52 protein-coding genes and 3 pseudogenes are annotated in these 50,297 nt (G+C 36.9%); 30 read left to right on the forward strand and 25 right to left on the reverse strand.

The window, feature by feature from the left end; translation table 11 throughout:
- The 5 genes from J7E67_RS25205 to J7E67_RS25225 form a co-directional block, all read left to right on the forward strand.
- A partial coding sequence (locus J7E67_RS25205) for an ATP-binding protein (protein ID WP_214733060.1) occupies positions 1-159 on the forward strand: 159 nt, incomplete at its 5' end.
- Positions 160-424: 265 nt separating this feature from the next.
- Entirely contained in the window at positions 425-571 is a 147-nt protein-coding gene (locus tag J7E67_RS25210) for a hypothetical protein (protein WP_214733024.1), read from the forward strand.
- Between the two features lie 313 nt (positions 572-884).
- Positions 885-2,405 (forward strand): IS21 family transposase, encoded by a 1,521-nt coding sequence (istA, locus tag J7E67_RS25215; RefSeq protein WP_251026990.1) that lies wholly within the window; start codon positions 885-887, stop codon positions 2,403-2,405.
- Positions 2,402-3,160, forward strand: a complete 759-nt coding sequence (istB, locus tag J7E67_RS25220; RefSeq protein ID WP_214733026.1) for an IS21-like element helper ATPase IstB — start codon at positions 2,402-2,404, stop codon at positions 3,158-3,160. The genes istA and istB overlap by 4 nt, the downstream gene beginning before the upstream one ends.
- Positions 3,161-3,501: 341 nt before the next feature.
- On the forward strand, positions 3,502-3,831 hold the full coding sequence (locus J7E67_RS25225; protein WP_308161474.1) for a magnesium chelatase domain-containing protein: 330 nt from the start codon (positions 3,502-3,504) through the stop codon (positions 3,829-3,831).
- Between the two features lie 186 nt (positions 3,832-4,017).
- On the opposite strand, the gene J7E67_RS25230 is transcribed toward J7E67_RS25225, so the two are convergent.
- The 8 genes and pseudogenes from J7E67_RS25230 to J7E67_RS31530 form a co-directional block, all read right to left on the reverse strand.
- Complete coding sequence (locus tag J7E67_RS25230) at positions 4,018-4,935, reverse strand: IS3 family transposase (RefSeq protein WP_214733061.1); 918 nt, start codon at positions 4,933-4,935, stop codon at positions 4,018-4,020.
- A complete protein-coding gene (locus J7E67_RS25235) occupies positions 4,878-5,180 on the reverse strand; it encodes a transposase (RefSeq protein ID WP_214733027.1) in 303 nt (100 codons plus the stop codon). The genes J7E67_RS25230 and J7E67_RS25235 overlap by 58 nt, the downstream gene beginning before the upstream one ends.
- Before the next feature lie 166 nt (positions 5,181-5,346).
- Positions 5,347-5,661 carry a hypothetical protein gene (locus J7E67_RS25240; RefSeq protein ID WP_214733028.1) on the reverse strand — a complete coding sequence of 105 codons (315 nt, stop codon included), beginning with the start codon at positions 5,659-5,661 and terminating at the stop codon, positions 5,347-5,349.
- 264 nt (positions 5,662-5,925) lie between these two features.
- Positions 5,926-6,144 (reverse strand): annotated as a pseudogene (locus tag J7E67_RS25245) (helix-turn-helix domain-containing protein); the annotation flags it as partial.
- A gap of 290 nt (positions 6,145-6,434) precedes the next feature.
- A complete protein-coding gene (locus J7E67_RS25250; RefSeq protein WP_214733030.1) occupies positions 6,435-6,698 on the reverse strand; it encodes a helix-turn-helix domain-containing protein in 264 nt (87 codons plus the stop codon).
- 18 nt (positions 6,699-6,716) lie between these two features.
- Complete coding sequence (locus J7E67_RS25255) at positions 6,717-7,418, reverse strand: competence protein ComK (RefSeq protein WP_308161476.1); 702 nt, start codon at positions 7,416-7,418, stop codon at positions 6,717-6,719.
- A 325-nt stretch (positions 7,419-7,743) separates the two neighbouring features.
- Positions 7,744-8,286 carry a hypothetical protein gene (locus J7E67_RS25260; protein WP_251026991.1) on the reverse strand — a complete coding sequence of 181 codons (543 nt, stop codon included), beginning with the start codon at positions 8,284-8,286 and terminating at the stop codon, positions 7,744-7,746.
- Between the two features lie 3 nt (positions 8,287-8,289).
- Entirely contained in the window at positions 8,290-8,715 is a 426-nt protein-coding gene (locus J7E67_RS31530) for a hypothetical protein (protein ID WP_251026992.1), read from the reverse strand.
- 579 nt (positions 8,716-9,294) lie between these two features.
- Between J7E67_RS31530 and J7E67_RS25265 the strand changes: the two genes are divergently transcribed.
- From J7E67_RS25265 to J7E67_RS31535, 3 genes and pseudogenes are all read left to right on the forward strand, one after another.
- The gene (locus tag J7E67_RS25265; protein WP_214733032.1) at positions 9,295-9,489 is read left to right on the forward strand and encodes an Hsp70 family protein; all 195 of its coding nucleotides are present in this window, start codon (positions 9,295-9,297) and stop codon (positions 9,487-9,489) included.
- A pseudogene (locus J7E67_RS32400) lies at positions 9,462-9,644 on the forward strand (hypothetical protein); the annotation flags it as partial. The gene J7E67_RS25265 and the pseudogene J7E67_RS32400, both read left to right, overlap by 28 nt.
- 10 nt (positions 9,645-9,654) lie before the next feature.
- Positions 9,655-9,822, forward strand: a complete 168-nt coding sequence (locus tag J7E67_RS31535; RefSeq protein WP_308161477.1) for an Hsp70 family protein — start codon at positions 9,655-9,657, stop codon at positions 9,820-9,822.
- An 82-nt stretch (positions 9,823-9,904) separates the two neighbouring features.
- On the opposite strand, the gene tagU is transcribed toward J7E67_RS31535, so the two are convergent.
- From tagU to J7E67_RS25285, 3 genes are all read right to left on the reverse strand, one after another.
- Complete coding sequence (gene tagU, locus J7E67_RS25275; protein WP_214733034.1) at positions 9,905-10,828, reverse strand: polyisoprenyl-teichoic acid--peptidoglycan teichoic acid transferase TagU; 924 nt, start codon at positions 10,826-10,828, stop codon at positions 9,905-9,907.
- Between the two features lie 761 nt (positions 10,829-11,589).
- Entirely contained in the window at positions 11,590-16,341 is a 4,752-nt protein-coding gene (locus tag J7E67_RS25280) for a S8 family serine peptidase (RefSeq protein ID WP_214733035.1), read from the reverse strand.
- A 161-nt stretch (positions 16,342-16,502) separates the two neighbouring features.
- The gene (locus tag J7E67_RS25285; protein WP_214733036.1) at positions 16,503-16,670 is read right to left on the reverse strand and encodes a hypothetical protein; all 168 of its coding nucleotides are present in this window, start codon (positions 16,668-16,670) and stop codon (positions 16,503-16,505) included.
- Between the two features lie 385 nt (positions 16,671-17,055).
- Here J7E67_RS25285 and J7E67_RS25290 point away from each other — a divergent pair, with 385 nt between their 5' ends.
- Positions 17,056-19,584: an Ig-like domain-containing protein gene (locus J7E67_RS25290; protein ID WP_214733037.1), complete on the forward strand. Its 2,529-nt coding sequence runs from the start codon at positions 17,056-17,058 to the stop codon at positions 19,582-19,584.
- A gap of 414 nt (positions 19,585-19,998) precedes the next feature.
- Here the strand turns inward: J7E67_RS25290 and J7E67_RS25295 are convergent, their stop codons facing one another.
- Together J7E67_RS25295 and J7E67_RS31540 are read right to left on the reverse strand one after the other, a co-directional pair.
- The gene (locus J7E67_RS25295; protein ID WP_251026994.1) at positions 19,999-20,838 is read right to left on the reverse strand and encodes a hypothetical protein; all 840 of its coding nucleotides are present in this window, start codon (positions 20,836-20,838) and stop codon (positions 19,999-20,001) included.
- Between the two features lie 1,000 nt (positions 20,839-21,838).
- Positions 21,839-21,998, reverse strand: a pseudogene (locus tag J7E67_RS31540) (tyrosine-type recombinase/integrase); the annotation flags it as partial.
- Positions 21,999-22,337: 339 nt separating this feature from the next.
- Here J7E67_RS31540 and hutH point away from each other — a divergent pair.
- Both hutH and J7E67_RS25305 read left to right on the forward strand, forming a co-directional pair.
- A complete protein-coding gene (gene hutH, locus J7E67_RS25300; protein WP_214733038.1) occupies positions 22,338-23,858 on the forward strand; it encodes a histidine ammonia-lyase in 1,521 nt (506 codons plus the stop codon).
- A 19-nt stretch (positions 23,859-23,877) separates the two neighbouring features.
- Positions 23,878-25,359, forward strand: a complete 1,482-nt coding sequence (locus tag J7E67_RS25305; RefSeq protein ID WP_214733039.1) for an amino acid permease — start codon at positions 23,878-23,880, stop codon at positions 25,357-25,359.
- A gap of 243 nt (positions 25,360-25,602) precedes the next feature.
- Here the strand turns inward: J7E67_RS25305 and J7E67_RS25310 are convergent, their stop codons facing one another.
- Complete coding sequence (locus J7E67_RS25310) at positions 25,603-26,547, reverse strand: LCP family protein (RefSeq protein WP_308161475.1); 945 nt, start codon at positions 26,545-26,547, stop codon at positions 25,603-25,605.
- A gap of 346 nt (positions 26,548-26,893) precedes the next feature.
- On the opposite strand from J7E67_RS25310, the gene J7E67_RS25315 reads away from it, so the two are divergent.
- From J7E67_RS25315 to J7E67_RS25335, 5 genes are all read left to right on the forward strand, one after another.
- Positions 26,894-27,040 (forward strand): hypothetical protein, encoded by a 147-nt coding sequence (locus J7E67_RS25315; protein WP_214733041.1) that lies wholly within the window; start codon positions 26,894-26,896, stop codon positions 27,038-27,040.
- A 530-nt stretch (positions 27,041-27,570) separates the two neighbouring features.
- A complete protein-coding gene (locus J7E67_RS25320; RefSeq protein WP_214733042.1) occupies positions 27,571-27,957 on the forward strand; it encodes an SRPBCC family protein in 387 nt (128 codons plus the stop codon).
- Positions 27,958-28,108: 151 nt separating this feature from the next.
- Positions 28,109-29,605 (forward strand): RNA-guided endonuclease InsQ/TnpB family protein, encoded by a 1,497-nt coding sequence (locus J7E67_RS25325; RefSeq protein ID WP_214733043.1) that lies wholly within the window; start codon positions 28,109-28,111, stop codon positions 29,603-29,605.
- Positions 29,606-29,879: 274 nt separating this feature from the next.
- Positions 29,880-30,350 (forward strand): NUDIX domain-containing protein, encoded by a 471-nt coding sequence (locus J7E67_RS25330; protein ID WP_214733044.1) that lies wholly within the window; start codon positions 29,880-29,882, stop codon positions 30,348-30,350.
- Positions 30,351-30,602: 252 nt separating this feature from the next.
- Positions 30,603-30,845, forward strand: coding sequence for a YARHG domain-containing protein (locus J7E67_RS25335; protein WP_251026996.1), 243 nt, complete (start codon positions 30,603-30,605; stop codon positions 30,843-30,845).
- A gap of 67 nt (positions 30,846-30,912) precedes the next feature.
- Here J7E67_RS25335 and J7E67_RS25340 read toward each other — a convergent pair whose 3' ends face one another.
- The 10 genes from J7E67_RS25340 to J7E67_RS25385 form a co-directional block, all read right to left on the reverse strand.
- On the reverse strand, positions 30,913-31,194 hold the full coding sequence (locus J7E67_RS25340; RefSeq protein ID WP_214711815.1) for a hypothetical protein: 282 nt from the start codon (positions 31,192-31,194) through the stop codon (positions 30,913-30,915).
- Between the two features lie 10 nt (positions 31,195-31,204).
- Positions 31,205-31,594 carry an SHOCT-like domain-containing protein gene (locus J7E67_RS25345; RefSeq protein WP_214733045.1) on the reverse strand — a complete coding sequence of 130 codons (390 nt, stop codon included), beginning with the start codon at positions 31,592-31,594 and terminating at the stop codon, positions 31,205-31,207.
- 13 nt (positions 31,595-31,607) lie between these two features.
- Positions 31,608-31,973, reverse strand: coding sequence for a DUF2089 domain-containing protein (locus J7E67_RS25350; protein WP_168241107.1), 366 nt, complete (start codon positions 31,971-31,973; stop codon positions 31,608-31,610).
- 634 nt (positions 31,974-32,607) lie between these two features.
- Positions 32,608-32,988, reverse strand: a complete 381-nt coding sequence (locus J7E67_RS25355; RefSeq protein WP_214733046.1) for a VOC family protein — start codon at positions 32,986-32,988, stop codon at positions 32,608-32,610.
- A gap of 100 nt (positions 32,989-33,088) precedes the next feature.
- A complete protein-coding gene (locus J7E67_RS25360) occupies positions 33,089-33,604 on the reverse strand; it encodes an SRPBCC domain-containing protein (RefSeq protein ID WP_214733047.1) in 516 nt (171 codons plus the stop codon).
- A gap of 29 nt (positions 33,605-33,633) precedes the next feature.
- Positions 33,634-34,089, reverse strand: a complete 456-nt coding sequence (locus tag J7E67_RS25365) for a DoxX family protein (protein WP_214733048.1) — start codon at positions 34,087-34,089, stop codon at positions 33,634-33,636.
- 47 nt (positions 34,090-34,136) lie between these two features.
- Positions 34,137-34,469 carry an ArsR/SmtB family transcription factor gene (locus tag J7E67_RS25370; RefSeq protein WP_214733049.1) on the reverse strand — a complete coding sequence of 111 codons (333 nt, stop codon included), beginning with the start codon at positions 34,467-34,469 and terminating at the stop codon, positions 34,137-34,139.
- A 608-nt stretch (positions 34,470-35,077) separates the two neighbouring features.
- A complete protein-coding gene (locus J7E67_RS25375) occupies positions 35,078-35,527 on the reverse strand; it encodes a DoxX family protein (RefSeq protein WP_214711812.1) in 450 nt (149 codons plus the stop codon).
- 18 nt (positions 35,528-35,545) lie between these two features.
- Positions 35,546-36,007 (reverse strand): DUF2269 family protein, encoded by a 462-nt coding sequence (locus J7E67_RS25380; RefSeq protein ID WP_214733050.1) that lies wholly within the window; start codon positions 36,005-36,007, stop codon positions 35,546-35,548.
- Between the two features lie 31 nt (positions 36,008-36,038).
- The gene (locus J7E67_RS25385) at positions 36,039-36,623 is read right to left on the reverse strand and encodes a TetR/AcrR family transcriptional regulator (protein ID WP_214733051.1); all 585 of its coding nucleotides are present in this window, start codon (positions 36,621-36,623) and stop codon (positions 36,039-36,041) included.
- Between the two features lie 350 nt (positions 36,624-36,973).
- On the opposite strand from J7E67_RS25385, the gene J7E67_RS25390 reads away from it, so the two are divergent.
- From J7E67_RS25390 to J7E67_RS25435, 10 genes are all read left to right on the forward strand, one after another.
- The gene (locus tag J7E67_RS25390) at positions 36,974-37,495 is read left to right on the forward strand and encodes a DinB family protein (protein WP_214733052.1); all 522 of its coding nucleotides are present in this window, start codon (positions 36,974-36,976) and stop codon (positions 37,493-37,495) included.
- 208 nt (positions 37,496-37,703) lie between these two features.
- The gene (locus J7E67_RS25395) at positions 37,704-38,132 is read left to right on the forward strand and encodes a DinB family protein (RefSeq protein WP_214733053.1); all 429 of its coding nucleotides are present in this window, start codon (positions 37,704-37,706) and stop codon (positions 38,130-38,132) included.
- A gap of 386 nt (positions 38,133-38,518) precedes the next feature.
- Positions 38,519-38,848: an HMA2 domain-containing protein gene (locus J7E67_RS25400; protein WP_214713095.1), complete on the forward strand. Its 330-nt coding sequence runs from the start codon at positions 38,519-38,521 to the stop codon at positions 38,846-38,848.
- Positions 38,845-39,369 (forward strand): HMA2 domain-containing protein, encoded by a 525-nt coding sequence (locus J7E67_RS25405; protein WP_214713094.1) that lies wholly within the window; start codon positions 38,845-38,847, stop codon positions 39,367-39,369. The genes J7E67_RS25400 and J7E67_RS25405 overlap by 4 nt, the downstream gene beginning before the upstream one ends.
- Before the next feature lie 8 nt (positions 39,370-39,377).
- A complete protein-coding gene (locus tag J7E67_RS25410) occupies positions 39,378-41,501 on the forward strand; it encodes a heavy metal translocating P-type ATPase (protein WP_214733054.1) in 2,124 nt (707 codons plus the stop codon).
- Positions 41,473-42,063 carry an HMA2 domain-containing protein gene (locus tag J7E67_RS25415; RefSeq protein ID WP_214713092.1) on the forward strand — a complete coding sequence of 197 codons (591 nt, stop codon included), beginning with the start codon at positions 41,473-41,475 and terminating at the stop codon, positions 42,061-42,063. Before J7E67_RS25410 ends, J7E67_RS25415 begins: the two co-directional genes overlap by 29 nt.
- A gap of 63 nt (positions 42,064-42,126) precedes the next feature.
- Entirely contained in the window at positions 42,127-42,351 is a 225-nt protein-coding gene (locus J7E67_RS25420) for a hypothetical protein (RefSeq protein WP_214733055.1), read from the forward strand.
- A 676-nt stretch (positions 42,352-43,027) separates the two neighbouring features.
- Positions 43,028-43,546: a GNAT family N-acetyltransferase gene (locus J7E67_RS25425; protein ID WP_214733056.1), complete on the forward strand. Its 519-nt coding sequence runs from the start codon at positions 43,028-43,030 to the stop codon at positions 43,544-43,546.
- Between the two features lie 213 nt (positions 43,547-43,759).
- Positions 43,760-44,164, forward strand: coding sequence for a GNAT family N-acetyltransferase (locus J7E67_RS25430; RefSeq protein ID WP_214733057.1), 405 nt, complete (start codon positions 43,760-43,762; stop codon positions 44,162-44,164).
- 139 nt (positions 44,165-44,303) lie between these two features.
- Positions 44,304-44,897, forward strand: a complete 594-nt coding sequence (locus J7E67_RS25435) for a dienelactone hydrolase family protein (protein ID WP_214713089.1) — start codon at positions 44,304-44,306, stop codon at positions 44,895-44,897.
- A 1,590-nt stretch (positions 44,898-46,487) separates the two neighbouring features.
- On the opposite strand, the gene J7E67_RS25440 is transcribed toward J7E67_RS25435, so the two are convergent.
- Positions 46,488-47,267 (reverse strand): LysM peptidoglycan-binding and 3D domain-containing protein, encoded by a 780-nt coding sequence (locus tag J7E67_RS25440; protein WP_214733058.1) that lies wholly within the window; start codon positions 47,265-47,267, stop codon positions 46,488-46,490.
- A 288-nt stretch (positions 47,268-47,555) separates the two neighbouring features.
- Here J7E67_RS25440 and J7E67_RS25445 point away from each other — a divergent pair, with 288 nt between their 5' ends.
- From J7E67_RS25445 to J7E67_RS25460, 4 genes are all read left to right on the forward strand, one after another.
- On the forward strand, positions 47,556-48,266 hold the full coding sequence (locus J7E67_RS25445) for a hypothetical protein (protein WP_214713087.1): 711 nt from the start codon (positions 47,556-47,558) through the stop codon (positions 48,264-48,266).
- Between the two features lie 148 nt (positions 48,267-48,414).
- On the forward strand, positions 48,415-48,588 hold the full coding sequence (locus J7E67_RS25450) for a hypothetical protein (RefSeq protein WP_214713086.1): 174 nt from the start codon (positions 48,415-48,417) through the stop codon (positions 48,586-48,588).
- A gap of 321 nt (positions 48,589-48,909) precedes the next feature.
- Entirely contained in the window at positions 48,910-49,197 is a 288-nt protein-coding gene (locus tag J7E67_RS25455; RefSeq protein WP_214733059.1) for a hypothetical protein, read from the forward strand.
- A 90-nt stretch (positions 49,198-49,287) separates the two neighbouring features.
- Entirely contained in the window at positions 49,288-49,782 is a 495-nt protein-coding gene (locus tag J7E67_RS25460) for an MIP/aquaporin family protein (protein WP_251026998.1), read from the forward strand.
- The last annotated feature ends 515 nt before the right edge of the window (positions 49,783-50,297 follow it).

Raw genomic sequence — 50,297 nt, forward strand, 5'->3', positions numbered from 1 at the left:
AAATCCTATGTTGAATGGGGGGAAATATTTGGAGATGATGTTTTAGCTACGGCCGTTCTCGACCGTTTATTGCACCATTCAATAACGTTTAATATTAAAGGACAATCATATAGGTTAAGAGAAAAACAACGGGCTGGCGTTCAACCAATACAAGGTTGAACGCTGAAATTGGGGATTTTTTAACCGTTGGAAATGGGGAAAAATAAACCGTTGTTGACACCTATCTATAAATAGCAACAACCTCAATTCCTGCAGGTATCTCATTTGCGTTACATTAATCTGGGTGCCTGTCACACCCCGGCTTTTGTCGAAGATTGATAGGTTTTTTAGGGTGGGAAAAATGATAATATAGAGGTGCAACTGAATATTGTGAGGGTGGTTGGTTGTCACACTTCTTTCTGATTACGGAAAGGAGGTGATAATTATGGAAACGTTTCTTGAACTCATTCGTGAAATTTTGAAGGGAATTGTGCGTGAATTAACAGCATATTTCTTTCGGAAAAACGTTCTAGATGACAAGAAAACCACCCCGCGCCGTACGAAGCAGAAGGGTGGTTCGCCTAAAATATAAAACAGACAACCACCACCCTGACGGTAGAAGTTGCATGGAGAAGTGTTAGAAGCACTTCTCTTTTTTATTATATATCCATTATACATAAAAATATTCCTGTTGAGAAGGTAATATCCCCTTGCCACACCCGGATATAATAATCCCTTTAATATAGTGGTGGGCAGGGGTGTTTTTGATAATTTAAATTTGAGCCACTTTTATATATTTTGATCACATTAAAAATGAGCCACATGATTTCCAATTCTATTAACCTCTCTTATGATAGGAAGTGACCAAACTAACTTCATATGAGAGGACGAAAAGGATGATCGAAATGGCTCAATTTCATAATATCAAATTTTTAAAAGAGGTTGAAGGTTTATCGCAAAGGCAAATTGCGACAAAACTTGGGATTTCAAGAAACACTGTAAGTAAATATCTTAAAGAAGATACAGCTCCAACAACAGTCCATCGAAAAAAAGTATATGGGACTAAAGAGTATTCACCAGAGACGAAACGAGTTATTCCCATTATTGATCAATGGCTAGAAGATGACATGAAAAGCTGGAAAAAACAAAAGCACACAGCTATCAAAATTTTTAATAGGTTACAAGATGAATATGATTTTAAAGGCTCTGCCTCCAACATTCGTAAAATCGTAGCCAAACGCAGGCAACAAATTCAGGAAGTATATATACCACTTGATTTTCAACTCGGCCACCAATTCCAATTCGACTGGGGAGAGGCGGATATCATTCTACAGGGTCGAACACAACGCATTAACCTCTTCTTCGTTCAACTTTCCGCAAGTCGTATGCGGTTTGTGCGAGCATATCTTCATGCAAAACAAGAAGCATTCCTGGATGGCTTCGTTCATGCGTTTGAGTTCTTAGGAGGAGTTCCAACAGAAGGTCTACTTGATAATCTAAAAACTGCGGTACTAAAAATCCTACAAGGCAGAGATCGTCTAGAACAAGAGGCCTTTATTGGACTCCAGGCTCATTATGTGTTTAAAGCTGAATTTTGTAATCCAGCAAGTGGCAACGAAAAAGGTCGTGTCGAAGGCACAGTTGGATATGTAAGACGGAATGCTTTGGTGCCTCGCCCTGAGGTTCAATCTATGAATGAACTAAACGAGTATCTCCAAGAGTGGTGTTTAAAGGAAGCTGGAAGGACTCACGTCCCTAATATATCAGAGACTGTCCTTGAAATGTGGGAGAAAGAAAAAGAGTATCTTCATCCTCTTCCTACAATCAGGTTTGAAGCTTGTAAGCTTCTATCGTGCAAAGTTAATAAAACTTCCCTTTTTACAGTGGAAACAAATCGTTATTCTGTACCCTGCAGCTATGCTGGTCAAGCTGTATGGGCAAAAATTTTTGTCGATCGTGTAATCGTTGTGGCTCAAAACCATGTGATCGCAGAACATATTCGTTCTTATGAACGTAATCAGATGATTACAGTTCTTGATCATTACCTGGAAGTATTACTAAAAAAACCTCGGGCAATCCGGGATGCTCATGCATTCCAATCCACTGAAATCCCTGATGTATTCAAGAGATTCCATTTGAAAATGCGCGAGCAGGAAGGATCTGTAGGTGATAGGAAGTTCATTCGACTTCTCCTCCTCCATCGTAATATTGGTATGGATAATTTAACGAAAGCCTTATTGGAAGCAGAGACTACGCAAGTTTTCCGATATGAGAAAGTCCATGAAATCATACAAAGGCTTACAAACCAGCACATACCAATCAGTACTCTTCCTACGGATAAAACACCAGTCAATCTTCTAGATTACAAAGTGAATAAATCCAATATAGAACAGTACGGTCAATTAACAGGAGGCACTAGGAAATGACAACTGAATTACTTTTAGACCACCTTACTAAACAACTACGGATTCCGACTATCGCTGCACAATACCGTTCTCTCGCAAGAGAGACTGAGGATCGTAACTTGAGTTATGAGGAATTTCTATTGGCTTTATTAGAAGCAGAATCAGAGGCTAGAGAAGAAAACCAAAGACAAAGAAGGCTTAAACAAGCTGCTTTTCCAGTCCAGAAAACACTAGATAGCTATGATTTTAGTTTGATGCCAAGTCTGAACCGAAATCGATTTCTGGCTCTATCAAAGGGAGATTTTGTGGAGAAGAAGGAGAACATAATATTTTTAGGAAACAGTGGGACGGGAAAATCGCATCTGGCAATGGGGCTCGGCCTTGAAATGATTAAAAATGGCTATAAGGTTAAGTTTATCTCGTCTGCAGAATTAGTAGAAGAATTACTTTTGGCAAATGAAGAACACAAGCTAGGTGCATTGGAGAAGAGATGGCTCAAATTTGATCTGATCATCATAGACGAACTCGGCTACGTGCCATTCACGAAAATTGGTTCTGAGCTCTTGTTCCAATTCTTTGCCGGCCGCTACGAACGAGCTAGCGTCATGATAACTACGAATTTAGAATTTACGGAATGGACCTCTATATTTGGAGATGAAAAAATGACCGCAGCCCTACTAGACCGACTAACCCATAGGGCCCATATCCTCCTCCTAAATGGAGAATCGTATCGATTTAGACAAAGTATGAAACAAAGGGATGAGAGCGACCAGTAGTCTGGGCGCGCGAGGAGTTTAGGGTATCTTGCCCCGAGGGGCAAGATACCCTAAACTCCCAATCCCCCTCCAAATATGGAAATAACTCAGAATGAAGTGGCTCATTTTTGAAGTGATCACTCTGGCTCAAATTAATATTGACAAATACACTCCGAATATCTTCTGTTAATCCACCTGACTTAACTTCTTATTGATCCATCTCTTGATCATACATTTTTCAAAACTAATTTTATTTATTCCATTTTTTATTTCCATAAATATAACAAGTTAGATTATTGGAGGTTTTCTTATGACTGTTAAAGTATCAAGTATCCGGTTTTAAAGGATTGGAAGGCTATCGTGTGCAAGTAGAGGTAAGGATAAGGACTGGTACGGAATCGATGGTTATTGTTGGGTTGCCAGATGCCTCAGTAAAAGAGTCAAGGGAACGGGTAGTAGCGGCACTGGGTCATTTTGATGTGGATGTTACCGATCAGAAGGTTGTGGTAAATCTCTCGCCATCTGAGCAAAAGAAAAACGGTCCACTTTTTGATCTGGCCATTACGATTGCTGCTTTTAAGGATCTTAATATGATTAAGGGTGAAATTCCAATCGATGCCGCGTTTATTGGAGCACTGTCTCTTGATGGCATGGTTAATCCCGGTGCCTGTGCGTTGCGATCCCAAAAGTAGACAGTATATATTCGGTTTTATGAAGGAATCATGATTTATACAAATGGTTCCTTTTCTTCTTCTCATCTTTTTGCATGGTCTCAGAACCCTGGGAGTCTGTCAAGGATTGCACTTGACAGACTCCCAGAATTCTGAGGATGGGTCTGTAAGATGCGAAGGAGAAAGACTAGCCCTGTGGTCTGTCTCTTAACAAGTCGCTGCATATTGTTTAGGTGTTTTGTAATCTAAAACCCCTTGTATTCGCTCATGATTATAATAGTCTATATACTCATGAATAATCTGTTTAGCTTCCTCTATAACCTTAACTATTTTTAGTGCTTTACGCTCTGCTTTAAAGAAGGAAAAAAAGCTCTCTATGCAAGCATTATCAAGCGCATTTGCCTTTCTAGACATACTTGGTGTGATTTTATATTCGTCCATTAACTCTTTCCATCTATTAGACCGATAGGGCATTCCTTGATCAGAATGGATAATCAGTCCTTTTTCTTTATTTCTTGTTTTTAATGCATAAACAAGTGTATCTTCTACTAATTGGACATCATGGACCTCGGATATTTGATATCCTAGGATACAATTATCATGTAAATCCATTAATGAGGAGAGATAAAGTTTTGTAGATCCTATCGGAATTTCTGTGACGTCGGTGACCCATTTTTCACTTGTTTTGGAAGTAGAAAAATCCCTTTTTAATAGTTTTTCATAGATATGACCAGCCGAAGATGCTTTATGACTTTGACCCTTGATAGATTTTCTCTTTTCTCTACGTGCTTGACTTTTTAACCCCAACTCACGCATTAACCTTCGTACTATTTTCTCACTAACCTGGAGGTTATACTTATCTCTTAATTCGGCTTTTATTTTGCGATAACCATAGTTCTTCTGATGTTGATGGTAAATTATTGTGATATATTCTTTTAATTCTTTGTCCTTATTAGATTCCTTTTTCTTCTTTCCTTTGTTTTTTATATATTTATAATATCCTGCACGTGAAACAACAAGTATTTTACAAATTTTTGAGATAGGGTATTTTGATTTTAGCTCATCTATTACTTTGAACTTTGCTTTTTTTCCTCCCTTTTTAGAATTTGAAGGTACTTTTTTAATATTTCATTCTCCATTTCTAATTCTTTAATTTTTTCCTTATCGTCCATTAAACTGTTTCTTTTTTTTCGTTGTAATCCTACTTCACCATAAGTTTCATATTTTTTAATCCACACATAAATATAATCTGGATCAACAATCTCAAGCTGCCTCGCTACAATTTTCACACTTTCACCGGCTTGAACTCTATTAACAGCATTTAGTTTAAGTTCGAATGAATATGATTTGCTTTTTCTATTAGTAGACATCAAAATCACTCCTTTTCTATGATCATTATGGTCATAGATTTCCCGAATTATTCGTGTCTACTCTAACGGGCGCAATACACTGTCACGCCCCGGAATTTGTCGAAGATAGATATGTTTATAGGAAGCAATAAAAAAAGTAAAAGCACGAATGCTCTTACTTCTTTGCTTAATGAGATAGTGATGGTTGTGGGTTCATAAGCATCAGTATTTCTATGGCTGACATTTCAGGTAACCGATTCAAAAAGTCCTTTAACTCTTTCCTTGAATGAAACGTAAATGCCCCAATTTCATGAGACGGATAATATTGCTGATCATCTTCCCGTATCAACTGGTACAGTCTCAATAGGTGCTTGTTCTTCAAATTGCCAGATAACGCAGCAACGGCAATGCGGTTGTCGAGCGGGCTAACGATGAGATTTTCAATTTGATTACCTTTTATTAATTCATTTGGAAAAACAATATTCTCAAAAATAGAATCCAAGTAAATCCCACCTTATTCCTTTTAGGCTCATTGTATGCTTTATTGTGCATCTTTCAATGCCAAATCACAAATTGTACCTTTTTGGAAACATTCTCGGTGCAATGGTAGCTCGGTCTATCATTAATAGCGCTATTGTATGTAACGATGAAGGGGAAAGTTCTTAGGCTTATATTGATAGATGGTCAGACTCCTAGTAATAGGCTCAAAAGTGCCTCTTTGGTCTATTCTTCTCATTGTTAAAAGAGGGAAATTAGGTAAAACGTATTAATCTTTATAAGGCTCTTCTTCAAAGAAACGTGCGAAATCAATGGATTCACTAAGTTTGCTTGCCAAGTCTTCAAGCGTAATACCTAATCCTCCTGCAAGTTTAACAAGGGTCATTAAGGATGGACTTTTTTTGTTATTTTCCAAGTCACTCATAAATGATCGATCTAATTTGCAGTCATAAGCAAAGTCTTCTTGATTCAAACCTTTTTCAATCCGTAATTGTTTTAGTGCACCCCGATGTAAATGGCCTTTTCTTTTTTCAAGGAAATTCTCCTTTTTAAGACCATTACATAACTAGAAACAAAATCTCTCCACGGGCTATAGCCGACAAAACACCCCTAATAGAAAATATATTTTTGGAAGATACAAAGGATAGAAAATATTCCGCATCATTATTGACAAAGTTACAATTAATGTGGAGCCTGTATCACCGCCTGACATTCTTAAGGGATCATGTTGAGTGATTAGTGGAGGCCTTTAATAAAATCCTCCCCTATTTCTATTGTTCACCTATTATTCTTGGTCCTGATTAACCAATCGTTCTCAGGGTGTCTTTCAATTTCGATTAGGATTTCAGAGGCTAACATATCCAATCCATGAGCAAGAGCAACGATGGTATCTAGGCTAGGGTTTTTAAGATTTCTTTCCAGTAGACTGATATAGGATGGATGTCGGTTGCAGCGGTCAGCCAACCCCTCTTGGGAAAGTTGCTGTGTATTTCTTAATTTTCTTAATACAATTCCAAATTCAACATATGAATAAGTATCCAAAGAGTTACTCCTTTTTCATCAATCGATTGAACAGATTGAATCCTTAATTTTATTATCTTCTAAGTTATTAAAATTGTACTTTCCTGTGTTCTCCTTGGTTAACTGATGTCCTTTTTGAGGATCGAGGTAAAGAATGGTCGGGCCTGAGTGATGTCCTCTTTTCATAGATAGCTGCATTAATTGATTGGCTTTGTGAATCCTATTATTAAAGAAAGTTAATTTGGAATCGACGATAATGGAATGACCGTTACTTAATTCGACCTCCGTCTTATTTCTCAACGCTTTTGTTCTCACAATATGTTCTGGGTTAAACCAAATGCAATCGCTCTTATGAGGGGATTTGTTTGGAAACAGGCAAATACTCAGGTAAGGATTGACGATGATTGGACACCTCGCCCGCTCGCCAAGTATCAGTTTGGCACTGGCCATTGCCCCTCTTAGGTCGTAGCCTATGAATGTTAATGTGTCATCTAATAGTTGTAATGGTGTTCGATCAACCAGAAAAGATACTCCTCCTGCCATGACTCGTGCACACAGCTTGCCATAACGATCATATTCTCCCGTCAGTAAGATCATTTTCTTTTCAATAAAATAGTTCTTTTGAATAATAATAGTCTTCCTCTCCTTTAATCTAATTGATTGGAAAAAAGGCTTACCTACTACTATAACTGTTATGTACTGCCCGGTGGAAAGGAAGGGTGTGCGATCATTTATATGTATGGAAAGTCTCTAACTACTTTGGCAGCTTGCGGGTAGCTTTCTCACTTAGCAGGTATTATTGGTTAACCTATTTGCTCAGTCGAGATTACTTTGAAAATGTGTTAATCCTTGCCTCTCATATCTATTAAATCGTAATTAGGACTTTATTACCACAGACTATAGTACAAGGATTCGCCATTATTCGCCTATTTTCGTGACAATCCAGTGACAGAATTAAAGTGCCTGTCCGTTCAGAAATGTGACTAGTCCATAGGGCTGTAAATATAAAGTGAAACCACAAAACATCATCTGTTCACCAAAACCGCAGAAATTTGTCACTAAACGGTTAATGATTCAGATTCAAACCCAGACCAAACACAATTTTCTCATCATTCACATCAAACTTCTTTTCGAGTGCTTCGTGATAAAGTATCAAAAACTTATTATTTAAGATTCCATAAAAATAGGCGAATGGGTTTTTGATGTTGCTGTTGAACTTCAGCTTCCGGATTAGCTGCTTAAAGGATTGGATGGCGACTTCTAGGGTTGGTTCGGGATCATTTTCCCAATGGTGTTGATAGGCGGTGATTTTCACCATTTTCCAATACTCTTCGATTGTCTTTGCTTCAGGAAAGAAGCATTTTACCAGCTGTACAAAAGGCTGTGGAACTCGGTCACTCACGTAGGTATGATCTAATTCGGACGGTTCTTCTTTACGTTCTTTAATCTTTTGATCTTTTTCAGTTTTTAAAAGATTATTAGTTTCTTTAGGGTGGTTCATCATTTCCTCTTTGGGTAGTTCATTTGAAGGAAAGCGATTAAACGAATACAAGTTACTAGACTGTGAACCATTTTTTCTTTCTGTTTCATAAACCGATAGTATGCCCAAGTCCTATGCTTTTTGAATCATTCGTTTAAAAGTAGAGCGTGAGATTCCATGATCGCAGTATTCTGCATGAATCGCTTTTAATATAGTCCCTATTTTCGCATTACAAACGCCAGGTATTTTGGCAGAAAAACGAACCAGCCTCTTCAATCCAACCAGTGCCCCTTTTGAAAAATCATGCTTGTGTACCGCTAACCACATCTCGATATGGGTATTCAATTCCTGTAGCGAACTAAATTGTGAAAACTTCTCGAATCCTTCAATATTGCCAGATTTTAAACCTACCATTTCATACACCCTTCCACCGCATTGATTTGTGCTTCCAATCGCTGTAGTTAACGATTCAAGCACCTCAACGATATCGGGTTTCGCTGCGTAAATCGAACGACTAAAATTCACTTTTGGGGCAGTTTTGTTAACGAAACGTGCCATTTTGGGGGTCAAAAGTGATTTTTGAAGCCGATTTTTGCAATTTCAGCTAGTTTTCATATCATTTTGGATTTTTAACCCCGTCTATATTTATTCTGTTAACTAGGTTTACTAGAGGAGACTCAGTAAAAAGCCACATATTTGAATGGGGGGAATTCCTAATTCAGCTGCCCACCTGGGTTCCTTTTTAAAAAAGGCATTGTTGGAGACAGCTATCGACAATCGGGAAATGCAGTTGAATTTACAGAGGAAGGTCCTTTGAAGTCCTTTTAGACTACTATAATGGAAAGTCAGTGGCTCGTCTTGAAGACCCGCCAGTAACCTTTGTCATCCATGTTGGTAACTAACAATAACAGCTAAACATTAATAAGCAGAAAGTGTGAAATTCCTATTAAATATTTGGGGAAATCACGCTTTTTTATTAATAATTCACGCTAATTGCCTATATATTTACCAAATTAGGTAAAAATGAGTAAATTTTAGTCGGAACTAATCGAAAATGGGAGTAAATAAAAGGATGTTAACAATTTTGTAATAAGGACTTACTAAAGAATTAGTTCAAAAGATACGGAGGTTAATGTTATGTCTGTCGCTATAGGAATTGATTTAGGTACGAGTAATTCAGCGGTCGCTGTTTACCGTAAAGGGAAAGTAGAAAGTATTCCCATCGAAGGGAAGAAGATCCTTCCTTCAGTCGTCTCTTATCGGGCAACGGACAAGTACTTGTTGGATACACGGCGAAGTCAAGGTTGTTTATTGATCCCGAAAATAGCATAGCCTCACCCAAAAGATACATAGGTAATCAATCTAAAACCTACCCTATTAAAGGATGGAAACTGACACCTGTAGATGTTGTGAAGGAAATTTTAACGAAAATCAGAGTGGAAGCAAGCAAATTTTTAGGAGAAGAAGCCAAGGATGCTGTTATAACGATTCCTGCTTATTTTTACGGAAGAACAAAGAAAAGCAACGAAGGAAGCAGGGGAATTGGCGGGCTTCAATGTATTACGCTTACTTCCAGAACCGACTGCAGCAGCGATTGCTTACGGATTAGACAAAGAAAGAGATTTAACGATTGCTGTCTATGATCTCGGTGGAGGTACATTCTAGAACTTATATGGACTTAAAATGGGATAAAGAAATATGCGAAAAAAGCTGATTGAGTTAATAAACCAATCAGCTTTTTCATAGATTACTTATATTCTAATTGCGCCTTCAATTCGGTCTGGACCCTTTGCTTTTCAGCTGGTGAAACTAATCCATAATAAATTTTATTGATTTTTGTTCCTTGCTCTTTTATCTCCATTTGCTGAATGCTTTTTCCAGCCTCTTTATAATTCTTTTGAATATCTACCATTTGGTCAAAGGTAAGATTGGTTTTTACATTTTTCCCTAATGCAGTAAAGATATCAGAGAAGTTGGTTAAGGTTGAAACACTTGCTCCTTCATTTATGACAGCTTGGATAATTTGTCGTTGTCTTGTTTGACGACCAAAATCGCCTCTAGGATCCTCATATCTCATTCTGGAGTAGCTTAGAGCTTTTTCTCCATTTAGATCCAAATTACCTTTGGTAAAATGAACTCCTTCATAAGTGAAGTCAAGATCATTATTGACCGAAATTCCACCTACTGCATCAACAATGTCCTTAAACCCTTCCATATTAATCTGAATATAATAATCAATTGGAATATCAAGGAAGTTTTCGACAGTATCCATAGCCATTGGAACGCCGCCAAAAGCATAGGCATGGTTAATTTTATCCTCTTTTCCTTTACCGATTATTTCAGTGCGGGTATCACGTGGAATGCTGAGCATTTTTACAGAATTATTATTAGGGTTAACAGTCAACACAATTAATGAGTCAGAGCGGCCACTGTCACCTTTTCGCTTGTCAACTCCTAGCAGCAGTACAGAAAACGGATCTTTTTGGTTGAATGTTACTGGGCTTTGGCGTTTTTCAGATTGTTGTCTTTCGATTGGCTGGTGCATGGTATCAACAGCACTTTTGAAAGATTTATAGACAGAAAAGCCATATGCTCCACCAGCAATCAGTAGGATTAAAAAAATCATTCCAACAATTTTTGGCCATTTTCTTTTCTTTTTATTTGATTTCATTCGACAAATCCTCCAAATAATATGCAAATTTCTTACATCTAAACAATAGAATAGCAAAAAAATAGGTAAATAGATAGATAAAAAAATGTGGAATTTATTAGAATAGTTATTAGAGTCGTGGAAATATTTAGTCTGTAAAATTAAGAAGTCTAATTTCCTTATAATCCTGCTAACAATACTTCAGGTGTTCCAATTGGCTCGTCGATAACCTAAACCTTTCACAAGTTTAAAAAGGGTCTGCCACTTATAACGGACACATTCGAACTAGTGACTTGAAAAATGCTGATTGATAATCATCGTAATAAAACTTTCATCATTTTAAAACATATTCTTAATTTGTTTGTTATAGGCTTTTAATTATTATTTGGTAATTTAGATAAAGGTTAATTAATCTAACTTACAGGAGTCTTAACAAAAATGAAATTAAAAGCTTTTCTTTGTTTTTTACTAAGGTATCATAAATACAGTTACTATACAGATGAGTGCATTAGATGTGGAAAGAAAAGAGAAGTTTCACAAAAAGTGTAGAAGTCTTAGCTTTTAGAGGATACTTTTCTTCGATATCTTCCAACTTATATATATTATATAAAATGATTTTATTCAGAAATTTAAGGACTCCCTTTTATCGCTAAATTAAGATCTTGTTTCACAGGTTTGTTCGAATAGTGAGGAAAAGGGTGAGATATTATTTTGGTAGACTAATTAAACATAAACCCCCACCTAGTAGGTGGGGGTTTCGTCATTATTTGTTAATGGTGTTTTTATTTACTTTTTTGATTAGACCGTGCGGATATTGGTCCATTCCTATAGGACTTATTATCACCAATTGCTTGAACGGTGACAGTATATTTGCCAGACTTTTTCATTTGGGTCGCATAGTTAATCTGTCTAACATTAGCCGCAACTCGTTTCGTATTTACTAACGTACTTCCCCTATATAATTTAACTTCATATTGGGCGGCCTTGGATACTCCATTCCATTTTATTGTATTACTGCTCCAGGTTGGTTTCTGGACTTGATTTAAGGTGATTTTTTGATTAGACCGGGCTGATACTGATCCATTCCTAGAGGACCTATTATCGCCGATTGCTCGAACGGATACCGTATAACTTCCAGGCCTATTCATTAGGCCAGCATAGTTAACCTGTCGAACACTAGCCCCAACTCGCAGTGTTTTTATTAAAGTAGTTCCCCTGTATAATTTGACTTCGTATTGATAGGTGTGGGCTACCCCAACCCATTGAATTACATCAGTCTTCCAGGTTGGTTTTTGGACTTGATTTAAGGTGATTTTTAGATTAGAACTTACAGATACTGGTCCATTTCTATAGGACCTATTATCACCGATAGCTTGAACGGTTACCTTATAACTTCCAGAAATGCTCATTAGGGCAGCATAGTTAACCTGTCGAACACTAGCCGAAACGCGCTGTGTTTTTATTAAGGTCGTTCCTCTGTATAATTTGACTTCATATTGATAGGCATTGGAAACTCCATACCATTGAATAACATCACCGTTCCAGGTTGGTTTTTGGACTTGAGCTAAAGTCATTATTTTCCGATTGACATCAGATGGACTTGAGATTGGTCCATCTAGATAATTTGAATCATCACCAATTGCTTGAACAGTGACCGTGTAATCACTAGGAATCGTCATTAGGGCATCATAGTTATATTGTTGAACACTAGCCGCAACGCGCTGTATATTTATTAAGGTAGTACCCCTGTATAATTTGATTTCATATTGGTTGGCATTCGCAACTCCAGACCATTGAATAACATCACCGTTCCAGGTTGGTTTTTGGACTTGATCTAAGGTCATAAATTTCGAATTTACATTGGATGGGTGTGAGATTAGTCCGTCTCGATAATTTGTTTGATCACCAATCGCTTGAACAGTTACGGAATATCCACCAGGAGTCGTCATTAGGGCAGCATAGTCAACCTGTTGAACATAAGCTCCGACACGCTCCGTATTTATTAAGGTAGTACCCCTGTATAATTTAACTTCATATTGGTAGGCATTCGCAATCCCATTCCATTGGATGACATCATTGTTCCAGATTGGCTGTTGGACTTGATCTAAGGCGATGGTTTTTCGATTTACATCGGATGGTGATGAGATTAGTCCATCACGATAATTTGTTTGATCACCAATCGCTTGAACCGTTGCCGTGTATTCACCAGGAGTGGTCATTAGGGCAGCGTAGTTATATTCTCGAACACTAGCCTCAAGGCGCTGTGTGTTTATTAAGGTTGTTCCTCTGTATAATTTGATATCGTATTGGTTGGCATTTGCAATTCCATTCCAATTTATGACATCACCATTCCAAGTTGGTTTTTGGACTTGATCTAGAGTAGGGGCTAAACGAGACCCTGTCATCTTGACATCGTCAATATAAACCCCTGCAGTAGTAACTGAACTATCAGTTGCTAAACGAAATCTTACTTTAAAGTCAGGAACAGCATAGGAGTTGTCGATAGTTACCTCGTGACTTCCCCAATTTTGATTGATTGTCCCAGTATTTCTATAGATAGAATCCCAGGTTTGACCACTATCCTTACTAATTTCAACGTTTAGATAATCAAAGCCATTCTCCGTTACTGCATATTGCATCCAGCTTAATGTAATCGGGGAACCTACATTGCTTAAGTCAAGGTTGGGGGAAACGATATAACTATTTTCATTATCGTGGTAATTCCCACTTAAATTAGTAGCCCAGACATTGGTTCCTGAAAAAGCAGAGTTAGGGCCAGAAGTAGGCGCTCCCCATTGCCAGGTTGAATAGCTGCCATCGACAGTAAAATTCCCATTATTACTTTCAAAGTCTTCAAAGTAAAGAATCTCTTTTCGCACGCCATCAGATGGGAGGGATGTTTGTCCATCTCCATAATTGGTATGATCTCCGATTGCTTGAACCGTTACCGTGTATACGCCAGAACTCGTCATAGCGGAAGCAAAGTTATATTGTCGAACACTATCCTCAACGCGCTGTGTATTTACTAAGGTAGTACCCCTGTATAATTTGACTTCATATTGGTTGGCATTTGTGACACCAACCCATTGTATTGCATCACCGTTCCAGGTTGGTTTTTGGACTTGATTTAAGGCATAGGTTTTCCGATTTTCATTGGATGGTATCGAGATTAGTCCATCACGATAATTGGTAGGATCACCAATCGCCTGTACGGTTGCTGTGTATCCCCCAGGACTTGTCATAAGAGAAGCAAAGTTAAATTGTCGATCACTAGAGGCCACACGGTGCGTACTTACTAAGGTAGTACCCCTGTATAGTTTAACTTCGTATTGGCTGGCATTGGTTACACCAACCCATTGTATTACATCACCATTCCAGGTTGGTTTTTGGACTTGTGTAAGGGAAGGAAGTAAACGCGATCCTGTTACCATTACATCATCAATATAGATCCCTGATGAAGTACTGGAACCATCCGTTACCATCCGAAACCTCACTTTAAAGTCAGGGACTGCATAGGATGTGTCGATAGTTACCTCGTGTTTACCCCAACTCGGATTGATGGTCCCAGAATTTCTATAGACACTATCCCAGGTCTGACCACCATCATTCGTAATTTCAACGTTTAGATAATCATAACCAGCCTCTGTAACTGCGTATTGCATCCAACTTAATGTAATGGGTGATCCTAGATTACTTAAGTTAATGTTAGGGGAAACGATATAACTATTTTCATAATTGTTATAGTTTCCACTTAAACTAGTAGCCCAGACATTAGTCCCTGAATAAGCGGAGTTAGGGCCAGAAGTGGGTGTTCCCCATTGCCAGGTTGAGTTGTTACCGGCAGCTGTGAAATTCCCGTTGTTTCTTTCAAAGTCTTCAAAGTAAACGACACCTTTACTATTCCCATCAGAAAGTATGGAGATTGCTCCATCATTGTAACTCGTATGATTCCCGATTGCTTGAACCGTTCCCTTATATACACCCGGAGTCGTCATCTGGGAAGCAAAGTTAAATTGTCGAACACTAGAGGCCACACGCTCTGTAGTTACTAATGTCGTTCCTCTGTATAATTTGACTTCATATTGGCTGGCATTGGTGACACCAACCCATTGGATTACATCACCGTTCCAGGTTGGTTTTTGGACTTGACTTAGTGCAGGTAAACTAGTCTCCATCCAAGAAAAATCTAATCGAGGTGTAATGATGTTGTTAGCCGTATCTCTTATATTCACTCCATTTTGGCGTATATAAGAAACGATTTGATCAACAGTAGCGCTTGGGTATTTTTGTTTTACAAGCGTAAAACCACCTACTACCTGAGGTGTAGCCATGGAAGTCCCAGAATATGAGGCATAACCTCCTCCAGGTATAGACGAATAAACAGGATTACCTGGTGCTAATACATCTAAGTAGGCTGAACTATTTGAAAAGCTAGCTACTGCATCACTATTATTTGTAGCTCCTACACTAATAACAGAAGATATACATGCAGGTGCACTTATTGAATTTTTATAGTATTCATTTCCAGAAGCTGCAATCGTCGCAATGCCTACACTTTTTAGATTATCAACCATACTTTTCAGACTAGAATATGTACTATCACAAGAGGAATAAAACCTTCCTCCTCCCAAGCTTAAATTAACTGCAGAAATAGCATATTGGTTACGTAATAAATAAACTCGTTCTACTCCATTTAATAAATCTGAAAAACTACCACTGCCATCATCGGCTAATACTTTAATAGCAATAATATTTGCATTCTTCGCTACTCCAGAAAACTGTGTACCGTTGCCCGTAGCTATACCTGCCACATGAGTACCGTGTCCTTCTGTATCAACTGCTGAATCTGGTCCTGTTAACTCTCTCGCATTCCCTGAACAATGGCCAGTAGAACTAAAACATGCCTCGGACACTACTTTATTTCGTAAGAAGGGATGGTATTTATCGACACCCGTATCAAGGATGGCAACAGTTTTTCCTTGTCCTGTATACCCTGCTGTCCACGCTTTTTCTGTATCCATCAGATTATTTGTTACATTAAGTTGTGGTTGGATCACATCTACTTCTTCATTTTCCTCTATTATACTTTTGCTTATTTTGATATCTTCGATAATATTTTTTACTTTCTCGCTTTCAGATAAAGCCTTAAGTCCTTCAGAGTCAACCTCTAATGCCATAAAGGGGATGGTTTTAAACGATGTAATATTTTTGGCATTTTTTTGACCTTTTTTATGTAAATTTGCTATTACATCTTCTTGAGCAACTTTTATTTTCTTCTTTTGAATGTCTATTTTATTTTTAGATATTTTGCCCTCGGGTGTAAAGGACTCATCTAATTCAACTATTACTCTAACACTTCCATTTTTATCCGATTTTTTCTCTAAATCATTATATTGACTTAAACTAATATGACTCTCGTTTTCTTCTTTCATATTTTCATTATTACTAGCAAGTACTACCGTTTGCATCTGTGGTAGTAATAAACATAGTATAAGGAGAATATTAAAAAAGTTTTTAATATTCTTTTTTTTCATGCTAAAGCCCCTTTATTTTGTATGTTTTAGAAGAGTAAGAATTATTTATCAATAGACAACCCCCCAATTGTCTTAAAAAGTTGTTCACTTTTAGCCTGTACTAATCTATTAGGTATAGTAATATCTTCCTAGTTTCAATATATTATAATACCATAAATTAGTTAATTATTCCTTTCCATATTATTGAAATATTGTTGCTCAAATGGATTTTTGATATTGCGGTTGAACTTGAGCTTTCTTATAAGCTGCTTAAAGGATTGGATGGCGACATCTAGGGTTAGTTCGGGATCATTTTCCCAATGGTGTTGATAGGCGGTGATTTTCACCATTTTCCAATACTCCTCGATAGTTTTTGCTTCAGGAAAGAAGCATTTTACCAGCTGTACAAAAGGCTGTGGAACTCGGTCACTCACGTAGGTATGATCTAATTCGGACGGTTCTTCTTTACGTTCTTTAATCTTTTGATCTTTTTCAGTTTTTAAAAGATTATTACATAGGTAGAAGGAGTGAACGTGTAAATGTTGTTACTCCGTTAACCGTAATAGAGCCATCACAAATCTTGATTTATCATATCCATTAGTCAAAGTATAGTTAACATTTTACTTTTTGAGTGGGGGACTGACCCCCTTTATAGTAGTTTTTTAGGAAAATAGAGGAAATAAGCCAGCAAAAGATATATTATTAATCTAAGAAACTATTAGAAAGGGTTTTTATATGAGAAAATTATTCATCCTTTTGATTGCAACCATTGTCTTTCTTGGGATTGTTCCTAGTTATAAAGAGGCGGCAGCGATTGCTAAAGAGCCACAGATTCAGGTAAAGTTAGTCAAATATTTAGGTAATCATTCAAGTATTTCATTGAAAATAGTGGGAAGCTACTATTTAAACGGAAATTCTTCAAATCGATTAATTCCTAATAAAAGCTATACGGTAAAGGTAGAGAATGGCACTCTTAGCTTATATGATGGAAATACGAGATTAGCCTCCGAGGCGGAAATATCGATTACGCCGGTCGATCACATTGACCATGCGATCATTAATGATCGTGAATACGCAGGCAGTTTTCGTTTCACTGTAGAAAATAATCAATATGTTAGACCTATTAACACCATTAATCTCGAAAATTATGTTAAAAGTGTGGTTCCGGTTGAAATGTATGGAAGTTGGCCGATGGAAGCTCTGAAGGCTCAAGCTATTGCGGCACGAACCTATGCCTTTTATCGTTTGAATAAAACGATCAATGATACCATCTCCTATCAGGTATATGGAGGTGTTACAAGCGAATATCCTAAATCATCGGATGCCGTTGACGCGACCACTGGTGAAATATTAACCTACAATGGCAATACAATTGATGCTGTCTTCTCAGCATCAAACGGTGGAATAACGGAAAACAAGTTTAATAACTGGACCAGCAACACCTTTCCATATTTTAAGGTTCAAACCGATGAGTATGATACGACCATCACCTGGAATGTTGCATTACATAAACAGCAAATCGATTACACTTCATTGGACCTAAAGAATCCAGATAGCTGGTGGAATTCAAAAAATGAAATAGATGCTGATTTCACTAGCAATATAAAAAAATGGATGATGAATCATCTCCCAGGACTCAGTAATAAACAAATCAAAATTGTTTCAATACCTAAGGTTACTTTTTCTGCTCCTACCGAAAGTGGTCGATTTTCAGTAGGGGAACTATCGGTCGAATTTTTTGTAAAGGACGAATTCAATCCCAATGGGGAGCTTGAACTTCAAACCACTAGTACCGGTATCATGCTTGCAGACAATATTCGTGCGGTCATCAGTTCAAAAAACCTGAAAAGTAATTTGTTTACTCTCAACGAAACCACGGATGCTTATTTGTTTTCAGGATTAGGGAATGGCCATGGCGTTGGCTTAAGCCAATATGGTGCGTATTATCGGGCCTCTGCAGGAATTTTATACAAGGACATACTATCCTTTTACTATCCAGGGACTGTTTTATTTAAGCAATACAAATCCGCACCTGAACGTGCCATTGTATACGAAGTAACAGATAAAGATACTTCTGTAACAGGCGAAGCGGAAGCAGGGTCAACAGTAGAAGTAAAAGTAAATGGATCCACCATTGGATCAGCGAAAGCCGGTACAGATGGAAAATTTACAGTGGTCATTCCGGTTCAAGTAGCAGGAACGGAATTGGTCATCACAGCAACTGACATTGCAGGAAATGTAAGTGATATGACTGTAGTAGTGGTGAAAGATGCCATAGCCCCTACGAAACCAGTAGTAAAGCAAGTAAGTGATAAAGATACAACTGTAACAGGTCTAGCGGAAGATGGGACCAAAGTAGAAGTGAAGGTAAATGGTTCAGTAATCGGTACAGGCAGAGCTGGAGAAGATGGTCAATATAAAGTGACAATTCCAGCACAAAAGGCAGGTACTGAATTAGTTATTATTGCAACAGACAATGCTGGAAATATAAGTAATGCATCCACCATTAAAGTCATAGACAAAACCGCTCCAGCAGTTCTTACTGTAAATACCGTTTCAGACAAATCAACTGGAGTAACAGGAACAACTGAAGCTGGAGCAACTGTTACAATAATAATTGGGACAAAAAGTTATACAGCTAAAGCTGATTCCAAAGGGAACTACAAAGTTATCATTCCAGTGCAAAAAGCAGGTACAAAGTTAATCATAACTGCCAAGGATGCAGCGGGTAATGTGAGTGTCGCAAAAAGTATCACAGTTCTTGATAAAACAGCACCAGGTATTCCAACTGTTTCCACTGTTTCAGACCTAACGAAAGTGGTAACTGGTAAAGCAGAAATTGGAGCCACTGTCACTGTTACAATCAGAACGAAAAAGTACACGGCAAAAGCAGATGCAAAAGGTAACTTTAAGGTAACGATTCCAGTTCAGAAAGCAGGAACAAAATTAATTGTGATTGCGAAAGATGCAGCTGGAAATATCAGTATTGCTAAGAGTGTAATTGTGATTGACAAAACCGCTCCATTTGCACCGAAAATTAAAACTACAGTAAAAAGCACAACAAAAGAAGTTACTGGAACTGCCGAAGCCTACTCTACTATAACGATCAAAGTCGGAAGTAAAGTCATCGGCACAGCCAAAGCAGACTCCAAAGGGAATTTTAAAGTGAAAATTAAAGCTCAAAAGAAGAAAGCAATTATTAGTGTGACAGCGACAGACAAGGCAAGAAATATTAGTAAGGCTACCACGGTTAAAGTTAAATAATTTTTTTAAAAATATTAATCCCCTACACGCAATGTGGAGGGGATTTCTTGTGCGCCTGGCAGTGCATGTCAGTGTGGTTGTATGTGGAGAGTTTGTGAATTTTTGCATTGGAAGTTGAAGAGGAGAGGCTCTCGGTTCCTCTCCATTTTTATTTAAGCAAACCTTAGAAACTTACTGCATATTTATGGAGAAATTACTACATAAAACCGAATGCTTACTACATAATTTATGAAACTCTCGACATTTGATGGATAAAAATTGGGAATTACCTCGAACCTCAGATACTTACTACATATTTTTTGAACTTACTACATTAAACTAGACAATTACTACATAAAACCAGACACTTACTACATAATTTATGAAACTTACGACATTTTCTGGAAAACAAATGGTGATTTATTGAATCTTATCTCAGTAAGCGGTAGGTAATTCCAAATTGAACCCCTGACCAAACACAATTTCCTCATCATTCAAATTAAACTTCTCATCGAGTGCTTCATGATAAAGTATGAAAAACTTATGGTCTAAGATTCCATAAAAATAGCCGAATGGATTTTTGATGTGGCTGTTGAACTTCAGCTTCCTGATGAGCTGCTTAAAGGATTGGATGGCGACATCTAGGATTAGTTCGGGAACATTTTCCCAATGGTGTTGATAGGCAGTGATTTTCACGATTTTCCAATACTCTTCGATTGTCTTTGCCTCAGGAAAGAAGCACTTTACCAGCTGAACAAAAGGCTGTGGAACTCGGTCGCTTACATAGGTATGATCTAATTCTGACGGTTCTTCTTTACGTTCTTTTATCTTTTGATCTTTTTCAGTTTTTAAAAGATTATTAGTTTCTTTAGGGTGGTTCAAGATTTCCTCTTTAGGTAGTTCATTTGAAGGAAAGCGATTAAACGAATACAAGTTACTAGACTGCGAACCATTTTTTCTTTCTGTTTCATAAACCGATAGGATTCCCAAATCCTTTGCTTTTTGAATCATTCGTTTAAAGGTAGAGCGTGAGATTCCGTGATCGCTGTATTCTTGATGAATCGCTTTTAATATGGTCCCTATTTTCGCATTGCATACGCCAGGTATTTTGGCAGAAAAACGAACCAGCCGCTTCAATCCAACCAGTGCTCCTTTTGAAAAATCATGCTTATGTGCCGCTAACCACATCTCGATATGAGTATTCAATTCCTTTAGCGAACTAAATTGTGAAAACTGCTCGAATCCTTCGATATTGCCAGATTTTAAACCTACCATTTCAAACACCCTTCCACCGCATTGAGTTTTGCTTCCAATCGTCAAGAGAACGATTCCAGCACCTCAGCGATATCGGGTTTGGCTTAGTAAATCGAACGACCAAAATTCACTTTTGGAGGCGTTTTTGTAACGAAACGCATCAAAAAGGGGTCAAAAGTGATTTTTGAAGCCGTTTTTTGCAATTTTAGCTAGTTTTCATATCATTTTGCATCTTTAACCCCGGAAGGGGTGTTAGTTCCTCATTTTGATAACCTTCTATATTTATTCCGTTAACTAGGTTTACTAGAGGAACTCAGTAAAAAGCCACATATTTGAATTGGGAGAAACCCTAATTCAGCTGCCCACCAGGGATCCTTTTTAAAAAAGGCATTGTTGGAGACAGCTATCGACATTCTTTTCAGAGATTTGGAGCGATAAGTCTAGTCATGGTGGGTGCTGAGGCTAGTTTTAACCAATCGTTTGTGTAAAAGGAGAAAAACAAGGTATTTGTCAAAGAATGCAGTATTTAGACGAAAAAGATCATTCTTGCTAATCTGGAGGAATAATCTATTAAAATCTAGTCGATCACCGACAATTATTTTACCTGAATCAAGAGGGAAAGCTTTAAACAACGGGATTTATCCCATTTTTACACAATCGTTTGATTAACATGCCAACTTGTAAGAACCCGTCGATGATTGTAGAAAGCCATTTTTATTGGCTAGATTTGTAATATTTGAGAAGTAAGCAGAGCTTTTCCTCGACAAGAAATTCTCTTGTATCGAGGCTAAAGTTCTTTTTTCCAAAGAGTTTGTGGCACTTTCAATCAAACGTTTAATTAGGAAGAATTCTATCGTCATTTGTCGAATATGTAGAGTGCTGATTGGTAGAAAATGGTTGAATGGATGTGTTAGCTGAAATGAAAACGATCATGATTGATGTATTTGCTAGAATTGGGGGGATTTAATTGAGTAAGAAGAGAACAAAGAAACAACAGAGAGATTTAGAAAATGGTATATACTTATTCCTTTTCTTGCTTATTGGCGCTCATATGAGCGTAAATATTCATGGTTGTGTTAATGTCTGTATGTCCTAAACGCTGCTTAATCTTCTTTACTCCCACGCCCGCTTCAATCAATAGATGTATGTGTATGGCTGAATGAACTAGGGGTAATATTTTTATCAAAGAAGATTATTACTCGCGACTAGTTGATGAAATTCACGAAAATGGAAGTCGACATTTAATTTAGGGTGACAGTCTTTCATTTGCTATTGTGCTAAAGTATTATTGTGTTAAAATTCTGAAAAATTAGTTGACAGATAAGGTTACGTTACATAGAATAATTATCATAGCAATAGGATTATAGAATATGAATAAAGGGATGATTACCCATGAGGCTGCGAAAAAAAATAGTTCAATATTCAAGAATGGTTATAAAAGAGGCTGGACTCCAATTCTAATAGGAATCGGAATCCAGCCTCTTTCTTTATTATACTAAAGTGCTAGAGGAGGAACGTTAATGATAACATTAACAGGTCAAAGTTTAACATTAAAACAAATGAAGGAAATTTTATTCGGAAATCAGAAGGTAAGCGCTTCAGAAAGGAGTATGGAGGCTGCTAGAAAGAGTCGGGAAGCAGTAGAAAGAATAGTTTCAGAATCAAAAGTAGTCTATGGGATTACAACAGGGTTTGGAAAATTTAGTGACGTCCTTATTAATAAAGATCATGTTCAAGATCTTCAGCTTAATTTAATTCGTTCACATGCTTGCGGCGTAGGTGAGCCGTTCCCAGAGGTTGTTGCAAAAGCAATGGTTCTTCTTCGCGCTAACGCACTTTTAAAGGGCTATTCTGGAATTAGGCCGCTTGTTATTGAAAGGTTATTAGATTTAGTAAACAAGGATATTATCCCTGTGATTCCGCAGCAAGGTTCCCTTGGAGCAAGCGGAGATTTGGCACCGCTTTCACACCTGGCGTTAGTGCTAATCGGGGAAGGAGAAGTATTTTATAAAGGAAATCGAATGGATTCACTTGAAGCCTTACAGCAAGAAGGAATTTTCCCAGTAACACTTGAGGCAAAAGAAGGCCTTGCTCTTATCAATGGAACCCAAGCAATGACAGCAATGGGAGTTGTCGGTTATCTAGAAGCAGAACAACTCGCATACCAAAGTGAGTTAATTTCCTCTATGACCATTGAAGGATTACATGGGATTATTGATGCCTTTGCTGCAGAGGTTCATATCGCTAGGGGTTATCAACAGCAAATTGATACCGCTGCACGAATCCGAGGTTACCTAAGCGATAGTTTATTGACGACGACACAGGGGGAATTGAGAGTACAGGATGCTTATTCCCTTCGCTGTATCCCGCAAGTTCATGGTGCCACGTGGCAAGCACTTGATTATGTAAAAGAAAAATTAGAAATTGAGATGAATGCAGCAACAGATAATCCACTAATTTTTGATGATGGTGAAAAGGTCATTTCAGGTGGTAACTTCCATGGACAGCCAATTGCGTTTGCAATGGATTTTATGAAAATTGCTGTTGCGGAATTGGCAAATATATCAGAACGACGAATTGAACGATTAATCAACCCACAGTTAAATGATTTACCGCCATTTTTAAGCCCCGAACCGGGACTACAATCTGGTGCCATGATCATGCAATATGTTGCCGCATCTCTTGTATCAGAGAACAAAACGCTAGCACATCCAGCAAGTGTAGATTCGATTCCTTCTTCGGCGAATCAAGAGGATCATGTAAGCATGGGAACGATCGGTTCAAGGCATGCTCATCAAATTATTCAGAATACAAGAAGAGTCCTCGCAATTGAGCTTATTTGTGCGATGCAGGCGGTTGAATACCGTGGAGTTGAAAAAATGGCAAGCCAAACAAAACGGCTTTATGAGAAAGGAAGAGAAATTGTTCCTTCTATTAAAAAAGACCGTATATTCTCAAAAGATATTGAAAAATCTGCTGAAGGTCTGAAAACAATGAATCTGTCAAAATTTCTTCAGCAAGTGGACAAAGTAAACAAATAAGAATGATAAGAGGTGTTATATGCAAAATACTGCACTTAAATCCCAAGAAACAGTACCCGAACACAAGTATGGAGAACATTTAGAAAGAAAGCTTAAAACACGGCATCTTTCCATGATTGCTATCGGAGGAACAATTGGAACAGGGTTATTTTTAGCCAGTGGAACCACGATTCATGATGCTGGTCCTGGTGGAGCTTTAGCTGCCTATATTATTGCAGGAATAATGGTATATTTTATCATGGGCAGCTTAGGAGAAATGGCATCTTTTATTCCGATTTCAGGTTCATTTAGTACGTATACCTCAAGGTTTGTCGACCCTGCACTGGGTTTTGCTGTTGGTTGGAACTATTGGTACAATAATGCGATTATTTTTGCTTTGGAATTATCAGCATCGGCATTGATCATGAAATATTGGTTTCCCGATGCCCCAGGTATTATTTGGAGCGCAAGTTTCCTTATACTTATTTTTGGCCTAAACTTTTTATCCGTTAAGGGTTACGGTGAATCAGAATTTTGGTTTTCAATGATTAAAGTTGCAACCATTTTAATATTTATTGTTGTTGGATTATTAATGATCTTTGGAATATTGAAGGGGCATGCTGGCGGTTTTGAAAATTTCACAAAAGGAGAAGCACCATTTAAAGGCGGCTTGTTATCCATATTTAGTGTATTTATGGTAGTAGGATTTGCTTTTCAAGGCACGGAGCTTGTCGGAATTACAGCCGGTGAAAGTGAAAATCCTGAGAAAAATTTACCTAAGGCAGTGAAACAGATCTTCTGGAGAATTTTATTGTTTTATGTTTTAGCGATTTTTATTATTGGAAGTATAATTAGCTATAACGACCCAAAATTATTAAGCGCAGATTTAGGGAGTATTGCAGTGAGCCCGTTTACTTTAGTATTTCAAAATGCAGGTCTTGCCTTTGCGGCGGCTGCCATGAATGCAGTAATTCTTACTTCAGTTCTGTCAGCAGGAAATTCCACTTTATACGCCGCTTCACGCGTCCTTTGGGTATTGGCGGAGGAAGGAAAAGCTCCGTCATTTTTGAAAAAAGTAAATAAAGGTGGGGTTCCGATTTACGCATTATACATGTCAACCCTTGTTGGGATGTTGTGCTTCCTTACCTCCCTTTTTGGTGATGGAACTGTCTATTCTTGGTTATTAAATGCTGCTGGCTTAGCTGGTTATATCTCTTGGTTAAGTATTTCGGTTACACATTATCGATTCCGAAAAGCTTATGTTGCACAAGGAAAAGATTTCAAAGACCTGCCCTATAAAGCAAAGTGGTTCCCATTAGGTCCAATTTTGGCGACAGTATTATGTTTAATCGCTATGCTTGGAACAAATTATGGGGCATTTATCGGCGCTAAGGTTGACTGGTATGGTATGTTGGTTTCTTATATTGGACTACCTCTATTCCTAATGAGTTATTTAGGCTATAAAATTGTTAACAAAACAAAAATGGTTCCATTAAAAGAGGCGGATTTCAGCAGAAATTAAGTATTTATTTTCATCTCATAGCATTCTTTTCATCTGTTATAAATTATCCAGGTGCCTGTCACGTCCCGGAATTTGTCGAAGATTGCTAGGTTTTTAGATTGTTGAAAATGAAAGATAAAGACAAGAAACCACCTTTCCTCTACTTAATAGTAGAGGAAAGGTGGTTTATGGGTCTTTCTTAAGATCCGAGGCTAGAATCATTTATTTACTTTTGATCCTTCACTTTGACCAATCACTATTATTCTATTCTCCTCCTAAAAATTTTTTAAGAGCCTCTTTATTTTGATGAAAGTCCACTTCTAATACTTCACCAATCTCTTCATGACGTTTATTTTGAAAACTGCCATCTTCAGGGATTCGAATGGTTTCTATGTCTCCACTTTTCTTAGTCAAAATGTCTTTTCCAATCGTCAAAAGTGTGTAAGTATCAATATTTGTATCGATGTATGTTTTTAGAAGACCTAATAGCTCAGGAAGTTTCACCACAATATGTGGACTTACAGCTTTTTCTTTTAATTTTGAGATCACTTCTTGCTGTCTTTGTACCCGTCCGAAGTCACTTAAACGATCATGACGAAAACGGACATATCCTAACAGCTCTTTACCATGCAGTTGTTGCTTTCCTTTTTCTAACTTCATTCCTATGCCAGAAGACATCTCATATGGTACGTCTACTTCAATTCCATTTGGAACGAGGAGATCGACCGCTTTTTCGAATCCTTTAAAGTCGACTATCGAATAATAATGAATATCTAGCCCGAAATTTTCTTTAATGGTTTCCTTCAGTAATTCTGGACCCCCATATGTATAAGCTGCATTTAATTTTTGTGGTTTATGTCCAGGTATAGAGACATACATATCACGCATTAGGGAAATAAGTTTCACCTTATGAGTGTGTTGATCATAATGTGCAATCATGATCGTATCAGTTCGAGCTTGTTTTTCTCCGCGGGAGTCACTTCCTAATAATAGAACATTTACTGCATCATTTTTATTTTTCTCCCCATGAAAAGAATGTTTTGCTTCAACTTTTTTAAGTGGTTGGTTCAGTTCTTTTATAGTTCCTTCTATGTACTGAAATACAGTAAAAAGACCAACCAAAAAGATACCTATGAGAAGGAGGGCGTTAAATAATCTACCCCATCTTACTCTTTTTCTTTTCTTTCTCGTCCGTACCAAACTTTGCACCACCTAGGCTGAATAATAATTAATTTACACGATATTCATATGTATCTATTAGATTATGGACGCTTCTTCCGTTTCTGAAAGGGTTAAACAGAAAAAGAAGGAGTTTCGATCTTTTTTAACAAACTCTTGAAGTAGTCATTATCCCATAATTACTTTACATCTTATTTAATATTAGGTTACATTTTTTTGAAATTTGGATTAAATCGTGCCTGTCACGCCCCGAACTTTGTCGAAGATTGATAGTCTTTTTAGATGGATTTAAAGTGATAGAATAGAGTTGCAGCTGAATATTGTTGGGGTGGTTGGTTGTCTCTTCTTTCCGTTATTAGGAAAGGAGGTGATAATCATGGAAACATTTCTTGAAATTCTACGAGAAATTCTGAAGGGAATTGCGCGGGAAGTATGTGCATATTTTTTTCGGAAGAATATTCTAGAAAACGAGAAAACCACCCTACGCCGTCGCAAGCAAAAGGGTGGTTCTGATAATAATTAACCTAGACAACCATCACCCTGCGGTAGAGGCTGCAGAAGAGGAGTGCTAGCAACACTTCTCTCTTTTTTATTATATCTCCATTATACATAAAAATATTCCTGTTGAGAAGGTAATATCCCCTGCCACGCACCAGATATAATAATGAATTTGTAAAGTGGTGAGCAGAGGGAAGCTTTTTGTCTGTTTTTGTTATAATATTAAAGGAATTTTGATTTTATTGTAGAAATTAGTATTTATTAACCAGTATTCTGGACTCCGAATATCTTCTGTTAATCCACCTGCCTTAACTTCTTTTTAGCGGACGCCTTGATGAAAAAATTGCTCAACCGCTGCCGGTGGGTCCATTAAAACTAGAAACCATTGGTGAACTTCTTTCCTTTGCTTCATTCCATGAAAGTGAACATATTGGCATTATCAATAGCTTAAAAATGTCCTTAAAGAGGAATAATAGAGAAATAAGTTCTCGTATGAAAAGCAGGGATCAATGTTGGTTTCCTGCTTTTCTTCATTAAAATGAAAGGATGTGTCCTATGGTAAAAGATTTTCAGATGAAATTAGCTCTTCCGGTATCAGTTGAAAAATTATATGCAGCTGTTTCTACGGAAGAAGGAGTCCGCAAATGGTGGACCGAATTTGCTAAGGCTGGTAACGAAATTGGAAGCACGGCAGAATTTCGTTTTCCAAAGGCAGGTTTTTATGTTAAGGCAAAGATCTTAGCTTTACAGCCTAATCAGTTGGTGGAATGGAAAGTGTTTGATTCCATGCATCCAGAGGCAAGTGGATTCAGCAATTTAAGAGACTGGGAAGGAACCATCATTCGATTTGAATTGGAAGAAGTTTCGGAGGGGAATTCCGTATTAAACTTTACTCATATTGGGCTATCAGAAGAACTAGAATGTTATCAAAAAGCAGCGTAAAACCCCTAGCTTTAGATATGGGGATATAAGCTGTATTTTTGTTCGTTTTTTTAGGATAATGCAAGTAATTTTACTATACATTCTTTGAAATTCCTTGGTATAATGAGAATATATATAGAACGCTTGTTCTTTTGGGGGAGGGGTGAATGATATGTATCGATCCTATAAAATACAAATTCAGCCGGAACATGAATTGTTCGACTACTGTGACTCACTCTGTTTTAAAGCGAAAAACTTGTACAATATCACCAACTACTATATTAGACAGGTTTACACAGCTTTAAAAAAAGAAACTAGAAATGAAAATCAACTTCAAGTTCTAACAGATATTCAAATCCATTTACCTCAAATGAATAAAATTCGTCTAAAAAGTTTTGAGAGGGCCAAAACTAAGCCTTTAAAAGTCGATAATAATGGTCATGTTTTGGAGCCAATACTGAAGCTATTTGAAATGCCCCATCCAGAGAAAGCATTCCTTCCCTATAACTTTGTAGAAGCACTGTTTAAAGTGATGAAACAAACCGATTACCTTTCTATGCCCTCTCAGTCCAATCAACAAACCATGAAAAAGGTATATGATGATTGGAAAAGTTTCTTCGAAGCCTCTAAGAAATATAAAACCATGTCTACTAGCTTTTCGGGAAAGCCAAAGATTCCAAAATACAAACCGAAAAATGGACGCACGACCTGTTATTTAACCAATCAAATTACTAAAATTAAAAATGGAAATATGCTTTCATTACCAGGAACTCCTCTTACATTAAAACTGGGAAAAATCGCACATATAGATGGTAAACTACAACAAGTGCGGATTGTCCCGTCCTATGGGCGGTATGTAATGGAAGTCGTTTTTAAAAGTGAACAGGAAAAGGAGATCAAACGATCAGAAAAACAATTAAATGAGTGGGTATTTGAGCCGAACCGAGTAATGGGTATTGATTTAGGCGTAGATAACCTGGCAACTATCATCGATAACACGGGGCTAAAGCCTCTGCTTATCAAGGGCAAATGGTTAAAATCGATCAATCAATACTATAACAAATTAAGAGCCAAATACATGAGTATCCTTCGAAATGGAAAAGGACCAAAGGAAGGGAAGTTTCAAACGACAAGATTAATTTCATTAGACCGAAAAAGAAACAATCGAGTCATGGATTTTTTACATAAGGCTAGTGCAAAAGTGGTCGAGATTGCTCAAGAAAGAACCATTGATACAATCATCATAGGTAAAAATGAGGGTTGGAAGATGGAGGTTGATATGCAAAAGACTACTAAACAAACCTTCATACAAATCCCATATGCCACTTTCATAGGAATGATTCGATACAAAGCAGAACGACATGGAATTCAAGTCATTGTCCGAGAAGAAAGCTATACCTCTAAATCTAGTTTCTTGAATCATGACCCGATTCCAACTTACGGGGAAGAGCACCAAACTAATTTTAGCGGGTATAGAAGCAGTCGAGCTTTTTACAAAATCAAAGGTTCTAAGATATTGATCCATGCCGATGTGAATGGAGCTTTTAATATTGTCCGTAAACATACCAATGATGTCTTCGAAGGACTGGAGAGAAAACAGTTCCTCCAATCCCCAAGAAAAATAATCATCATAAAGAAAGGAAAAGCAAAGCTGAAGACCTCGGTCTGATGTAGTAGCGGGACTTGTGGTAGCCCTCGTAAAGACAATGTGGCTTTAAAGCCTATTCTTTCGAAACCCCTAGCTTCAGCTATGGGGATACTCATCGGGTTTGTGAAAGAGGATGGAGCTCCTATTTAACCAGTTTGCAGCAGTTACTAGTAAGCGGGCAAGGAAATCCTTATAAGGAAATTAGTCATGAGAACAGCTAACCGACCCTTATAAGTTAAAGGGAGTCAGGGATGGTGTTTATTTTAATTAAAATCTTATCAATGGGGGAGTCTCTATGGGTTATTGTGAAGTTATCAGGAAAATGATTGGGAATTCTCCATTAATAATTGTACGTCCGAGTGTAGCGATTGTGAATCGTGATCAAGAAATTTTATTGAGTAGATATTCAGGTACTGCCTGGGGGGTACCTGGTGGAATATTGCAGTTAAATGAGTCAGTTGAAGAGTGTATTTCACGAAATGTCCTTGAAGATATAGGAGTAAAAATAAATGCGTTAGCATTAGTCGGTGTCTATTCAGGCAAGGAATTAATCAATCGAGTCGAGGAAAGTGGTGACGAGTATCATACTGTTGCCATTGGTTATTTATGTACCGATTACGATGGAGAAATAACTCCTGATAAGAATCAAGGAATAGAGGCCCAATTTTTTAGCTTTAATCAATTACCTCAAGAGATCGATCCTTTTATAAAAAACAAGTTAGTTGAATTAAAAGGGCAACTTGAAAAAATTAATAGTACTAATTAAGTCGCATGGTTAGTGAGTGTACCTTTTAGAGAGATTTTGCTGGGATTTGATGAATAGAGAAAAGCGCAAAGCACCATAGGATCTATGTTTAATAAGGCAATGATGCCTCGCGCTGTTTCATATTATCAAATAGTGGCGTAAAACCTCTTTCTTGATAAAGCTGTAGAAAATAAAGATCAATCTAGTCATGATCACCTTTCAACAAAAGAAAAAAGTCATGAAAGTTCAAATCTTTCCTCTTCAGATCATATTTTGCCTGCTAGTGATAAGAGGGTGGTGAGTGAAGAAGACATTGCTAATCTTACAAAAGGGCAGCTGCGTTTAGCCAGAAATGAAATCTATGCACGTCATGGGTATGTCTTTAAATCACAGGATTTGCAAACATATTTTTCAAGTAAGTCATGGTATCATCCAGACCCTTCCTTTGATGGCTCTTTAAATGAAGTAGAAAAAGAAAATGTAGACTTCATAAAGGTGAGAGAGGACAGTCTTTAGTGAGTTTCTTTTTTTAGGAAGACCCAAGTGATTAATCTTCACTTGGGCCGGTGTAATCTATAAAACATCATAGTCTAACCTTCACCTCAGTACCGTCTTTAGCTTTGACATCTACCAGCACGATCCCTTTATGATTTTTCAGTTCCTTTAAGATTGGTTTTAGCGTTTCTTTGTCTATCAGTGGAATGGTAAAGTCCAGTTTTTTTCTTTCGAAGTGCTCTTTTGTCCATTTGTTTGCATGGTGATGAAGCAATTTCGAAGACAAAATGGATATACCCATGTTTAAAATGGTATATGGAATGGGGATGGTGAGCCGAACGTCTTTTGCTTTCACTTTTAAATGCAGCATAAGCAACTCACTATTCAATGATGACAGAAACGGTATCTCCGTTTGCCGATTTAACATCAACAATTTGGCCATCCAATTCGTTTTCCATTGCTTCAATAATCAGGTTTATGTCTAGATCCTTTACATATTTTTCTGATTGAGGAATACTCGCTGCGATGCTGTGTCCAGCCTTTAATACTACCTGGATAAGTTTTATGGGCAAATTGACCGTGACGTTATCATTTTCAGCTGATACCACACGAATTTTTAATGTTTTATCTAAATATTTAGTCGGTTTTTCTACTAGCTTACTTCCTGCTTCTTCTTTTTCTTTTAATACTTGGATAAGTTCTGATCCCTTATCTGCATCAATTTTTCCTTCTTGGACCATTGTTAATACTTTTGCAATTTCCTCTCTCATGGTAAATTCCTCCCTATTCGTCTTTTAAGAGCTTAATGGCTTCTTCAGGAGTGATTTCGCCATTTTCCAACATGGCGACAACCTTTTTCTCGTCTACTTCATTTTTCTTCTTCTGCCCATATCCAAGGGATGAAATGATGTCTGTTAGCTTGCCTCGAACCGTTGGATACGAAATCCCCATTTCCTTTTCAACTTCTTTGATATTCCCTCTGCATGTTAAAAATACTTCCACAAAATGAAGCTGATCCTTTGATAATGACGCCAGCTTGGATAATTCAAATTCATTTTCAATCGTCGTGTGACAATGAGAGCAATGCAACTTCGTAATCTTCAATGTTTTGCTGCAGACGGGACAATTTGTAATTACTTGATAGGCCATAATGAATTCCTTTCTTTTATTTGATTATATATCAAGAAATTTATATAGTAAATAATAAAACTTAATTTTATTAAACAAAACATTAAAATAATTAATTGGTGAATCAATATTATTAATTCGGCGTTTTTATTCATCTGATTTTGTGATTTTTAATTTTATGAAGGAATACGAGAATGCAAAGTAGGATTGATTTTATGGAAAGTTACTTTGCCTCTGATTGTACGGACGCTGGGATTACCCCTTAATTTGGGGAATAGCTGGAGAGTGCTGATATTCAGTAATCGGGCCAGTTTGTGGAAGATCGGCAATTCTAGTTAGAAAGCAATCGAAGTTGAATTCATAAAAGTTTTGAAATAAAGATTGATACAAAGAAGCAGCTAAACCTTTTAATTAACAGTAAACAAAAAGAATCTATTATGAAAAAAGATCCATCAAATAGATTCTACAGTTTTAATACAGATGAAATTTTTATAAAAAAGTTTGATCTTTTTGGGGTACGCTTTGTTGAACATTAGCCCAGGGTCGGTAGCTAAAAAGGCGGCTGATTATTCCAGTCAGCCGCCTAAAATGGATATTGGTTAGTTCTAAAGTACCGCAAAAGGTACGATAAGGAATGGTTGATCGTTATAGTAAATTACTTTTTTTCCATTACAGCAAAGTAATTTCCTTCATTATCTGCAAAGTTAAATACTCTTCCAGAAGGCATATTTACAATTTCTCCGACTTTGACATTTTTATTTGATAAGTCGCCATGTAATTGATCGAGATTTTCCGTAAAAAACATTAAAGAAGGTGTACCGAGATTTAATTCAGGAGCCATTTTAGCAACGAATTCCTTATTATGGAGAATGATTCTTGTTTCTGAACCCTCTGTAGGAGCAATTTCAATCCATCTCATTCCTTGACCATTATTTTCTTCAGAAATTACATTAAATCCAACTTTTTCTGTCCAAAAATCCATTGCATCATCTTGGTTATTTACATACAACATAATTTGACCGACTTTACTAATCATTGATTTTTACACTCCCTTGTATAAGTAATTTCCAAACTCGTTACTATAGATAAAGGTTTCGATTTAACCGGACTGCCGGGAGGCCGGTCGTGATATTTCCTTATTTCAGCTGCTGAAGAACCTCTTCCAGGCGGTCCCAAGTTTCGGTGATTCCTTGCAGCATGCCCATATCCATAACGGTCTTGAGGCCCTCCGCCGATGCATATTCAGCGCGGTTGATAAGCTTCGTCTTGCCGCCCAGATCGATGAATTCCAATGTAATATCAGTCGATGGCATGGCGTCATTCGTAATGCCTTCAGCATCCGAGAAGAAATCGACGTAGACGATCTTCTCCGGCTCGATGATCTCCTTATAAACCCCTTTGCCCCAAGATTCCATACCGTAAAATTCACCTTGGTTTTGATCGACACACTTCATGCAGTAGTGCCAAACGCCGCCCGGCCGGAAATCGACGTTGCAGACAGGAAGCTCCCAGCCTCTGGGTCCCCACCAGCGTTTGAGATGCTCGGGATCTTTAAACATCTTGAACACAAGGTCGCGCGGCGCGTCGAAAATACGCTCCAGCACGAGTACTCGATCGTTCTCCACCCTCGAAATCATAGCGTTGTTGGACATTTATAATTCCTCCCAATAAATTTTTTTTGTTATTTCGCATGACTTAATGAAACGGCTTTTCGTTTTCTATGGTAGAAAACATAGGATCCAGCAATCAAAATGTACCCAATAATGAAAAATACCCAAGGATCGCCCACTGCTATAGTCGAATACATGGCACCCGTCAAATCGATGACAAATCCGGCATAAGCCCATTCCTTAATTCGCGGAAAGCCGGGCATCAGTATCGCTATAACACCTAACGATTTGGCAACGCCAATAAAGGGAAGAAGGTATGCAGGGTACCCTAAATGTTTGAATAAAGCAACTGCTTCAGGGGCGGACATTATATCAGGAATAGAACCTAAAAGCATTAATACTATCAACAGCCCCGTAAAAAAACAGTATCCGATTGTTATATTCTTTAGAGATACCTTATTTCCTTCTTTGGTTTGGTTATTCTTAATAAGTTTCCGATCTTCTACAGAAGTCAAAAGGTTTGCCATGACCTCATTCCTCCAATATCGTTTTTTTTAAATCTTTGGCAGGACTCCTACTTGTCGTCATGGTTCACATCCTTTCTTTGTAGGTCCTGCAGGTAATCGTCCAAGCGGTCGAATCTCTCGTTCCAAATGTGGCGGTAGGACTCTAACCAGGAATCAAGCTCTTTAAACGGCTCGGCTCTCAGCTTGTAGATACGTCGATTGGAGATTGCATTCACCTCAACGAGTCCTGCATTACTAAGTACACGAAGATGTTTGGAAGTTTGTGGCTGGTTGAGCCCAAGCCGATTGGAAATTTCTCCCACCGTGAGAGGGCCTTCACGTAAGAGTTCGACAATGTGTAGCCGGTTGGGCTCAGCAAGAGCATTCAAAGTTGTTTTCATGACTATAATATAACCGGATAGGAATATTCCTGTCAAGGAATATTAGGAAGTTTTTTAAAAATTGTGCTCCATGGTTGCGCTGTGCTTGTTTTCAGTGTGATTTTTACTAAACGGTAGTTCAATATGGCTAGTTAGCTTCAGAAGTTATTAAAATATTATTGATCTTCAACAAACGGGCGCGTTTCTGAAATAAGCAGGAACTCTTTTTACTAATGGGAGTTAGTTTAAGAAGAAATGTTGCAGCTGTTCAATTTAAGAATAGTTTTTTTCAATAAATCTTTACTTTATAAAGTAGATTAACCCCCGCAAACATTGCGGGGGCTATATAGTGTTTTTTCTTCTTCAACTACCGGGTCGTTGAAGAAGAATTAAGTGATTTTAGGATTGAGACCATATTTTAGTTATTCCATTAAAGGGCACTATAGTTGACTAAAGGGATTTAAAACAACTTTTTGTCACATGTTTTTGATTCAATCAAGAGGAATTTCTTAAAAGTAAACAACTCTTTTTTTTGAATGAGCCGTATTTTTCAACGGAAATATACTGCTGCTAACCGTTAAAAGAAACATCTTTATTTGTATATAAGAATTAACCGTTCTTTCGCTGCTCTATGGGCTAGACAAGGAAAATCCAGCAAAGAGAACAGCTGTTAAAAATATTATTTGTAGGATTGTTCGTGGTAGCAGAGAGGACGTGGGTTTTCCGCCAATTTTGACCTTTAGTTTTGCAGCACGAATATTTGCTGGAAACATAACAACCAGTAGAATGGCCAAACAGATCGAGGCCATTCTTGAAGTAATTGGTACCAGCAGACCTAAAGCACCAACAATCTCCAAAATACCCGTAATAGTCACGATGAAACTCGGATTCGGTAATGAAGGAGGCACCATTTTAATAAGATCCGGGCGTCTCTTTCCCCAATGAGCCATTCCTGTAAATAAAAACATGACTGCAACAGCAATGCGTAAAGATGTCTGCCATTCACCCAAAGGTAGTTCTAAAAAACCAATCAAACGAAAAAACAAAAATGATGCAATCAGTACAATAAATGGAGCCATTCGTATCCCTCCTCTACATTAAAAACCTTTTATAATCATAAAATACAAAATCATGACAGGTAATAAAGTAGCTGTAATCCCAAAGATTGCCCAATATCGAGATGCTTTCCGGTACGATTTAGAAATGTCGCCTTCCTCTATTGATTGGGCGCTGTGACGAATCATGCTTCGCTGTATGGGCAGCAATAGTAAAAACCATAAAACTCCAGTAAAGACAAACAAGATCAGTGAAAGGGTAAGCCAATTCAAACCAGACATTGAATAACCTGCTTGAACAGCCATTAGAATGCCGGAAACAATGATTAAAATTAATCCTGGCAGTGTGAAGATGAAATCAGCCAACATCACATTTTTCACGGTGTTATGAATCAATTCAGGGTCTCCCTTTATGTCAGCCCTTATTTTCCAAAAGGCCGCGGTAATGATGTTTCCTAAAAAAATAACAGCCCCCAACACATGCAAAAACAACAGAAATTCCATGTGGTTCACACCTTTTCTTTTATTCTTTATTTTAACGGAGAATGTCGGTTATTAATGTCGAGAAATCGTCTGTATTGAATGCGTATGAATCTGTCGAAATGGCACTTCGTATACGTAGTCCGTGCGAAAGCAAAATAAATAATTCAGCTGTCTTATCCGTATTCACTGACAAAGGAATGACCCCGTTCTGCTGACCGACTACAATCCACTGTTTGGACAGCGTGACTGCCTGATCGTAAAATTGGCGAATTACATGGCGAACAGCTTCATCGTTCTGTCCTAACAAATAAATAAAGATTTGATTGGTTGCATCTTGCGGATCTTGCAGGGTAGGTAAATTTTGAAGGATTTCTTTCAGTGGTCCCTCCAGTTCCTTATTTCCCTTTTCTACTTCGGAAAAGAAGCGATCGTTGATATCTTCAATCCTTTCCTGTAACACCATAGCCAGAAGTTCATCCTTGCTCTTTACATAATGGTAAATAGCTCCTTTAGAAAGCCCAGTACGTTCCATAATGTTGCTTAAGGTCATTTTACTACAACCTTTTTCGTGGACCAATTCCTTGGTTACATCCAAAAGCAACTGTTTTGTTTGTTGTCGTTTTGATTCCCGATCCAATTAATTTCCTCCTAATTTATTAGTATGCGGTTCCTCTAAGTTTAAATTGTGTTTTTACATACCGAAGGTCGGTTTGTAAATAGGTGAATAAAATTCCTTTGAGTCCCTGAAAATATAAAACCTCTATTGGTTATGAAGGATGGTGGCGATGTTCCTACAAATCATTATTTAATTGAATTATTCATATTTCTTATTCAAGAATAGGGCGCAATTCTGCAGCAAGAATTGTGCTCTTTCTTTATGTAAAGGGCCATTTAGTTGAAGATCTCATCAGATAAGTAATAATATTTAAAGGAATAATTCATTCTGATAAGGAATATTAAAAAATGTGATGATAAGGAGGCGATTGTATGGTTAATCATGTAGAAAATCTATATAACTATCATGTATGGGCAAATCAACGGATTATTGATCATCTTAAGACACTTTCTCCTGAGAAATATCAAAAGGAAATGAAAAGTGTCTTTTCTTCTGTTTCAAAGGTTTTGTCACATATCTATTTAGTGGACTATGGATGGCTTAATATCCTCGAAGGTCAGAATATGAACGAAGCAATGCAATCTTCATTACAACTTCAAGAAAAGATAGAGAAACTGCCCATTGAAGACTTAGAAATGGAATTCCACACTTTATCAACTCGGTTTAAATCTTTTTTGGAAAGTCAGGAGGATATAGAAAAGAGAATAATGTTGGATAATCCATGGGCAAGTTTAAGAGAAACAAGTCTATCTGAAATGATCTTACATGTTGTGAATCATGGAACCTATCATAGAGGGAATATTTCAGCTATGTTGCATCAATTGGATGATTCTTCAGTTATGACTGATTATGCTTTTTATTGGTATTCTGATAATGTGATTCATCAGAAATAGGTAAGAGATGAGTAATCCATTTTTTCTTCAAAAAGGTGACGTTTGTTGAGAACGAGATCTGTTTACACAGCACTTTCTTTCAGCTAACGGATAGCTTTAATCAACAATTGTTGATCTAAAATGATCTGACTCTTCTATGATATTTAACATTACCAGCTAGAATAAGTTAATTGCTTTTACAATACCCAATAAGGGAGGAGAGGAATTTATGGTCAAAAAACTGATCGTCGGCGACGCAACGCATGAACTGGCCACTACGCGCCGCATTCTGGAACGCTTGCCCGAGGAGCATATGTCGTGGAAGCCGCACGAGAAATCGATGACGCTCGGCGGGCTGGCCACGCACCTGATGCGCGAGCCTTTGGAAAAACGCGCTGACGTTCTGGAGGAGTTCGACGCAAACGTCGGCAAGTTGGAAAAGCTGCTTTCCGAATGCGAAGAGAAAACGCTCGGCGAGGAATGGACGCTGCGCCACGGCGACCATATCATCCTCCGAGAGCCGCGGGCGATCGCGCTCCGCACCTTCGGATTAAGCCACATGGTTCATCACCGGGCGCAGCTCGGGGTTTATTTGCGGCTTCTCGATATTCCGGTGCCGGGCATCTACGGCCCCTCGGCCGACGAGGAAGCCCAATGAATTAAGTTTCTCGATCCAATACTCGCCAAAAAGTCGTAGGGCACCGGCATGACCGCCGGTCCTCTACTACAAGGGACAAGAATGATTACAATCCTTGATCACTAACAGTTGAGGATTTTTAATTGAACAATACCAGTTAATATCAGCTTTTTGTTTATTTAAGAAAAGGTTGCTTTTTCAGAACAAGGAAAGCGTCTTTTTAACGGAATAATGAAGGGTTTGTGGTTACAAGAAAATATTAGTAGCTCAATTAAAGGGCAGTTGGAACAAGGGTATTTATTAAGAATAAATATTTATAATAAAATGGTTTTACAATATCTTTAATAACTTATTGTCTTAGAGAATTTATATTGGTAAAATATTGAATTAAGTTGGTGGTATTTAACATGATTGGTAAAATAACAGAAAAAATAATGCTTAAACATGTGGAAAGAAAGCTAGGTAAATATGATATTAAGCTTATGCATTTTATCCCTGGACGTATTCGCCTCCAATCCCCTATATGGAAACAGAACGTCTTATTAATAAATAAAATTATAGCAAAATTGAAAGAGCAGATTTTAGTGTATGATGTACAGTTTACAGAATCAACAGGTAGCTTACTTATTAAATATGATGCCTCCTATGTAACCGATGTGAGGGAACTAGAATCATGGTTTTATATAGTAGATGAAGTTTATCAGAAAGAATTCACCATAAGGAGAGTTGAACAGTGATACCTACTATTGTAGGAATTGGAGCTTCTTTAATAGCACCTAAAATTATGTCCCAGTTCCGAGATCAAAAAATAAAAATACTACATGCTATGCCTGGTAGGATACGTTTACAATGCGATACTTGGAAACATCCTATTGTAGCAGAAGCTTTAAGTAAACACGTACAGAATCATCCTCTTATACTAACATCCAAAGCATCGGCCATAACCGGAAGCCTTATTATTCAATTTGTTGTGCCTCATATTAGTCAAGATGAACTGGATGAAGTGATGACCAACATTGTACAAATTGCATCAGATGCTATCTTACATAAAAGTGCTGTGATGATAAGTGGTATGAAGAATACATTAGATTTTGTAGACAAAGGCATAAAAAAGCAAACCAATGGATTTGCTGATTTTGACAGTCTCTTTGTTTTATTTTTGTTAGGTAAAGGCATCCAATCCTTTGGTAATGCTCCTGCATTTTCAGCGAGTTTACTATATTGGTCATATACCATTATTAAGAATAAAGGGGAGTGACATATTGGATGATAAATGGATTGCGAATTTCACATTCTTTACCTGGTAGAACACGATTTCACTTATCAGGAGTTAAAAATCATAGTCTTATTGAATGTTACTTTCGCTCTTTTCCAGGCGTATATTCAGCTATTTATACAAAGCTAACAGGAAGCGTTCTAGTTTATCATGACTTCACAACCTCTTCACAGAACCTAAAGAAATTTGCCTTATCTTCTTTAAAACAACAGCCTAAGAAGCAATGGTTGCCTTTTACATGGACACAAATGGCTCCCATCGTTGCTTGTACGGCTATGTTTGTTGCAAACTGGTATGTACAGAAAATTCCTCTGTCGTTCGCTTGGAAAACTGCCTTTCATTGGGGAGCGATGGTAACGGCTATTGTAACATCATCGGGAGTCATAAAAGATGGATTTTTCCATTTGTTTAAAGAGAAAAAAGCAACTGCCAATACGTTAACTGCAGCTTCTATCTTTGCTTCCCTATATATAGGAAACCCTGGTTCTGCCTTGGTTATTACCATCATGTCAACTATTAGTGAATTACTGACAGAGTATACATCTCAACAAACAAAACAGTATATTCATTCTGTTTTAGAACTAGATACTCCATACGCTTGGAAAGTAAATGCGCAAGAAATTGAAGAAAAAGTTTTATTACAAGAGGTACAAGTAGGTGACCGGGTAGTTGTCTTTACTGGAGAAAAAATACCTATTGATGGAATTGTAATTGATGGACACGGTACAGTCGATGAGTCATCTATTACAGGTGAATATATGCCAAAGGAATTGAAAGAAAACGATTATGTTTATGCAGGTAGTGTTCTCCAAAGTGGTCATGTTAAGGTAATGGTAGAGAAGGTAGGAGAAGATACCGCACTTTCTCGGATTGTGAAACTATTAGAAGAAGCACAAGAAAAGAAGGCGCCAATTCAAAACATTGCAGATTCTCTAGCTGAAAAAATGGTACCTGTTTCATTTGGTTTAGCTTTATTGACATTTTTATTAACACATAATGTAAGTCGAGCGATGAATATGCTCGTTATTGACTTTATCTGTGGAATTAAATTGTCTACAGCTACAGCACTTTATGCGTCTATTGGGAGAGCTGCGAAAGAAGGAGCTATTGTAAAAGGAAGTCATTACATTGAGGAAATGGCCAAAATAAATACAGTTATCCTAGATAAAACTGGTACGATTACAGAAGGAATGCCCGTAGTCCAACATGTTATTGCATCTGAAGGATATCAAAGAGAAGATGTCATTCGTCTCGCTGCTATAGCAGAAAAAAATTCTTCACATCCTATTGCAGACGCTATTGTCAAACAAGCGAATGAATGGAACATTCAAGTTCCGATACGGGATAATGATGCAAAGGTTCATACAGTGGTTGGGAAAGGAATTTCTACATTTTTAGATGGCAAACAGATTGTAGTAGGAAGTCTTCGTTTTATGAATGAGTTAAAAATCAAAATGAATGAATTTCTACATAAGTTAGAGAAAGACGAAAATGTGATTTACGTAGCCTATGATCAGACATTAGTAGGTGTAGTGAGTATTTTTGATAAAATTCGATCCGGTATGCACCGTGCAGTTCGCCATCTACGTAAGCAAGGCATTGATGACATCATCATGCTAACAGGAGATAAGCGAACAGTAGCAAAAGAAATAGCTCAACTCCTTCAGTTAAATTGGTATCATGCTGAGGCTCTTCCAGAAGAAAAAGCTAACTATGTAAAAAGGTATGGAAGAAGAGGTTCGGTTATGATGGTAGGCGATGGAGTAAATGATGCACTAGCACTGGCTCATGCTAATATAGGAGTTACGATGGGAGCAAAACGAACAGATATTGCATCAGAAGCCAGTGACATTATTGTTACATCGGATAATCCACAAATGCTTTCTGAGTTAGTAGGACTTTCTAAGAAAACAATGAACATTATTAAACAGAACTTTATCGCAACGTTTGTGATCAATGGAATAGCTATCATATTTGGTGCTCTAGGTATCTTCTCCCCAATTGTTGGGGCAGCCATTCATAATGCAGCAACAATCGGTGTAGTATTCAATAGTGCACGTATCTTATGGGTAGGAAGTGAATCGAATGAATCCCAAATTCTATATTCTGCATGATATTCCTGGTCGTCTTCGATTACAGATTCCATCCTTACGAGACAGGATGAATTTTAAGGAAATTGAACAACTATTCTCTTCTCTTAAAGGAGTATCATTTGTCAGAATACAGCCACTTATTCATACAATGCTGATTGAATATGAATCATTATCTATCTCTCGTAATATCATTTGTCTATATGTGTCAATATTTTTTCAACAAACAAGATTAGATCCATTGGATGATATTATGATTCATATGCATCCAGCAACCCGAAGTGACTGGTTGCGTGCATTATTTTCTGGTGGATTATTATTGTTAGCAGGCATAAGAAAGTCATCTTTTCACAAGCCTGATATTTTGGTCTATGGAGCAGTTGCTGCTACCGGTTACACCGTACTTTCTCATGGAACGATAAATAAAATCAGACATCCAGATGTATTGACAGGTATATTAAGTCTACTATCTCTAGGGTCTTCTAATATGCTCTATGTAGCAATGATTACATGGATTGTAAACGTATTAGAGCTCTTACATGAAACAAGAAATTTTCAAATACAAAGATTTCAACAGATAACCTAGATATTATATTCATACATAGCTGTATGAATTGATATATAACTAACAAAATGGGGGAATAATACAATGATTAATCGAGATTTTTTAATGGGTTTTGTATCAGGAACAGTTGTAGGAGCAGTAGGATACCGTTTGTATGAGCAAAACGGAGGTCAACTGCAACGCCTTGTCCAACCTAATCAACCATTCAGAGGAGCACAAGGAGCTAGTTCATATCAACCTTCTGTAGAAGATTTGGTAGCACAAAAAGAACGTTTAGAAGACATGATTGCAGAAATGCAAATGAAATAAAAGTTGCACTCATCAAAAAAAGAATGAGAAACAGTCCCAGGCTGCTTCTCATTCTTTTTTATATAAATAATAGGGGAACACAATAAATAAAAGAAGCATGAATTCATTGACTGTACCTTAAAATATAGTTAGTTTGAATAGAGTTTCGACTTTGATATAGACAAATATTTTCACCTAATATTAAAATGTTGCACGAAGGAAAACTTTATACTATCATACTTCAATAATGGAATCTAATCAACATAAAATCCATAAAATGGTATATATTTACTATAAATAACTAAAAAAATTTAATGTTAATAAAATATCACGAGTGTTGATTATCCAAAATTAGACAGAATCCTCCCGTGAAAAGGCAAGGTTTCTTTTAAAAACAGCGCCAATTCAGAGCTGTCAACTGTGGATTTGAAATAAAGTCACGATGTTTATAAAAAAGACACAAAGTTTTGATAAAAGTCGCGATGTTTTGCCTTTGGATATGGTTATCTAAAGGGGCATTTTTATAGTGAAAGGAAAAAAGAATATCTGAATTAAAAGATGAATTAAGGAACTGTTGAGTGACAATAAAATTGTTCCATTAAAGGGCGCAATTCTGCAGCAAGAATTGTGCTTTTTCTTTATAGGGCCATTTAATCGAATAAAAGAAATTAACTACTCAAAAGATGGGGGAATCATTTTGAAGGTAATCCAGATGGAACGATTATACCTTAGGCAGTTGGTAATGGATGATAAAAACGAATTATCGAGAGTGCTCTCTGATCCGGAATCCATGCAATACTATCCTCATCCTTTTAACGAAGAGAAAGTGAAAAACTGGATACATTGGAATATGGAGAATTATAAGAGATATAACCATGGACTGTGGGCAGTGATTTTAAAAGAAGGTGATATATTTATTGGCGATTGTGGGATAACGATGCAAAAAATCGAAGGTAAAACATTACCGGAAATTGGTTTCCACATTATTAAAGAATATTGGAATAAAGGATATGCAACGGAAGCTGCTTCTGCTTGTAAGGATTATGCATTTAACGTCTTGAAATACCCGAAAATATTTTCTTATACGACTCTAAAAAATATCCCTTCACAAAAAGTTGCAGAAAAAATCGGAATGAAGATTTATAAGTTTTTTGAAAAAAATGGTGAACAACAAGTTGTTCAGGTTTCATATAACGATGGAGAAGGATGGTGGTAAAAAGCATCATATTGGTCGTTATTCAATTATCGGGCGCATTCCTTTAATAAGGACTCCGTCTTTTTAATTTAGGACGGCATTTCAAAAGAATGGAAGGTTTTTTAGGAAGTAAATTGAATTAATTGATGTGGTATGGAATTATTCAAATATTAGATGGAATTAAAGTGACTACACGAACTATAATACGTTACACATGTTAAAAAGGAGGACATTATGGATCTACCAAAGCACTTTGTTCAGTCAGTGCGTTTATACTTTAAAGAACAGGGGGAAGCCTGGTTACAAAATTTGCCGAATTTAATTCATTTCTGCGAACAAAAATGGTCCATGAAGATAAAAGAACCTTATTTTAAGAGAACAAAGCACTCTGCGTATCTTGTTATTGGTATTTTAGAAGAATACAGAGGGCAAGGGATAGGAACAGCTTTATTTCAATGTTTAGAAGAGTGGGCAATAAATCATAATATTTCACGATTAGAACTTACTGTGGTAACACAAAATGACTCAGGTGTAGCTCTATATAAGAAAAGTGGATTTGAAATTGAAGGTACGAAGAGAAATTCACTTATGATTGATGGAACGCCTTTTAATGAGTATTATATGTCTAAATTATTATGAGTATCTTTACTCCGTTAAAGGGCGCGATGCTTATATAAGGGGCATCGCCTTTGGTATTTAACAAATGAGCAAATTGGTAGAAACAATATAATATTGTATTAATTAAACAATATGAAAATCATTACAGGGGTTGTATAAGGTGATCAAAATCCATAAAAATTCCGATAAAGTAATCATTGTAGTACACGAAATATATGGAATTAACCAACATATAACAGATTTATGTGAATTATTATCAGAACAATATTTTGATGTTATTTGTCCAAATTTATTAGAACAAGAAATCCCTTTTAGCTATTCTCAAGAAGAAAAAGCTTACCGCAATTTTATTGATAATGTTGCTTTCATTAATGCATTACATAAAGTAAAAAATATATTATCTGATATTAAAGATGAATACTCAAAAATATTTGTCATTGGATTTAGTGTAGGGGCAACTGTTGCATGGATGTGTAGTGAAGAGGAATATGTCGATGGGATTGTCGGATACTATGGTTCACGTATTAGAGACTTTGTAAATATATCTCCAAAATGTTCAACAATGCTATTTTTCCCGGAAGTAGAAAAATCGTTTAATGTTGATGAACTAATTTCAACTTTAGATAAACAGAATATAGATATACATATATGTAAGGGTGAACACGGATTTAGTGATCCATACTCACCTAAATACAATGTAGAATCAGCACAAAATACATTTAGAGAAACATTGAACTTCTTTAGAACTAACTGAGTTTTTATTCCACAACCAGCTAATATAGCTGAATGCTTATTCCATTAAAGGGCGCAATTCTGCAGCAAGAATTGTGCTTTTTCTTTATGTTTAGGGCCAAATTGTGGAATAACTCCTTTAAAGAAAGTTGGATCACTATGTTAAATTTCGGAAGAGTGAGGAAAATCACAGTTGAATAATCTAATTTAAAGAAAGGGAATAAGGTGAAATAAAAACCTTGTTCCTTTTTTATTTTGTAGGCTTCTAATCCTGAAAGGATTGCCGTTCTCCGCTTACTTAATTTTTAACATTCATGCCGAAAACTATGACACTAGTGGAAACTAGCTAATCGCAGCTATGCTGGGTATAGGCACAAATTTCTAGTTCAGCAGCTAACTGGGTTTCCTTATTAAAAGAGTCATAATTGAAGACATCTCTCGACTAACTTTTTAGGTGTTTGATGGGATAAGGTCAGTAGTGGTGCGTGCTGAGATCATTATTAATTAATCGTTTGTGTAGTGGGGAAAAGACGGGCAATTTATAGAATTTTGTAAGTTTAATAGAAACCTATCCGATTTTGTGGAAAGTTGGATTATTTCCTGCGGAATTTACTTCCGGTTCTCGACAAATTTCATTCTTGCTTCGCAGGGGAAGTACTTATAAATCAGTACTTGTTGCTTTTTTAACTAAACGTTTGAATAGTATAGCCTAAATAGAATTTAATCGAACGGCGTCGATTAGTGACAAAAGTAATTTGGGCCGTTTCTTTCTCCAATTTTAAGACCATTTTTCAACAATTTATTTATGCCTTGGAGAAGGGTGATTCATATTTATCAAGGAATGCAGCCATTCTAATCAAACGTTTAATTGAAAGGAAAACCTGAGGGAAATGGTCGAAGTTTGTAATTTCATCGATTGGTGCTGGAGTGAACTTCTTCTCCTACAAACCAATAATTACTGGATAAATTAACAACAGAAAATCCCTAAATATGTTTTTTTAGGATAAACAAGGTAAATCCAGGAAAGTGTGCCTGGATAGTCTATTACTCTAAAAATAAAACAAAAAAATTTAATATTTTAGACTAATAGTGCTTTTTGTGGGATACGAATCCGTTCTCTATTGGATTCGTTTTTATGTGTAATAACAAATATTTTTTTAGAATTTTGCTATATTCATTGAAGTAAAGTACCGTGGAGGAATAATTTTGAAAAACATATTTGAGACCATGGGGACGGTTCTACTGGTTTTATCTGATTTTAGAAAGTTCATGGGGGATGATTCTTGTGATCGGGACTAACATCATTAAAAGCCATGAGAACCGTCCCTGTGGAGTTACTTGAGGATACTGGTTTTTTGTTGATTTATTTTATTCTAAAGAAAAATTACAAGTTTTAGCTTACTTTACGTTAATGACGTTTGTGATATGAAAGAAATCAATGGTTATAGAAGAATCATGTCGAGTGTTTTCATATTATTTGGCTAAATCACAAAATGTGGTGATGAATCAAAAAAGGTAATTTAAAAAACACTGCAACCCCTTGATAAATAAAGGGAGTTGCAGTGTTTTTTACGTAAATAGAGATCCTCAGGATTGTCTGGTTTTTGGCATGTTAGTTTAATATTGTTACCTTTAATTGTTTTACTCCAAAATTGATCGCATCTTGATTAGAAGGAATAAAGATATCAATTCGATTTCCTTTAATGGCTCCGCCAGTATCTCCAGCGATTGCATTTCCATAGCCTTCTACATAAACTTTACTTCCAAGCGGAATAACAGATGGGTCAACTGCGATGACCTTTGCATTTGGGTTTGCTTTAAGGTTAATACCAGTAGCGGTAGTACCGGAACATCCCTCACATGAAGCCGTATAGGCTGTAGCCTTCACAGTAATTTCCCTTGAACTTGTATTAGTAGTTGATGCAGCTTCTACCGCGGGTTCACTTTCCCTTGGTGCTTGCGCTGCAGGTTTTGCTGATGCTGTTTGTGCAGCAGGCTTCGTTTGTTTTTCTGTTACAGTAGTATTAGTCGTATTTAAACCTTCATAGATTAATAGATTTAATCCAGGATGGATGAGATCGGTAGTTAATTTGTTCCATTCCTTAAGTTGCGAAACAGTTACCTGATAATCCATGGCTATATCCCATAGTGTATCACCTTGCTTAACATCATAATGTTTTTCTGGTGCAATGGTTAGTACATCTCCAGGGTGAATAAGGTCCGTAGTAAGATGATTCAACTTTTGTATATTTTCTAAAGATGTATTATTTGCGCGTGATAGATCCCAAAGGGTATCCCCTTTTTGTACTGTTACTGTAGCAGCTTGTACATTAGCACTTACAGTTACTGAGAGTACAGCAACTGCTATAATTGATATAATTCTTTTAAGCATTCTTTTACCCTCCACGTTCTTTGGTTGCTAAGTTTTTATCATCGTAACATAGAATTGTCTGAAACAAAGAACAGGGAGATGTTAAATCCTTTACGTCCGTGGCGTTTATATTACAATAGTATTTCCAATCCCATTTTAATAACTTTCGATATTTTAGCCCCAATACATTCTGCATAACGATGACATTTCATAATTTTTTCATATTTCCTTCACTGAAAGTACACACCAAGTGGATAAATTAGATAGGGAAGTGGTAATGCCATTTCTACAATAAAGGAGGAATGGTTAATGAAAGTTAAATCATCTTTACTGGTACCGGCAATCACACTTGCTTTGCTTGGTTCTGCTGCATCTGCAACAGCAATCAAATCGGACAAGGAAAATACGGATAAAGCAAAACAAGAACAGATCGTATATAAAAAATCCGATAAAATGGATGAGTTATTGAACAAAGCATTACAATACGCTTCCCCGGCTGTAAAACAAGAATATGAAAACAATGTAAAGACAATGCGCTCATTGAGAGAAAAGCTTGGAAAGAAAGTGGAGTTTGGAAAAAGAGTAAAATTTAACAAAAAGATAGAAGCTTCGCCGGAAGCAAAAGAGATAATCGAGAAAGTAAAAGATGGAAATCTATCGAAGCAGGAAGCGAAACAACAGCTTATGAAACTTAATGGCGGAGAAAAAGGTGTTCGTATAAAAATTTCCGGCGCAGACAAAGAGCAAGTGAAGGCGATTATGGATAAAGTAAAAGCAGGAACCATCACAAAAAAGCAAGCCATGAAAGAAATGGAAAAACTTCCTGGAGCAAAAATGATTCAAATTAACAAAGAAGACCTAGCAAAAGTAAAAGAAAAACAGACGGACTGGGAGCAGCAACTGCAAGAAGCAATCAACAAAAAAGATCAAAAAACCATTGATTCGATCATTACCCAGCTCAATGATAAAATGGAGCAAGGTATACAAAAAAGACAACAATTGCTGAATGAAGCAAAATAAGAAATATAAGGATTCCTTGAACTCACTAAAAAAAGCAATATTTTATGAACAAAAAAGGAGTCTTGGGTGTAAAGTTTTGTTTTCGGGTTTTATATTGTTAGCCAAAGGGGAAAATAGTAAAGATAACTTGGAAAGGGAGGAATGAAAAATGGATGTTCCATTCACATCAAAGGAAGTCATTACTCAGATCCAGAAGTTACAGAACCAAGGTAATTCGCTACGTAAAAAAGAGGTAAAACAACTTTATCCTGATTTAATGCGGAGTGCTTTGTATTACTACCCAAGTTGGCAACATGCCATAGAAGAAAGTAAAGTAGGCTAGAATATTTAATTTACATCAAGATTAGAATAATATGAACTCTGTTAACAAAAAGGTTTCGCTCCCCGTGAAGCCTTTTTGTTATGCTTAAAGTTCCTTTAGAGCAATACAAAAATGCGTAATGGTGCTAGTGCTCTAGAAGTAAAATATTGATCAGTATTAATACCTATTTTTAAATTTGAGGTACCACCATAAAACCAACGCAAATACAATAAATGGAAAATAATAGTTTATTTTTCCAATAATAAGGAAATAATTGGTCATATTTATACATTCTTTAATTGACGCAATTGATTTGAGTTGGGATTAATAGGAGTGGTACTAATGAGGAAAATAAATAAATTAGCAGACTTATGTTGGGAGGGATTAACTTTAAAACACGTTTCTCACAAAGAGATTGTTATTCCTTATGTACTATTTTTTATTATTACATTAATTTTTGAGCTGTTTTTATCTTTTTTGTTGATCTTATCTTTTTTTCTATTCAGTAAATATGGATATAAACCTAATATTCAATACTATATGAGTGCTGTAATTTTGATTTTAATGTTAATCATTACAGTTCAATTGCTAATTACAACAATGAAGGTAGATAAAACCTATACGAAATAATAATACTTTAGATTGTTCGAAAAATGATTGATAACTAACGTATGGATTTATTCATTAGACAAGAAGGAGTGCACTATAAATTGCTACTGGTTGGGGATTTGCTGTTGGATTCCTGCAGTTATCTTTGGTGGAATTAGTGGAAATCATATAAACCCTGCTTACACCATTGCATTAGCAGTTAATCATCTATTTCCTATGGAAAAAGTTATTCCTTATATAACAGAACAACTCATTGGTGCATTTATTGGTGCAATGATTGTTTGGATAATGTATAAACCTTTTATGGATGATACAGAAGATGATATGGAAGTGCTAGGCTGTTTTGGATTAGTACCTTCCTACAAAAAAACTTATCTTAACGCATTCTTTACGGAATTCATTGGTACATTTATTCTAGTTTTTTGTGCAGTAAGTGTTCCTTTAGATGTATTAGAGAGTCTAAATATTCCTGTACTCAACCTAGGACCTGTTGGAAAGGATGCTCATAAATGGACGGAACGTCTAGATGTTGACAATGCCTTCGAACCTTTAAGAGATATGCTTTCTATTACAGTTAATCTATTATTAGCTGGGGACAATGATTAAAATATATTTGAAGACACCCTTCATTTAATAATGTCCTCATCGTTAAATATAAGGCAGCTTTGTAAAGAAGAATTAAGTTTTAAGAGAGGTTACTTTAGCATTGGTTTTCCGTCTCCAATCCAGAGTATAAAGTAACAAAAGGGCCAGGTCCCCACTACGTTAAGCATTATTGTAGTGGGGGCCTGACCCTTTTTCAATGGAATGGTACTAACCAAATGATATACCATGAGAACCGTCCCTGTGGAGCTTCGTTGTGGAAAAACTTCCCTTACACATCTGAAAAACCAATTATTTATCAATATTGGGGATATGGGCATGATTACAATGATGCTCGTAAATTACCTTAAACAATAATTTTATGTAAAATAGAAAAACTCAAACCATTACGATTGGTTTGAGTCAGACTGTCGACAAATTCGAAAAACTTGGGTTTGCCGGCAGTCTTTTTTATGTCTTTGTTAATTTGTTTGTTGATTTGCGCTCCAGGCGCTTCGCTTTCCGCGGGCGTAGCGGGG

It is taken from the genome of Bacillus sp. ISL-46 (genome assembly GCF_018613205.1).

Excerpts from the sequence above, each read along its gene's own strand:
- J7E67_RS25365 (WP_214733048.1), bottom strand. The coding sequence starts at position 34,089 with ATGGCAAACCTTTTGACTTCTGTAGAAGATCGGAAACTTATTAAGAAT.
- J7E67_RS31530 (WP_251026992.1), bottom strand. The coding sequence starts at position 8,715 with ATGGCACGTTTCGTTAACAAAACTGCCCCAAAAGTGAATTTTAGTCGT.
- J7E67_RS25445 (WP_214713087.1), top strand. The coding sequence starts at position 47,556 with ATGAAAGTTAAATCATCTTTACTGGTACCGGCAATCACACTTGCTTTG.
- J7E67_RS25290 (WP_214733037.1), top strand. The coding sequence starts at position 17,056 with ATGAGAAAATTATTCATCCTTTTGATTGCAACCATTGTCTTTCTTGGG.
- J7E67_RS25350 (WP_168241107.1), bottom strand. The coding sequence starts at position 31,973 with ATGGCCTATCAAGTAATTACAAATTGTCCCGTCTGCAGCAAAACATTG.
- istA (WP_251026990.1), top strand. The coding sequence starts at position 885 with ATGGCTCAATTTCATAATATCAAATTTTTAAAAGAGGTTGAAGGTTTA.
- J7E67_RS25455 (WP_214733059.1), top strand. The coding sequence starts at position 48,910 with ATGAGGAAAATAAATAAATTAGCAGACTTATGTTGGGAGGGATTAACT.
- J7E67_RS25325 (WP_214733043.1), top strand. The coding sequence starts at position 28,109 with ATGTATCGATCCTATAAAATACAAATTCAGCCGGAACATGAATTGTTC.
- J7E67_RS25450 (WP_214713086.1), top strand. The coding sequence starts at position 48,415 with ATGGATGTTCCATTCACATCAAAGGAAGTCATTACTCAGATCCAGAAG.
- istB (WP_214733026.1), top strand. The coding sequence starts at position 2,402 with ATGACAACTGAATTACTTTTAGACCACCTTACTAAACAACTACGGATT.
- J7E67_RS25345 (WP_214733045.1), bottom strand. The coding sequence starts at position 31,594 with ATGAGAGAGGAAATTGCAAAAGTATTAACAATGGTCCAAGAAGGAAAA.
- J7E67_RS25380 (WP_214733050.1), bottom strand. The coding sequence starts at position 36,007 with ATGGAATTTCTGTTGTTTTTGCATGTGTTGGGGGCTGTTATTTTTTTA.
- J7E67_RS25430 (WP_214733057.1), top strand. The coding sequence starts at position 43,760 with ATGGATCTACCAAAGCACTTTGTTCAGTCAGTGCGTTTATACTTTAAA.
- J7E67_RS25210 (WP_214733024.1), top strand. The coding sequence starts at position 425 with ATGGAAACGTTTCTTGAACTCATTCGTGAAATTTTGAAGGGAATTGTG.
- J7E67_RS25280 (WP_214733035.1), bottom strand. The coding sequence starts at position 16,341 with ATGAAAAAAAAGAATATTAAAAACTTTTTTAATATTCTCCTTATACTA.
- J7E67_RS25355 (WP_214733046.1), bottom strand. The coding sequence starts at position 32,988 with ATGATTAGTAAAGTCGGTCAAATTATGTTGTATGTAAATAACCAAGAT.
- J7E67_RS25395 (WP_214733053.1), top strand. The coding sequence starts at position 37,704 with ATGGTCAAAAAACTGATCGTCGGCGACGCAACGCATGAACTGGCCACT.
- J7E67_RS25305 (WP_214733039.1), top strand. The coding sequence starts at position 23,878 with ATGCAAAATACTGCACTTAAATCCCAAGAAACAGTACCCGAACACAAG.
- J7E67_RS25410 (WP_214733054.1), top strand. The coding sequence starts at position 39,378 with ATGATAAATGGATTGCGAATTTCACATTCTTTACCTGGTAGAACACGA.
- J7E67_RS25400 (WP_214713095.1), top strand. The coding sequence starts at position 38,519 with ATGATTGGTAAAATAACAGAAAAAATAATGCTTAAACATGTGGAAAGA.
- J7E67_RS25320 (WP_214733042.1), top strand. The coding sequence starts at position 27,571 with ATGGTAAAAGATTTTCAGATGAAATTAGCTCTTCCGGTATCAGTTGAA.
- J7E67_RS25390 (WP_214733052.1), top strand. The coding sequence starts at position 36,974 with ATGGTTAATCATGTAGAAAATCTATATAACTATCATGTATGGGCAAAT.
- J7E67_RS25440 (WP_214733058.1), bottom strand. The coding sequence starts at position 47,267 with ATGCTTAAAAGAATTATATCAATTATAGCAGTTGCTGTACTCTCAGTA.
- J7E67_RS25295 (WP_251026994.1), bottom strand. The coding sequence starts at position 20,838 with ATGGTAGGTTTAAAATCTGGCAATATCGAAGGATTCGAGCAGTTTTCA.
- J7E67_RS25330 (WP_214733044.1), top strand. The coding sequence starts at position 29,880 with ATGGGTTATTGTGAAGTTATCAGGAAAATGATTGGGAATTCTCCATTA.
- tagU (WP_214733034.1), bottom strand. The coding sequence starts at position 10,828 with ATGAAATCAAATAAAAAGAAAAGAAAATGGCCAAAAATTGTTGGAATG.
- J7E67_RS25235 (WP_214733027.1), bottom strand. The coding sequence starts at position 5,180 with ATGTCTACTAATAGAAAAAGCAAATCATATTCATTCGAACTTAAACTA.
- J7E67_RS25360 (WP_214733047.1), bottom strand. The coding sequence starts at position 33,604 with ATGTCCAACAACGCTATGATTTCGAGGGTGGAGAACGATCGAGTACTC.
- J7E67_RS25375 (WP_214711812.1), bottom strand. The coding sequence starts at position 35,527 with ATGGCTCCATTTATTGTACTGATTGCATCATTTTTGTTTTTTCGTTTG.
- J7E67_RS25415 (WP_214713092.1), top strand. The coding sequence starts at position 41,473 with ATGAATCCCAAATTCTATATTCTGCATGATATTCCTGGTCGTCTTCGA.
- J7E67_RS25265 (WP_214733032.1), top strand. The coding sequence starts at position 9,295 with ATGTCTGTCGCTATAGGAATTGATTTAGGTACGAGTAATTCAGCGGTC.
- J7E67_RS25285 (WP_214733036.1), bottom strand. The coding sequence starts at position 16,670 with ATGGTGAAAATCACCGCCTATCAACACCATTGGGAAAATGATCCCGAA.
- J7E67_RS25315 (WP_214733041.1), top strand. The coding sequence starts at position 26,894 with ATGGAAACATTTCTTGAAATTCTACGAGAAATTCTGAAGGGAATTGCG.
- J7E67_RS25370 (WP_214733049.1), bottom strand. The coding sequence starts at position 34,469 with ATGAAAACAACTTTGAATGCTCTTGCTGAGCCCAACCGGCTACACATT.
- J7E67_RS25340 (WP_214711815.1), bottom strand. The coding sequence starts at position 31,194 with ATGCTGCATTTAAAAGTGAAAGCAAAAGACGTTCGGCTCACCATCCCC.
- hutH (WP_214733038.1), top strand. The coding sequence starts at position 22,338 with ATGATAACATTAACAGGTCAAAGTTTAACATTAAAACAAATGAAGGAA.
- J7E67_RS25420 (WP_214733055.1), top strand. The coding sequence starts at position 42,127 with ATGATTAATCGAGATTTTTTAATGGGTTTTGTATCAGGAACAGTTGTA.